This window comes from Curtobacterium sp. MCJR17_020 (assembly GCF_003234365.2).
Classification (GTDB): Bacteria; Actinomycetota; Actinomycetes; order Actinomycetales; family Microbacteriaceae; genus Curtobacterium.
Genome location: NZ_CP126260.1, coordinates 1535789 through 1591379, shown reverse-complemented (window position 1 = coordinate 1591379; position 55591 = coordinate 1535789). Strand labels below are relative to the sequence as shown.

The window sequence follows — 55591 nt, the reverse complement described above, 5'->3', positions numbered from 1 at the left end:
AGGCGCAGGCCTCACCGAGGTGGCGGCCGAGGCGACGGAGCGCCGCGAGGGCACCCGGGTCGTCGGCCAGGATCAGGTCGCCCACGATGTGCCCGTCGAGCTCGCCGCCGTTGGCTTCGCGCGCGTCGGCCAGCGCGGACCCGATGCCGCCTGCGTCGGCGACGTCGTTCGCCATCCGCTGCAGGGCACGGCCGGAACCGTACTGTTCGATGCAACCACGCGCGCCGCAGCCGCAGGGCAGACCGTTCGGCACGATGCGCAGGTGGCCGATCTCGCCGCCGGTGCCGAACCCGCCACGGAACAGGCGGTCCTCGGTCACGATGGCGCCGCCGACACCGGTGCCGATGGTCAGCATCGTCATGTCGGAGACGAGCCGGCCGGCGCCGAAGCGGAACTCGGCCCACCCGGCGGCGTTGGCGTCGTTGTCGACCGTGATGTGCAGGTCACCGAGGCGCTGCTGCAGCTTCTGGCGCAGGGGCTCGTTCCGCCACCGGATGTTCGGCGTGTAGTAGACGATCGACTGCGAGGCGTCGATGAAGCCCGGGGCCGCGACGCCGACCGCGCCGACCTCGTGTCCTGAGCTGAGTCGCTCGACCATCGAGACGACGTCGTCGAGCATGGCGTTCGGGTCCGCAGCGTTGGTGGCCACGCGGTCCTCGGCGATGATCTCGCCGAGTTCCGTCACGACCGCTCCCGCGATCTTGGTGCCCCCGATGTCGATTCCGATGGCGTGCACGGTCCAAGAGCCTACCGGTTCACCGCGAACTCACGGAACGCCCGGTGACGCGTCCTATGCTGGCTGTGTCGCCTCGCAGGATGAGGCGCACTCGAATCGAACCGGCAGACAAGGGAGTCACCGTGAACGATCAGCGACCCGAACGCGCCAGCGTCACCACCGACGGTGCTCTCGCCGACAGCGCGGTCACCGACAGCGTCGGCGTTCCGACCGGGAGGCGCGCCTCGCGTCCGACCAGCGGCCCCGTCGCTCCTGACCACGGCTCCGCAGCGCGGCTGCTCGGCGACCGCGCCCGGCTGACGCCGTCGCGTCCGATCCTCGCCCAGCGCCACGGCGACACGTGGACGACGATCACCGCCGGCGAGGTGCTGGCACGGGTCCGCGGCATCGCGAAGGGCTTCGTCGCCGCCGGCCTCGAGCCCGGCGCCCACGTCGCGATCCTGTCCCGCACCCGCCTGGAGTGGACCCTCGTCGACTTCGCGGTGTGGACGGCAGGCCTGGTCTCCGTGCCCGTCTACGAGACGAGCTCCCCCGACCAGGTCCGGTGGATCCTCTCCGACTCCGAGGCCGTCGCGATCGTCGTCGAGCAGGAGGAGCACGCGCGTCGGGTCGCCTCGATCGCACCGGACCTGCCGCACCTCGGGCAGCACTGGACGATCGACGGCGGCGGGCTCGACGACCTGACCCGGCTCGGCGAGGACGTCACCGACGACGAACTCGACGCGCGGACGGCGTCGGTGCACGGCCACGACGACGCGACGATCATCTACACCTCCGGGTCGACCGGACGCCCGAAGGGGTGCGTTCTGCGGCACGACAACTTCACCGCGACGGTCGAGAACGCCAGCGTCGCGATGCCCGAGGTCGTCGCGGACGGTGCCTCGACCCTGCTCTTCATCCCGATGGCCCACGTGTTCGCCCGGTTCATCGCGGCGATGTCCGTGTCCGCCGGGGTCCTGGTCGGCCACGAGCCGGACACGAAGGACCTCATGCAGGCCGTGTCGTCGTTCAAGCCGTCCTTCCTGCTGGCGGTCCCCCGGGTGTTCGAGAAGATCTACAACGCGTCCGAGCAGAAGGCCGACCTCGGCGGCAAGGGGAAGATCTTCCGGGCCGCTGCGGACACCGCGGTCGCCCACTCCGAGGCGCTGGCCACCGGTCGGGTCCCGCTCGTGCTCGGCCTGAAGTTCAAGCTGTTCGACAAGCTCGTCTACGCGAAGCTCCGGAACGCCCTGGGTGGCCGCACCGAGTACGCGGTCAGTGGCTCGGCACCGCTCTCACCGCGACTGTCGCACTTCTTCCGGTCGATCGGCGTGCTCATCCTCGAGGGCTACGGGCTCACCGAGACGACCGCGCCCGCCACCGTGAACCGCGCGGCTGACCTGCGCATCGGGACGGTCGGCCCGGCACTCCCCGGGGTCGAGATCCGGATCGCCGACGACCAGGAGATCCTGATCCGCGGCGTCGACGTGTTCGACCGCTACTGGCGGAACGACGAGGCCACCGAGCAGGCCTTCACCGACGACGGCTGGTTCCGCACGGGCGACCTCGGACGGCTCGACGACGACGGCATCCTGACGGTGACCGGACGCGCCAAGGAGCTCATCGTCACCGCGAGCGGCAAGAACGTCGCACCGGCACCGCTCGAGGACGGCGTCCGCGAACACCCGCTCATCGGGCAGGTCGTGGTCGTCGGCGAGGGCAAGCCCTTCATCGCCGCCCTCGTCACGCTCGACCGCGAGATGCTCCCGGGGTGGTGCGAGAGCCGTGGGATCACCCCGGCGCTCTCCGCGCACGAGGCCGCGTACGACGAGCGCGTGCTCACCGCCGTGCAAGAGGCGATCGACACCGCGAACGGCCGGGTCTCACGAGCCGAGTCGGTCCGGTCGTTCACGATCCTGGACACCGAGCTGACGGAGGGCTCCGGACACCTGACGCCGAAGCTGACGATCAAGCGGTCGGTCATCCTTCGAGACTTCGCGGCGGACATCGACCACATCTACTCCGGGTCGAAGGTGCAGACGACCGCGACGCCCGTCATCGAGGAGCGTCGCGGTCGCCGCGTGTAGCGCCCCGTCGTCTCGGCGTACCGGGCCGTTCCGGGCGTACCGGGTCGACTCTTCCGACCAGGTACGCCCGATTCCGCCAGGTGCGCGCGGGGTGCAGGCGCACGCGGGGCTCAGGCCTCCGGCGACTGCTCCGTCGCGGGGGCGTCGAGGACGGCGGTCGCACCGGTGGCGACGGTGGTGTCGGCCGGACGACGGTTGGTGCGGGTGCGGTGGGAGCTGATCTCGTCAGTCTGACTGGTCATGCGGGAGTCCTGGGGGGATGGGATGGTCGTCGGTGGGAGGCCGACGCGGATACGGTACCTCTTCGTCAGGACAAAGCGACAATCCCCCGTGGGGGTGTCATGAGCAGGCACTCATGACCAACGGATCAGTGGAACCACTCCTGCGCCCGGATGTCCCGCAGCGCCTGCCGTCGGACCTCTGGTTCGAGCGTCATCACGTAGACGGTCCCGTCCAGGTGGTCGACCTCGTGCTGCAGCGCCTCGGCCATCAGCCCGGTGCCCTCGAGCACCACCTCGGCGCCGTCGACGTCGACGCCGCGGACCTTGGCGTACGGGTGCCGCCGGGTCGGGTAGCCCAGACCGGGGACGGACAGGCACCCTTCCTCCATGAGCTCGGGCTCCCCCGAGACCTCGACGATCTCGGGGTTCAGGACGTACCCGACCTCGCCGTCGACGTTGTACGAGAACGCGCGGAGTCCGACACCGATCTGCGGCGCGGCCACACCGGCGCGGCCGGGCTCCTTGACGGTGTCGATCAGGTCCTGCACGAGGTCGCGGACCCCGCTCGACCCGAGTGCCGCCGGAGCGATCGGGTCCGCAGGCGAACGGAGGACGGGGTCGCCGAACAGGCGGATGGGACGGACGGTCAATTTACTGCAGCACCACCAGGAGGTCGCCGGCGTCCACCTGCTGGGTCGCCGGGATCGCGAGACGGCCGACGGTGCCCGCCACGGGCGCCGTGATGGCCGCTTCCATCTTCATCGCCTCGATGCTCGCCACGGCCGCTCCGGCCTCGACGACGTCACCGACGGCGACCTTGAGCGTCACCACACCGGAGAACGGCGCGGCGACGTGCTTCGGGTCGGACTTGTCGGCCTGCTCGGCGACCTTCGTCTCGACCTCGATCGATCGGTCGCGGACCGAGACCGGGCGGAGCTGCCCGTTCATCGTGGCCATGACGGTGCGGATGCCCTTGTCGTCGACCTCGCCGATCGCCTCGAGCCCGACGAACAGGTTGACGCCCTTGCCGAGCGGCACGACGTGCTCCTGCCCGGGGCGCAGCCCGTACAGGTAGTCGACGGTCGGCACCACGGACAGGTCGCCGTACTGCTCGCGCACCCGCCCGAACTGCGCCGTGGGCTGCGGGAACAGCAGTCGGTTCAACGCCTGCTGGCGCTCGGGCCCGGCGGCGTCGAGGTGCGCGCGCTCGGCGTCCGGCACCGGGGTGATCTCGAGGCGGACGTCGCGGCCCGCCAGGACCTTCGTCCGGAACGGCTCCGGCCAGCCACCCGGCAGGTCTCCGAGCTCGCCGGCCATGAACCCGACGACGGAGTCCGGGATGTCGTACTTGTCCGGGTTCTGCTCGAAGTCGGCCGGGTCGGCGTTCACCGCGGCGAGCTGCAGCGCGAGGTCACCGACCACCTTCGACGACGGCGTGACCTTGGTCGGGCGTCCGAGGATCCGGTTCGCCTCGGCGTACCAGTCCTCGACCTGCTCGAACCGGTCGCCCAGGCCGAGCGCGATCGCCTGCTGGCGGAGGTTCGACAGCTGACCACCGGGGATCTCGTGCTTGTAGACCCGACCCGTCGGACCCGGCAGCCCGGACTCGAACGGGGCGTAGGCCCGACGGACCGCCTCCCAGTAGGGCTCGAGGTCGCCGACCGCGTCGAGGGACAGTCCGGTGTCGCGCTCCGTGTGGGCCAGGGCGGCGACCAGCGCGGACATGCTCGGCTGGCTCGTCGTGCCGGCCATCGGCGCCGAGGCGACGTCCACCGCGTCCGCACCGGCACGCGCGGCGGCGAGGAGCGTCGCGAGCTGCCCACCGGCGGTGTCGTGCGTGTGCACGTGCACGGGCTGGTCGAAACGCTCGCGCAGCGCGCCGACGAGCTTCTCGGCGGCGCCGGCGCGGAGCAGGCCGGCCATGTCCTTGATGCCGATGACGTGCGCGCCGGCCTCGACCATCTGCTCCGCGAGGCGGAGGTAGTAGTCCAACGTGTACAGGTCCTCGGCAGGATCGAGGAGGTCGGCGGTGTAGCAGAGCGCCGCTTCGGCGACGGCCGTGCCGGTCGCGAGCACCGCCTCCAGGGCCGGTCGCAACTGGCTGACGTCGTTGAGCGCGTCGAACACGCGGAAGACGTCGACGCCCGTGGCGGCGGCCTCGGCGACGAAGGCGTCCGTCACCTCGGTCGGGTACGGGGTGTAGCCGACCGTGTTGCGGCCGCGCAGCAGCATCTGGATCGGGATGTTCGGCATCGCCTCGCGCAGCGAGGCCAACCGCTCCCACGGGTCCTCGCCGAGGAACCGGAGGGCGACGTCGTACGTCGCACCGCCCCAGGCCTCGACGCTGAGCAGCTGCGGCGTGAGCCGCGCGACGTACGGCGCGACCGCGACGAGGTCCTTCGTGCGGACGCGCGTCGCGAGCAGCGACTGGTGCGCGTCGCGCATCGTCGTCTCCGTCACCGCGAGCCGGGTCTGGGTGCGGAGTGCTCTCGCCCACTCGGCCGGGCCGGTCGCCAGCAGCAGGTCGCGCTGGCCCTCGGGCACCGGGGTGCCGAGATCGAGGGCGGGGAGCTTCGCGCTCGGTTCGGTGACCAGCGGCGACCGCTCACCGTTCGGCTTGTTCACCGTGACGTCGGCCAGCCAGTTCAGGACCTTCGTGCCGCGGTCCTTCGACACGTGGCCGCTGAACAGCTGCGGGCGCTCCTCGATGAACTTCGTCGAGACGTCGCCACGGGCGAAGTCCGGGTCCTCGAGCACGGCCTGCAGGAACGGGATGTTCGTGCTGACGCCGCGGATCCGGAACTCGGCGAGGGCACGCTTCGCACGGGCGACGGCCGTCGGGAAGTCGCGTCCGCGGCACGTCATCTTGGCGAGCATCGAGTCGAAGTGCGGGCTGATCTGCGCACCGGTGGCGACCGTACCGCCGTCGAGGCGCACGCCGGCACCGCCGGGGCTGCGGTACGTGGTGATGCGGCCGGTGTCCGGCCGGAAGCCCTGCGTCGGGTCCTCCGTCGTGATGCGGGTCTGCAGCGCGGCCCCGTGCACGGAGACGGTGTCCTGCGACAGGCCGAGGTCGGCGAGCGACTCGCCCGAGGCGATCCGCATCTGCGACTGCACCAGGTCGACGTCGGTGACCTCTTCGGTGACGGTGTGCTCGACCTGGATGCGCGGGTTCATCTCGATGAAGACGTGCTGCCCCTCGCGCTCGCCCTCGGTGTCGAGCAGGAACTCGACGGTGCCGGCGTTCACGTAGCCGATCGAGCGGGCGAAGGCGACCGCGTCGCGGTGCAGCGCCTGCGCGATCGCGGGGTCGAGGTTCGGCGCCGGGGCGATCTCGACGACCTTCTGGTTGCGGCGCTGCACGGAGCAGTCCCGCTCGAACAGGTGGATCGTGCCCGCCTCTGTGCCCGTCGCGTCGGCGAGGATCTGCACCTCGATGTGCCGCGGCCGGATCACCGCCTGCTCGAGGAACATGGTCGGGTCGCCGAACGCACTGTCGGCCTCGCGCATCGCCGCTTCGAGCGCTGCACGGAGTTCGGGCTTGGTCTCGACCCGGCGCATGCCACGACCGCCACCACCCGCGACGGCCTTGGCGAACACCGGGAACCCGATGGCATCGGATCCGGCGATGAGCTCCTCGATGTCACGACTCGCCGGGGTGCTCGCGAGGACCGGGACGCCGGCTGCGATCGCGTGCTCCTTCGCGGTCACCTTGTTGCCGGCCATCTCGAGCACGTGTTCGCCCGGACCGATGAAGGTGATGCCGGCTTCGGCGGCCGCGGCGGCGAGCTCCGGGTTCTCGGACAGGAAGCCGTACCCCGGGTAGATCGCGTCGGCGCCCGACTCGCGGGCCACGCGGATGATCTCGGAGACGTCCAGGTACGCCCGGACCGGGTGGCCCCGCTCACCGATCAGGTAGGCCTCGTCGGCCTTCAGGCGGTGCAGGGAGTTCCGGTCTTCGTAGGGGTAGACGGCGACGGTGCGCGCCCCCAGTTCGTACGCGGCACGGAACGCGCGGATGGCGATCTCACCACGGTTCGCCACGAGGATCTTGCTGAACACGACGTCCCTTTCAGCCCGGGTTGAGGTGAGACAACCCTAGTGGCGGTAACGTTGCTGATCGTGCATGTACTCAGCGTGAGCTCCCTCAAGGGCGGTGTCGGCAAGACGACGGTGACGCTCGGCCTGACTTCGGCCGCCTTCGCCAAGGGACTGCGCACGCTGGTGGTGGATCTCGACCCGCAGTCCGACGTCTCCACCGGCCTCGACATCAACCTCGCCGGACACCTCAACGTGGCCGACGTCCTCGAGAACCCGAAGGAGAAGATCGTCCGTCAGGCGATCGCACCCTCCGGGTGGACGAAGGGCTCGCAGGGCAAGATCGACGTCATGGTCGGGTCGCCCTCGGCGATCAACTTCGACGGGCCGCACCCCTCCATCCGCGACATCTGGAAGCTCGAAGAGGCCCTGGCCAACGTCGAGCAGGACTACGAGCTCGTGCTCATCGACTGCGCGCCGTCGCTGAACGCCCTCACACGCACCGCGTGGGCAGCGTCCGACCGCGTCACGGTCGTCACCGAGCCCGGCCTGTTCTCCGTCGCCGCCGCCGACCGCGCACTCCGGGCCATCGAGGAGATCCGCCGCGGTCTCTCCCCCCGCCTGCAGCCGCTCGGCATCATCGTGAACCGCGCCCGGGTCCAGTCGCTCGAGCACCAGTTCCGCATCAAGGAACTCCGCGACATGTTCGGCCCGCTCGTCCTGTCGCCGCAGCTGCCCGAACGCACCTCGCTGCAGCAGGCGCAGGGTGCCGCGAAGCCCCTGCACGTGTGGCCCGGCGAGTCCGCGCAGGAGATGGCGCGCAACTTCGACCAGCTGCTCGAGCGCATCATGCGGACCGGCAAGATCGGCCCGTACGCCGACGGTGCGGGTGCTGCTGGCGCGTAGGGCGCTGCTGCGCGGGCGCGACGCGCTGCTCACGTCCGCCGAGCGGTCGGCAACTGTCGGCTGACGGCTGCGCAAACGACGGTTCGTGACCACTCGGCGACGCGCGCACGGCGGTTCATGACCACGCGCCGACTGCCGGGAGGCCCATCCCAGCCCCGGAAGACACGCCCGGCCCCGGCTCGCCCAGCGGTCACGACGTACCGCTCACGTCCGTCGAGTGGTCAACAACTGTCTGCGGACGGCCGCGCGGACGACAGTTCGTGACCACTCGGCGACGCACACACCGCAGTTCGCGACCACTCGGGCCGATCCGCGGGACGAGAAACTGGTCAGGAAGCGCGGGAAGCGCGACGCGCGGCGAGCTCGTCGGACGGGTCGGCCGCAGCAGAGGCATCGAGCTCGACCAGGGAGGTCTCGACCTCGCGCAGGACCTTGCCGACCGCGATGCCGAAGACACCCTGACCGCGGGACACCAGGTCGATGACCTCGTCGTCCGAGGTGCACAGGTACACCGAAGCGCCGTCGGACATCAGGGTGGTCTGGGCGAGGTCGGACACGCCCGACTCGCGGAGCTGGTTCACAGCGGTGCGGATCTGCTGCAGCGAGATGCCGGTGTCGAGCAGGCGCTTCACGAGCTTGAGCACGAGGATGTCGCGGAAGCCGTACAGACGCTGCGAGCCGGAGCCGGCAGCGCCGCGGATGGTGGGCTGCACGAGTTCGGTGCGTGCCCAGTAGTCGAGCTGTCGGTACGATATGCCGGCTGCACGTGCGGCGACGGTGCCGCGGTAGCCGTTCTGCTCGTCGTGTTCGGGGAGGCCGTCGGTGAAGAGCAGCCCGAGGTCGTACCGCGTCGTGTCCGACTCGGTGCCTGGGGTGTCGTTCCCACTCATGCGCTTGCCTTCCACGACGATCGAGCTCCCACCCGAAGGTTCAACGACGGGTTGAGAGTTGTTCCGAGGTCAACGGTAGCGACTCCGACCGCTCCCGCGCGGGACATCCGACTCGGCGCGTCCGGCGTGTCGAGGATACGCCCCACCCACTGACGCACAAGCCCCCGCGGAGCACCGGAACGGATCATGCGTCGAGACGACCGATCGCCGCGCGGATGAGGCTCGAGCGGATGACCTCGAGCTGGACGGCGATCTCGCGTGCGAGTTCCGTGGCCTTCGCCCGCGACGTCGCATCGCCCCGGCGGGACACGGGCATGAGCGCGGATTCGATGAGTCCGACCTCGCGCTCGGCGGTGCTGCGGAGCGTGCGCAGGTGCCGCGGCTCGATGCCGGTCCGCTGCAGCTCGACGAGCGCCTTGAGGACGGACACGCTGTCCTCGCCGTAGGTCTCGGTGGCGGGGAGCAGTGACGCGGAGACCGCGTCGGCCAGGAGCATCGGGGACGCGCCGGCCGCTCGGGCCGTCTCGTCGCGGGTGTACCGGCGCTCGCGCCCGAGTATCGAGGGACGCGGGGCGTCTCCACCGCCGGGCAGCACGGGCTCGCGCCCCGCGTCGAGGTCGGCGAGGTAGTCCTTGATGACCTTGAGCGGCAGGTAGTGGTCGCGCTGCAGGCCGAGGATCACCCGGAGGCGGTCGACGTCGGCCGCCGAGAACTTGCGGTACCCGCTGGCCGTGCGGACCGGCGTGACGAGCTCGCGCTCTTCGAGAAAGCGCAGCTTGGAACTCGACAGGTCCGCGAACTCGGGCTTGAGGCGAGCGAGAACCTGCCCGATCGTGAGCAGGTCCGGTGCCGCTGACCCCGCCCGGGCCGCAGCGGACCGTGCGGCCACTACGCGTTCGCCAGGCGCGCCAGGTCGACCCGGGACGCGTAGAACGTCAGACGGAACTTGCCGACCTGGACCTCGGCCCCGTCGGTGAGCGGCGCTTCGTCGATGCGTGCACCGTCGAAGTACGTGCCGTTCAGCGAGCCGTTGTCCTTGACCGTGAAGGCCGTGCCCTGCCGCAGGAACTGCGCGTGCTTGCGGGACACCGTGACGTCGTCGAGGAAGATGTCGGCGTCAGGGTGTCGACCGGCCGTCGTGACGTCGGAGTCGAGGAGGAACCGCGCACCCACGTTCGGACCGCGGCGCACGACGAGCAGCGCCGATCCGGACGGTAGGGCGTTGACCGCCTCGCGCTCTTCGGCTGACACACCGGACTCGGCGGTGAGCGCCGCGCCCATGTCCATGCTGAAGGTCAGCGTGGTGTCGACCAGCCGCTGCTCCGGGGTCTTCTGACCGTCGGGCTGCGGGACCACTGGATCTGGCATCGGTGGACCTCCTCCTCTTGGCCCACCAGCGTATCGGAAAGGAGGGCTCCAGCGGCAGCCCCGAACTGGGCCTGTGGACGATCGTCCGCGGTGCGCGAACGCGCGGTCCGGGTTCAGCGACCGCGCGCGAGCAACCAGAGCAGGTACGGGGCGCCGACGACACCCGTCACGACGCCGACGGGCAGGGCGTTCCCGGGGATCGCGAACTGGGCGATGAGGTCGCTGCCGAGGGTGATCGCCGCTCCCACCGCGGCGGCCGGACCGAGGGCGACGCGGCCTCCACCGACGAGCCGACGGGCGATCGGCGCCGCCATCAGTGCGACGAACGACACAGGCCCCGCCGTGGCGACCGCAGCGGCGGTCAGGCACACCGCGGTGAGGAGCAGCAGCACCTTCGCGCGGTCCGGCCGGAGCCCGAGGGCCGCCGCGACCTCGTCGCCGAGCGTCAGGACGGTCAGGCGCGACGACTGCAGCAGGGCCAGCAGGAACAGCACGACGAACGCGACGCCGAGCACGCCGACCAGGTTTCGGTCGACGGCGTTCAGGCTGCCGGACAACCACAGCAGCGCGGTGCCGGCCTGGGTGACGGTGCCGCTGGTGAGCATCCACCCCGTGATGCTCAGGCAGATCGCCGAGACCCCGACCCCGACGAGCACGACCCGGTTGCCGGTGATCCCCCGCCGCCAGGCCAGTCCGGCGATCACGACCGAGACGACGACTGCGCCGACGAGCACGACCGAGAACAGGGTGCCGCCGGACGCCCCGAACAGCACGATCGCCGTGAGCCCCGCAGCGCTGGCACCCGAGGTGATGCCGATGACGTCCGGGCTCGCGATCGGGTTGCGGACGACGCTCTGCACGATGGCGCCCGCGACCCCCAGGCTGGCGCCGACCAGGACCGCGCCGAGCACCCGGGGGCCGCGCAGCTGTCCGATGACGAAGTCCGAGATGCGGTCGCCCTGTCCGAACAGCGCGCCGACCACCTGCGCCGGGGTCAGCGGGATCGAGCCGACCCCGAGTCCGACGAGCACCAGCGCGACGAGCAGCACCACCACGGCGGCCAGCACGACGAGCTCGCGCCGGACGCCGACGAGACCTCGCCGGAGGCCGACGACCCCACGGTCGCGACGCACGGTCCCCGCACCGCTCACAGGCCCCGCACCGCCCTCGACCGCACGAGCGCGATGAACACCGGCGCACCGATGAGAGCCGTGACGATGCCGACCTGCAGCTCCCCCGGGTACGCCACGACGCGACCGATGACGTCGGCCACCAGCAGCAGCGCCGGCGCGACGATCGCGGACAGCAGGATGGTCCACCGGTGGTCGGGGCCGCTCAGCCGACGGACGGCGTGCGGCACGGCGAGCCCGACGAAGGCGATCGGCCCCGCGGCGGCCACGGCCGAGCCGGCGAGCAGCACCGTCACGAGTCCGCCGACGGCCCGGACGAGCACGACGCGTTGCCCGAGCGACGCCGCGAGCTCGTCGCCGAGGGCGAGCGTGTTGAGCGAGCGGCCCAGGCCGAACGCGATCGCGAGACCGATCAGCACGGGCGCCGTGATGATGCCGGCGGTGCCGAGGTCCTTGCCGGCGAGGGCGCCCACCTGCCAGAACCGCAGCTGGTCGAGCAGGCTCGCGTTCGTCACGAGCACCGCCGTCGTGATCGACGACAGCGCGGCGGCGACCACGGCACCGGACAGCGCGAGGCCGACCGGCGACAGTCCGCGCCGGGCGACGGCGGCGATGCCGTAGACGAGCAGTGTCGCGAGGGCAGCACCGAGGAAGGCGAACGGCAGGTAGGCCGCCGTGCCGCTCACCCCGAAGAGCGCGATGCCGGCGACCACGGCGAGGGCCGCCCCGGAGTTGATGCCGAGGACGCTCGGGTCGGCGAGCGGGTTGCGGGTCACCCCCTGCATCACCGCGCCGGCGACACCGAGGGCGGCACCCGCGAGGAGCCCGACGACGGTACGTGGGACGCGGTTGCCGAGCACGATCAGCCCGACCTCGTCGTTCCGCCCCGGGTTCAGGACGGTGTCGAGCACGGTGTGGAGCGGGATCGGCCGGGATCCGTAGGCGATCGACAGCGCGCACGCCACGGCGAGGACGACGACGGCCAGCACGGTCGCCCCGACCAGACGGGAGACGGAGGCGGGCGCCGGTGGCGCGGACGTGGAGGAGCGCATGGGAAGTAAGGCAACCCTAATGGACACCCGGGCGACCCTCATGGACACCCGGGCGACCGAACCGGCAGGCCACTCGGCTTCCCCCGAGCAAGCCCGGAGCAGTCGCTGGGTCCGTTCATAGGCTCGTCATTGGATCGCCGCCTGTACTGGTCTCCATCGACACCCGCCCGGGTCGTCGAGGGACGACCGGAGAGCACCGATGAACGAGACCCCGAACCCCGCCGCCGACGCCGACCGCGAGCACGACGAGCAGGGCACCGCCCGGACCGACGGCACGCAGCAGCAGCGGCAGCAGCAGGCGTACGGGATGAGCTGGGAGGCACCCCACGCCGACCCCGCCACCCTCCGTCCGGCCTACGCCTTCGACGGCTCCGGCCCGTACCTGTACGGCCCGGACGGATCCGGTCCCTACGCCTACTCCCCCGACGGCCGCGGCCCGTACCTGATCGGCAGCCCGGCACTCACCGGCACCCACCACGCCTGGGCGCACACCGCTGCGGCGGCGAACCACCCGGGAGCGAGCGCGAAGCGCCCGCGTCGCCTCGGGCTGATGATCGGCTCCGGCATCGCGGCCCTCGCGATCGTCGGTGCCGCCGGCGGCACGGCCCTCGGCCTGTCCTCGCAGAGCACGACCACGACGTCGAGCCAGTCGCAGGGCACCACGACGCTTCCCGACACCGGCAGCGGCACGGGCAGCAGCGACGGCACGAACGGCTTCACGGTCCCCGGAGACGGCAGCGGCACCGGGAGCGGGACCGACGGCAGCGGCACCGACGGCAGCACCGGCACGAGCACCGAGTCCGCCGCCACCGCAGCGACCGCCGCCCAGAAGAAGGGCGTCGTGACGATCAACACCGTCCTGAACTACGACGAGTCCTCGCAGGCGGCCGGCACCGGCATGATCCTCAGCTCGAACGGCACGGTCCTGACGAACAACCACGTCATCCAGGGCGCCACGAGCATCACCGTCACCGACGAGACCACCGGCAAGGAGTACAAGGCGGACGTGGTCGGCACCGACGCCACGAACGACGTCGCCGTGCTGAAGCTCGAGGATGCCTCCGGCCTGTCCACCGTCACGCTCGACGACGACGGCGAGCCGAGCACCGGCGACACCGTCACCGACGTCGGCAACGCCGAGGGCACGGGCAACCTGGTCGCCGCCGAGGGCACCGTCACGGCCACCGACCAGGACATCCAGGTGCAGAGCGAGTCCGGCACCGGCACCGAGTCGCTGTCCGGCCTGATCGAGATCGCGGCGAACATCGTCTCCGGCGACTCCGGCGGCCCCGTGGTCGACAGCGAGGGCGAGGTCGTCGGCATGGCGACCGCGGCGTCCTCGGGCACCGCGGACGTCACCGGCTACGCCATCCCGATCACCACCGCGAAGGCGATCGCCGAGAAGATCCTGGCCGGGGAGTCCTCGAGCACGATCACCATCGGTCTGCCCGCGTTCCTCGGGGTCCAGGTCAGCAGCACCGCGGGCACCACGGGCGGCGTCGCCGTCGCCGGCACGGTCGAGGGTTCCGGTGCCGCGAGCGCCGGCCTGGCCGAGGGTGACACGATCACGAGCCTGGGCGGGACCACGGTCACGACGTCGGACGAGCTCACCGCGGCCGTGCAGTCGCACTCCGTCGGCGACAAGGTCGTGGTCGGCTACACCGACAGCTCCGGCGCCGCCAAGACCGTCACCGTCACCCTGACCGCCGGCCCGGCCGCCTGAGCGGAAGGGAGCAGCGCCCGCACCACCGACCGGTACACGTTGGCCAAGCGGGCACAGTGTCTGGAATCCGTTCAGCCGAGCAGCGCCCGCACCACCGACCGGTACACGTTTGCCAAGCGGGCACAGTGTCTGGAATCCGTTCAGCCGAGCAGCGCCCGCACCACCGACCGGTACACGTTTGCCAAGCGGGCACAGTGTCTGGAATCCGTTCAGCCGAGCAGCGCCCGCACCACCGACCGGTACACGTTTGCCGGGGAGTCCGTCTGGAAGGCGGTCTCCCCGGCTTCCGTCTTGCCCACGCGGGCGAAGCCGATCCCCTCGGCGCGCACGATCGTCACGGGCTTCGGCTTGCCCGGTCGACGCAGGTACGACACCGTCCACGGCGCGGCCCAGAAGCGCGCGAGCCGCGGGTCCGCCTCGACGAGGGCCTCCGGCAGGTCCGGTGCGTCGGAGCCGCCGGCCAGCCGGCGGCCGAGCAGGTGCCCTGGGAGCGACCCCGTGCGGAACGGGAAGGTCCACGTCGGGCCGATGCCGAGCCTCCCGGCCGTCAGCGCGACCGCGCGGTCCGGCGTGACGGACGCGACCACCGCGCCCGCCTCGGCGGTCCCGTCCACGACGGTCTGCGACCAGGCCTGGAGGCGCGACTCGCCACCGCCCTGCATGTGCTGTTCCAGCGTGACCGGCTGGGCATCGCCCTGCCACGGCTCGAGCAGGGTCTGGGTCGACTCCGGCAGCGTGCCGAGTCGGCCGACGAGGCCCGCTTCGATGAGTTCGCGGCCCGCCGCGGTGCGGAGGAGCGTCGGGTTCCACCGGCGTCCGGCGAGGCTCTTGAGCGTGCCGACCGCGTCGGCGCTCAGGCGGGGGCCGTCGAGGTCCAGGCCGGGCGCCGGGGTGGGCAGCGGCTCGAGGTCGCGCTCGGGGCGGACCGGGGACGGCTCGGTGGCGCGGACGCTCTCGAGGACCGCGAACACGAGCTCGTCGGTCTCGAGCAGTCGCGCCAGGGGGCGTTCGATCGTCAGGTCGACGCGGTGCCGCCCGGTCACGAAGAGCAGGTGCGCACCCGCGACGTCGCCGTGTTCGTCGGGACGGACGTACTCGACCAGGCGCGCGGGGGCCCCGGCGGCGGTCCAGGTGTCGCAGCCGACGAGCAGCAGCCCCTCGACGGAACCGGGAAGTCTCGCGAGGAGGCCCGTGTTCTCGTCGCCGATCGCGCGGTCGCTGGGTCGGGATCGGACGGTGAGGACGATGTCGTCGCCGGTGACGCGCAGGTCCGCCTGGGCAGAGTCCTCGCGGCGCCACTGGTCGGGGCGGCGGAGGGTGAGGCGGGCGGTGCGGTCCTCGGTGCCGAGCGGGACGGGGACTGCCATGGCACGAGGCTACGTCGGGTGGGGGTTGCGGAGGGGTGCGGCTCGCCGTGCGCGCGCGGGCGGGTGCGTGCGTGCGCTTCGCACGGTGCGAGGTCAGCGGCGGGGCGCGCGCGGGGGTGGGGGCGGTGGGACGGGCTTCGCGGCGACGACGTCGTCGAGCCGGACGTCGACCGGGCCGCGGCGGGTGGCGATCGTCACGGTGTCGGGGGTGCGGGCGACGAGGTCCCCGAGGGCGTCCTGTGCGCCGTCGCCGTGGTGCGCCCGGACCACGAGCCGGTCCCCGATCACGGCATCGTGCAGCACGCCGAGCGCACGGGCCCGCGCGATCGCTGCCTGTTCCCCGGTGCTCACCCGCCCAGCGTAGGGGCCGCCCGGCGTCGCTGGCAGGCGCCGGTGCTAGCATCAGCGATATCAACGGGAGGTGGACATGGTATCGATCGTCATCCGCGAACTCGACGCGTCGGTGAAGGCGCGCCTCGTCGCGCAGGCTCGGCTGCACGGCCACTCCATGGAGGCTGAGGCACGTGAGCTCATCGCACGTGGCACCGAATCGACGAACATCGGCGTCGCGATGCTCAACGCTGGCCGCACAGTGGGCGGCGTCGAGTCGCTCCCGATCCCCGCCCGAGGGGATGCAGCCCGCATGGCGGACTTCGGATGATCATCCTCGACACCAACGTCGTCTCCGAACTGTTCCGACCGGCACCCGACCCCGACGTCATCGAGTGGGTGACCACCCTCACCGGCAACGTCGCGATCACGTCAGTGACGGTCGGAGAACTCCTCGCCGGCGTGCGGCGACTCGACGACGGCAGGCGCAAGGCTGCGCTCGGCCAGGCGATCGACATCGTCCTCGACACGTACGCGTCCCGCGGCGCGATCCTGCCGTTCGACACCGTCGCCGCGGAGCACTACGCCGACATCGTCACCGGTCGCCTCCGAGCAGGTCAGGCAATCTCCACTGCCGATGCGCAGATCGCCGCGATCTGCCGGGCACGCGCCGCCACGTGCGCGACCCGGAACACCAAGGACTTCACCGGGACGGGCATCGACCTGATCAACCCGTGGAACGACGACCCGGCCGGCACGTCGTCGCCCGGCATCGACCCAGTCTGAGCGCAGAGCGAGTAGGCGCGGGGCCGCCTAGAGTGAGGGGATGGCCAAGGCTCGCGTGGACAGCTGGATCTGGGCGGTGCGGATCACCAAGACCCGCTCCGCTGCGACCGCCGCGTGCAAGGCCGGGCACGTCCGGGTGAACGGAGAGCGCGCGAAGCCCGCGCAGCCGATCGGCCCCGGCGACGAGGTCCGGGTGCGGCAGAACGGCTTCGACCGGATCGTCGTCGTCACGGGCATCATCCTGAAGCGGACGAGCGCGCCCGAGGCCGCGAAGCACTTCGAGGACAAGACCCCACCGCGGCTGTCCAAGGAAGAGGCGGGGTTCGTCCCGATGCGCGAACGCGGCGCCGGACGCCCGAGCAAGCGGGAGCGCCGCGACCTCGAGAAGCTCCGCGGCTACTGACGCCCGTCGCTAGACGAAGCGGACGGTCTGCTGCAGGCGGTCGCGGATCTCGAACACGTCGACCGATCCGGGCGGGGACCACACGCCGTTCAGCACCTGCCCGAGCGCACTGCGGCGGACGACCAGGGCGGTGGGCTTCTTCGGGGAGCCGACGAGCTGCACGTCGACCTCGACCGCGGAGTCCGGCACGACGAGCAGCCGGCCGGTGAACCGCACCCGGGTCTGCTTCTGCACGGCACGGGCGGCTCGGACGAGTTCCTTCACCGGACGCTCGCCGGGCGCCAGGGTCTCCCCGACGATGTCGCCGTGCTCGATCCGGACGGGTGCTCCCCAGTCGATCGACTCGACGGCCCAGAGCCCGCTCGGGGTCAGGACGGCGTGGTCGAGCTTGCCCTCGGCCCCGGCGTCGAGGTCGTGCCAGACGGTGACGCCGATGCCCATGTCCGAGACGATCGAGGCGGTCGCCTCTTCGGCGAGCGCCTCGCCGAGCAGCCGTCGGATGTGTCGGGGCGCGGACCGGATGAGGGTGGGGTCGTAGGGGTCCTCGATGGGGTCGCCGAGTCCGACCCATTCGCGTTCTGCCTGCAGGAAGACCTCGCGGGAGCGTCCGCCCGGGTGTCCGTGGGACCGGGCGCGGGGGCGGGTGTCGCGACGGGCTGACGGGGGTGCGTAGGCGTCGCGACCGGTGTCGGGCCTCCCGGCGGACGAACCAGACGAACCGAACGGGCCGGCGCCGCTGCCGCTGAACGCGCCGCGGGAGCCCGCGTCGTAGGCGCGGCGTGCTGCGGGCGTGCCGATGCGTTCCCAGGCGAGTTGGACGCGGCGGAAGTGCTGGGCGTCGCCGCCGAGGTCGGGGTGGGATTCGCGGGCGGCGCGCCGGTAGGCGCGGCGGAGCGCGTCGTCGTCGGCGGTCGCGGGGACGCCGAGGACTTCGTACGGGGTGGCGTCGGCCGGGCTGTCGGTCATGGCCCTGCGACATTACCCGAGGCAGGGTACGAGTCCGCCGCGTGGTTGCTGGGGACGGCCTGGGCCCACGCCGTCGGTTCCGGACCGACGCGCCAGCGGCGGGTCGGCCGTGCCGGTGGGGAGAGGTGCGGTGGAGCTGGCGAGGGAAGCTGCGGTCAGCGGCTGGTCGCCTCCACCACCCCGAACGCGACGGGCGCGTCGAGGAACCGCGCGTACCGGGCGGCGGCCGCCTCGAGCGCGCGCACCGATGTGACGTCGAGTGCCGCGAAGGGTGTGACGGTGACGGCCACCCCGCTGGCATGCTCGGTCCGCCTCCACGTGCCCACGACCCGCCCGCGCACGACGGCCATCGGCAGGAACATCCCGTTGGCGCCCGGGACGACCCGGTCGGCGTGCGCGGGGTCGAGCTGGGCGGAGCGGTCGGCGTACCCGAGCAGGTACTCGTCGAACCCGGGCAGCAGGTGGCCGGTGGGCGTGCCCCCGGGGGTGGGACGGTCGGCGAGCGCGAGGAGTCCGTCGCCGAGGTCCTCGACGGCGTCGCCGGCGGCGGCTCGGGCACGGCGGAGGTCGCCGAGCGGGAGCTTCGTCCAGCTGGCGGCGTCGGCCTCGGTCGCGGGGCCCCGGCCGCGCAGGTACCCGAGCAGGACCCGGCGGAGTGCTTCGTCGCGGTCGGGTACCTCGGCGAGCGCCGGTGCCCACTCGTCGAGGAGCACGAGTCCCTGGCCGACGCGGGCGGTGGGACCCCAGGCGACGAGTCCCTCTTGCGAGAGCTGCAGCAGCAGGTGGTAGCCACGGCCGGCGGTGGGGTCGATGTCGGCAGCGCGGTACTCGTCGAAGAGTTCATCGCGGACGAGGGCGCGGCCGCCGGACAGTGCGGCGACGGTGGTGTCCCGTGCTCGGTCGAGCAGGGGCTGGTCGATGCCGAGTTCGGTGGCACGTCGGGCGATGCTGCGCAGGGTCCGTTCGGCGGTCAGGGAGAGCAGGAGCCGCAGGTCGTCGGGTCGCATGGCGTGCAGGGTGCCCCGCATCGGCCAGGAGCGGACGAGCTCGCCGCGGTCGAAGGCGGCGCGGACGTCGTCACGGGTGGCCCCGGGTGCGCGGACCCCGATCGCCCAGAGGACCTGGCCGAGGTCCTGCCCCTGCACGGCGGTCATCCGTTCGACGGCCGCAGTGGGACTGGGACCGGGGACGGCGATCCCCTGCGCGGCGAGCCGCAGGGTGCGGAGCTGCGCAGGGGTCGGGGTCACGCGACGGCGGCGGCGATGGCGTCGGCGTGCTGCTCGATGTAGGCGACGTCGGCCCGGTACAGGTCGGCGTGACCGTGCGCCAGGTCGCTGACGAACTTTGGGTTGCCGGCGGCGGCCTCGGTCTCCATGGTGGTGACCATCGCGACGAGGGACGCGGTCATCGTCTCGGCGAGGACGCTGCGGGAGCGGTCGTCGAGGTCGTAGGCGCGGCAGAACTCGGCGGCGCGGGCGAGCCGGTCGTCGAGGTCCGGGGCGGTCGCGCCCTCGACGGCGCCGGTGGTGAACGGGGCGAACCGGTACACCGCACTCGCGACGTCCCAGACCCGGGGGCCGGGGTGTGCGGTGTCGAAGTCGATGAGGCCCACGGCCTGGATGCCGTCGTAGACGCAGTTGTACGGGGCGAAGTCGCCGTGCACGATCGTCTCGACGGGGGCGCGGACCGCCTGTGACCAGAGGTCGCGTGTTGCGTCGAGCGGATACGTGGCTGCGGCGTCGTGGAACTGCCGGAGCAGTCGGGCGCTCGTGACGAGAGCGGCTTCGCTCGCGACGTCCTCGGTCCACGGGTACTCCCCCGCGACCCCGGGGACGAACGACACCGTCTCGAGGGTGTCGCCGTGCTCGATCGGTTCCGGTGCCGCGACGAACCCTTGTTCGTGCAGGTGTGCGAGCAGCCGGTGGACGGTCGGTGTCCACGGCCCGGCCGGGCGGTGGACTCGGTCGTCGGCCCTGGTGATCCGCTCCATGGGGAACCTCCTGTGTGTGCGTCTCCGTTGACGTCCGGCCAGCGTATCGACGTGCGCCGCCCCGTGTGACCCGGTGGTGTGAACAACACGTCACATGACGGCATGCAGCGTTGCATGCAAGGGCGTACGATCGACGACCGTGGAGCAGCACACGACGACACAGGCCGCATCCGACCGCGCGTACGACCACGTCAAACGGGCGATCATCCGCGGCGACATCCCCGGTGGCACCGCGATCAGCGAGAACGCCCTGTGCCAGGAGATCGGGGTGTCCCGCACCCCCGTGCACGAGGCCTTCCTCCGCCTGGCAGCCGAGGACCTGCTCACCCTGGAGTCCCGCAAGGGTGCGGTGGTGCGCCCGATGTCCCCGAACGAGGCGGCGGACGTGCTGGAGATGCGCGAGGCGATCGAGGCCACGGCGGCGAGCCGAGTCGTGACCGACGGCCGCGTGGCGGACGTCACCCCGGGCCTCCAGGCCATGCTGGCGGAGCAGGAGCAGGCGGTCGCGACGGGCGACGTCGACCGGTTCATCGAGGTCGACGCGGCGTTCCACGGTGCGGTGATCGGCGCGTCGCGGAACGCGATCGCGGTGCGATTCGCGCAGACGCTCCGTGACCGGCAGAACCGGCTGAGACACCAGCTGATGCGGGTGCAGCCGTCGCAGCTGCAGGCCTCGCTCGACGACCACCGAGCCCTCGCGGCAGCCCTGGCGGCGGGCGACGCGGCCCGCTACGCCGAGGTCCTGCACGCCCACGTCGCCTCGCACCGGGGTGCCCTGTGAGCGTGACGGGGAGCATCCCCACCACCGGCTCGCTGTCCGTCCCCTCGGCGCGCGTGCTGCCCTGGGTCGCGGTGTGGGGCGCGGTGTTCGTCTGCTCGTGGGGCGGCAACCAGTTCTCGCCCCTGCTGCTCATGTACGAGGGCCGCGAGCACTACTCGTCGGTCGTCGTCAACGTCTTCCTGGGCGTCTACGTGCTCGGACTCGCGCCGGCGCTGCTCGTCGCCGGGTCGCTGTCCGACCGGCACGGCCGCAAGCCCCTCATGCTCGCCGCCATCGTCTCCGCCGTCGTCGGCAGCGGACTGCTCGCGCTCGGACCACTCGGCCCCGGGTTCCTGGCGGCCGGACGGCTGTTCTCCGGCATCACCGTCGGCATCGCGATGGCCGTCGGCAACAGCTGGGTGAAGGAGCTGTCGCAGGGACGCTTCGACCCCACCGCCGACGCCGGGTCCGGTGCCCGCCGGGCCTCGCTGGCGTTCACGCTCGGTTCGGCCTCCGGGGCGCTGGTGGCCGGGCTCATCGCGCAGTGGGGCCCGATCCCCGAGGTGCTGCCCTTCCTGGTCCACATCGTCGTCGCACTGCCCTTCGCCGTCGTCGTCTGGCGCACCCCCGAGACCAACCGCTGCGGCGGGGTCCCCGGTCCGTGGTGGCGCCAGCTGCGGGTGCCGAGCGCCGGGCACCGACGGTTCACCCGCGTGGTGCTCGTCACCGCCCCGTGGATCTTCGGCTCGGCGGCGATCGGGTACGGCTACCTGCCGACCCGGCTCACCGGAGCCACCGGCGCGTGGGGCCTGCTGTTCGCCACCGCCGCGACCGTCGTCGCACTCGGGGTGTCCAGTGCGGTCCAGCCGCTCGCGCGGCGCGTGCACTCGCTGACCTCGGCCCGCGGGCTCACGACGGCCCTCGCGTGCATGACCGCCGGCATCGCCGTGGTCGTCGTCGCGATCGAGTTGCAGTCCGTCGTGGTCGGACTCGTCGCGAACGTCGTCATCGGCGTCGGGATCGGGCTCGCACTGGTGTCGTCGCTGCTCGAGGTGCAGCGGATCGCCGGATCCCGCGACCTGGCCGGACTCACCGGGGTGTTCTACGCGGCGGCGTACGCGGGGTTCCTGGCGCCGGCCGTGATCGCGGCGATCGCGAACGTCGTGGCGCTGCCGGTCGTCCTCTGGGTGATCGTCGGGCTCGGCGTCGTGTCGTGGTGCGCGGTGCTCGTGTCGTCGCGGCGGTACCTGCCGACGGCGTAGGCGCGGCGCGCGAGGGCCTGCCGCAGGGTCGTCCGCCGCTAGAACCGGTCGCGCAGCCAGGACGGCCCGTGCACCACGGCACCGAGCGCCTCGACGCGGGCACGGAGCTCCCGGTCCGCGGTGACGACCACGACGGGACCGTCGCCGGCCTCCACCGCGGCACGAGCGGCGTCCACGATGGCGTCGTCCCCCGAACCCGGCGCTGCGACGACGTCGAGTGCTCGGGGCAGTGCGCCGTCCGACGACCCGGAGGCCGCCCGGGCCTCGCCCTCGAGCACCACCGTCCACCGCGGCCACCACCGGGCGAACGGCAGCGCCAGCACGTCGGCGGTCACCCCGGACACGGCGAGCGCCGTCACCGACGACAGCAGGCGTGCAGCGGCTCCCGCCCGGTCCTTCCACCAGCCGTCGGGCACGCTGCCGACGACGTTCGCCGCGTCGACCACGACGTGCGGAGCGGTGGTGAGGGACGCGCGGAGTGCCGGCCACGACCTCCCGAACCCGGGGTGCAGCGGCAGGTCCTCGACCTCGTCGACGGGGATCCAGGACAGGGCGAGGCTCTCGCGGTCCGCGATCACCGGTTCGAACGGCCGAGCGGCACGCCCCACCACGGTCGTGTAGGTCCAGAACCCCAGGTCGAGCAGTGCCGTGTGGCGCAGGTCGACGCCGTCGTGCGGCACACCGGCTTCCTCGGCGGACTCGCGGAGTGCTCCGGTGACGGCGTCCTCGCCCTGGTGGCGTGCGCCGCCGGGGATGCCCCACGTGCCGCCGTGGTGACTCCACTCGACGCGGTGCTGCAGGAGCACGCGTCCGGCGCCGTCGTCGACGAGCAGCCCCGCGGCGCCGAAGAGTCCCCAGGCCTTGGTGCCATCAGGACCGACCGCCCAGGCGTCGCCGGGGTCGCGGGGGCCTGGTGGCGGTCCGGGAGGCGTGGAGTCTGGCACACACCAACCCTGTCACACGGTGCAGGGCATGTGACCGGAGACGACGGGGCCGGAGACGACGAGCCGTGGCACGGCGCAGCTGCTCGTGTACGGTGTCGATCGAGACACGGGGTGCCGCAACCAGCGGCTGAGATCACACCCGTCGAACCTGCTCGAGCTCGTACTCGCGAAGGGATCGTCCATGGAAACCGCTGCGCCCTCCCCTGCCTGGGCCCACCGAACCGCCGAACTGCTCGAGGCCGTCCGTGCCCGGAGCCCGCTGGTGCAGTGCATCACGAACACCGTGGTGCAGAACGTCACCGCGAACGTGCTGCTCGCCCTCGGGGCCTCGCCCGCGATGGTCGACGTGGCGACCGAGGCGGGACCGTTCGCCCGGGTCGCCGACGCCCTGCTGGTGAACACCGGCACCCCGCACGCCGAACCCCGGGTCGCGGCGCTCGAGGCCGCGCACGCCGCCCGCGACACCGGCACCCCCTGGGTGCTCGACCCCGTCGCGGTCGGCTCGCTGCCGGTGCGCACCGCCCTGGCCCGCGACCTGCTCGCGCTGCACCCGACGGTGCTGCGAGGCAACGCCTCCGAGGTCCTCGCCCTGCTCGGCACGTCGGCCGGTGGCCGCGGCGTCGACAGCACGGTGGGCACCGAGGACGCCCGTGCGGCTGCGGTCGACGCCGTGTCCGGTCAGTCGGCCGGGAGGCTCGTGGCCGCGGTGGCCGTGTCGGGTCCCGTCGACCTGCTGGTCGCGCCGGGCACCGGTGTGGTGCGGGTCGCGAACGGCACCGAGCTGTTGACGCGGATCACCGGGGGCGGGTGCGCCCTCGGCGCGGTCGTCGCCGCGTTCACGTCGGTCGCGCCCGACGACGCCGGCGCAGCCGCCGTCGCGGCGACCGCGGTGCACACGATCGCCGCGGAGCTCGCCGCCCGCGAGGCCGGCGGCCCCGGCACCTTCCAACCGCTGTTCCTCGACCGGTTGGCGTCGCTCACCCCCGAGGACGTCGTCCGCGAGGCCCGGATCACGGTCGAGGCCGAACCTGCGTCCCTGGTGGTGCCGGCATGAGCGGGCTGCCGGAGGACTTCGGCGTGTACCTGGTCACCGACGGCACGCTGGCCGACCGGCACGGTGTCGGTGTGCTCGGGGTGGTGCGCGCCGCGGTGCACGCCGGGGTCCGGATCGTGCAGGTGCGGGACAAGGACGCCTCGGCACGGGACCTCCTGGCGCTGACCGGTGCCGTGGCCGACGCCGTGGGCGACCGGGCCGCCGTCGTGGTCGACGACCGACTCGACGTCGCCCTCGCCGCTCGGCACGCTGGACACCGGGTCGCCGGGGTGCACCTCGGCCAGTCGGACGTCCCCGTGACCGCTGCTCGTGCCCTGCTCGGGCCGGATGCGCACATCGGGTTGACCGCGAACACCCCGGAGCACCTGGCGGTCGTCGCCCGCCTGCCCCTCGGCACCGTGGACCTGCTCGGCGTCGGGGTCGTGCACCCCACCACGACGAAGGCCGACCACCCGCCGGCGCTCGGACACGGCGGGTTCGCCCGGCTCGCGGCGGTGACGGACGTGCCGTGCGTGGCGATCGGCGGGGTGACCCTCGACGACGTCGCGCCGCTCCGGGCAGCGGGCGCCGCCGGGGTCGCGATCGTGTCGGGCATCTGCGCCGCGGCCGATCCCGGGTCCGCAGCGGCCGCGTACGTGGCCGCGTGGGGACCTGGACCCGGCCACGGGGCGGAGCCGGGGCGGCTCGCGGCGGGCGATCCGTTCCTCCCGTCGGGGGTTTCGTCGCACCACGGGGCGGAGTCGTGAGCGTCCCGCGCGTCCTGGCCGTAGCCGGGACCGATCCGACGGGCGGCGCCGGACTGCAGGCCGACCTCAAGGCGATCGCCGCGCACGACGGGTACGGCATGGGCGTGGTCACCGCCCTCGTCGCGCAGAACACGCACGGGGTGCGGTCGGTGCACGTGCCGGACGTCGCGTTCCTGCGGGAGCAGCTCGACGCGGTGTCGGACGACGTCACGATCGACGCCGTGAAGATCGGGATGCTCGGCACGGCACCGGTCGTCCGCGTCGTGACGGACTGGTTGCGGGAGCACCGGCCGCCCGTGGTCGTGGTGGACCCGGTGATGGTCGCGACGAGTGGTGACCGGTTGCTCGACGAGGACGCCGCCTCGGCGATGGGGGCGCTGTTCGGGCTGGCCGACCTGGTGACGCCGAACCGGGCCGAGTTGCAGGTGTTGGCGGAGCTGGCGGGGGCCGGGGCTGGTGCGGCTGCTGGTGCCGCGCCTGCGTCGTTGCCGGTCCTGGACGCTGCGCGGCTCGTGGCGTCGACGTGGGACGTGCTCGTGCTGGCGAAGGGCGGGCACGACGAGGGGCCGACCTCCGACGACGTGCTCGTGTCGCCGTCGGGGTCCGCTCGGCGGTTCATCGCTCCCCGCGTCGCGACGGCCAACACGCACGGCACCGGGTGCTCCCTGTCGAGTGCGATCGCGACGCTCGCTGCCCGGCACGGGGACTGGGAGCTCGCGGTCGGGGTGGCGAAGCCCTGGCTGACGGCGGCCCTGCGGGGAGCCGATGCCCTGGAGGTCGGTTCCGGCAACGGGCCGATCGACCACGGCGCCGTGGTCCGAGCGTTGCTGCCCGTGGCCCGGTTCACCGACGTGTGGTGGTCCGACGTCAGCTCGGTGCTGCGGTCGACGATCGAGTGCGGGTTCCTGGTCGGGCTGCGGGACGGGACGCTCGACGCGGACGTGTTCGCCGGGTACCTCGCACAGGACGTGCACTACCTGCGGGCCTACGAGCAGCACCTGGCGGCGTTGGCGGCGAGCGCTGCTGGCGCTGGTGCTGGCGCTGGCCCTGCGGCTCCCGGCGCTGCGGCTGACGGCGTTGCGGCTGACGGCGCTGGTCGTGGTCCTGCGGCTGCCGCCTTCTGGGCGGCGGCCTCCGAGGGGTGCGCCGCCGAGGCCCGCGACCTGCACCACCGACGCCTCGCCGGCACCCACGCCGACGACCCCGTCCACCCGACGTGCGCCGGGTACCTCGCGCACCTGCAGCAGGCGGCGGACTCCGGGTCGGCGGCCGTGCTCGCCGCGGCGGTGCTCCCCTGCTTCCGGGTCTACGCCTGGGTGGGCGCACAGCTCGGAGCGGCGCCGGACGGGCACGCGTTCGCGGACTGGATCACGGCCTACGGCGACCCGGGCTTCGCGGCGTCGAGTGCCGAGGCGACGCGTCTGGTCGAGGAGATGGCGGCAGCCGCGACCCCGTCCGAGCGGGGCCGGATGGCGCGGGCGTTCCGCCGCTCGACCGAGTGGGAGCTGGCGTTCTTCGCGATGCCGCTGACGGTTCCGGGGGCCCGAGTCTCGGCGTGAGCGACACTTCTCGCGGCCCCGGGCCCGAGAACTGTCGCCTGGCCCGAGTCTCGGCACCCGCGGGTCCGTCAGCGCGGGGGCGGCGGCAGGCGCACGAGCTCGACGGCCAGGTCCGCGCCGGTCACGGTGCCGCGCATCCACGTGAAGTCCGGCTGCCGACGGCGATCGGTCGGCGAGCCGGGGTTGAGCAGCCGCAGCCCGGACGGCGCGACGGTGTCCCACGGGATGTGCGAGTGCCCGAAGACGAGCACGTCGACGTCGGGGTACTCGGCGGCCATCCGGCGCTCCCGGCCCGTCGCCGCACCGGTCTCGTGCACCAGCGCGAACCGCAGGTCCTCGACCGCGAAGTGCGCGACGAGCGGCAGCCGTTCGTCGAACTCGGGGCCGTCGTTGTTCCCGCGCACGCCCTCGAACCGGCGGGATCGGGCCTGCACGGCGTCGAAGGTGGCGAGGTCGACCCAGTCCCCCGCGTGCACCACCAGGTCGGCGGCGTCGACGTCGGCCCAGAGCGCCGAAGGCAGGTCCTTCGCCCGCTTCGGCAGGTGCGTGTCGGAGAGCAGGACGAACGACGTGGTCACGTCGAGGATCGTCCGGGCATCGGCAGTCCGGCCTCGTCCGAGGCACCGAGCCGTTCGAGCAGTCCGGCGAGCAGGGCGATGTCGTCGTCGGACCAGCCGGCGAGCCGTTCCTCCAGCGCATCCCGGTGCAGTTGCACGGAGCGCTCGAGCGCGGTGCGACCGGCGTCCGTCACGACGAGGGGCTTCGCGTTGCCGGTGCCGCCGTCGGTCGTCTCGATCAGCTTCGTGGCGAGGAGCCCGGACAGCTGCCGCGAGATCGTCGAGCGGTTCAGGCGCAGGTACCGGGCGATGTCGATGGCCATGCAGCCGGGGTGCTGCACCACGAAGTCGACGAGGGACTGGTCGACGACGCTCAGCGCCTGGTCGGATCCGCGGGCACGGATGCTCGCACGTCGGGTGATCCGGGCGAGCTCGGTGTACGCCCGGCCGATCTCGCTGTTGCGGATCCCGGAGCTCGGGTGGTCCATCGTGGCTCCAGCCTTTCGGTGCCGGCGCCGGCCGGCGGTCTTCTGTGCCGACACCATACCGGTCGGTACGCGAGATTCGGGCTCAGTGACCTGCAGCTGCGGCCCGGAGCGCGGGGATGTCGAGCTTCTGCATCGTCATCATCGCCTGGAAGACACGGGCGTTCGCCTCGGGGTCGCCCGACCCGGTCATGAGCTCGCCCATCATCGACGGGGTCACCTGCCAGGCGACACCCCATCGGTCGAACAACCAGCCGCACATGCTCGGCTTCCCGCCGTCGGCGAGCAGGGCGTCCCAGATGCGGTCGAGCTCGTCCTGCGTGTCGACGTCGACCTGGAACGAGACGGCGTCGGTGTGCGGGTGCCCTGGGCCGCCGTTCATCGCCCGGTACGGCTGCCCGAGCAACGTGAACTCGACGACCAGGGTCGCGCCGTCCGGGGTCTTCGCGACGCTGTCGATCGAACTGCCGGGGAACAGGTCGACGTAGTACCGGGCGGCTTGCTCGGCTTGGTCCTCGTACCAGAGGAAGGGGGTGATGGTGGGCATGGGGCGCTCTTCTCGCGTCGGCTCAGTCCGCGGCACTGCGGATGAGCAGGTCTGACTTCTCGGGGTGCTCGTCGAACCACTTGCCGACGAACCAGCACATCGGCACGACCCGCTTCGTCGAGTTCGTCTCGACGTCGGCGACCGCGTACTCGACGAGCTCGGCCGCGTAGCCGTGCCCGCGGTGCTTCGGCACCGTGTACGTGTGCGGGAACGCGATCGCGTCGCCGTTCTCGCGGTAGTCGAGCACGCTCACGAGCTCGCCGCCGACGTACATCGCGTAGCGGTCCTGGTCGGTCTCGTCGCGGAACTCGTGGTCCATGCCGCCATCATGCTCCGCCCGGGGCGCGCGTGCTCCGAGGGGAATGCTCGTGGCCGCCGAGCGTTGGATGGACACCATGACGACCATCGGCATCATCGGCGCAGGCAACATCGGATCCCAACTGGCACGGCTCGCGGTGCAGCACGGTCACCAGGTCGTGATCGCGAACTCGCGCGGCCCCGAGACCCTGGCCGACCTGGTGGCCGAGCTCGGCGACCAGGCCCGTGCGGCCACCCGCGACGAAGCAGCCGCCGCGGGCGAGGTCGTCGTCGTGACGGTGCCGCTCGCCGCCATCGACACGATCCCGTCCGAGCCGCTCGTCGGCAAGGTCGTCATCGACACGAACAACTACTACTGGGAGCGCGACGGCCACATCGCCGCGCTCGACGACGAGTCCACGACGACCGCCGAGCTGCTGCAGGACCACCTGCCGGGCGCCCGGGTCGTCAAGGCGTTCAACCACATCGGCGCCGCGGACCTCACCGGCCACGCCACCCCGGCCGGAACCCCGGACCGCCGCGCGCTCGTGGTCGCGAGCGACGACGCCGAGGCGAAGCAGGTCACCGCGGACCTCATCGACGAGTTCGGCTTCGACGTCGTCGACGCCGGACCCCTCGCCGAGGGCTGGCGCATCCAGCGGGACACCCCCGGCTACGGCCCGCGCCTGACCGCCGACCAGCTGCGCGAGGCCCTGCAGGCAGCGACCCGCTGACTCCCCCGAGTCTCGGCCCCGCCGACCCGAGACTCGGGCTGGGCGACAGTCCTCGGGCCGACAGCCGCGAGAACTGTCGCTCACGCCGAGACTCGGGCCCGGCGGCCCGCGGCCCGGCGGGCCCGCCTACGCCCGGTCGAAGATCACCGTCATGTCGGCGATGTCGTCCTCGGTCGGGTCCCACGTGGTGCCGGCCTCGACGTTCTGCGTGATCTGCTCCGGCTTCGTCGCACCGGCGATGACGCTCGACAACCCCGGCTGCGCGAGCAACCACGCGAACGTCGCCTGCAGCATCGTGACGCCGCGGTGGTCGCAGAACCGCTGGTAGTCGTCGAGCACGTCCCACGGGGCGTCCTCGAGCAGCTGCGGCTTCGACGTCGACAGGCGCCCGTCGGCCGGACCCCCGGCCTTCGTGTACTTGCCGGTCAGCAGCCCGTTGTACAGCGGGAAGAACGGCAGGAACCCGAGGGCGTAGGCGCGGACGGCCGGCAGCACCTCGGCCTCGGCGGCACGGGCGAGGGGGCTGTACTCGTTCTGCGCGGACACGAACGCCGTGGTGCCGGCGATGGACGCGGTCAGCTCGGCCTCGGCGATCTGCCACCCCGCGAAGTTCGAGTGGCCGACGTAGCGGATCTTGCCCTCGCGGACCAGGTCATCGAGGACCGACAGCGTCTCCTCGATCGGCGTCACGTCGTCGGGACGGTGCATCTGGTACAGGTCGATCCAGTCCGTCCCGAGGCGACGGAGCGACGACTCGACGGCCAACCGGACGTACCGCCGCGACCCGCGCACACCCCAGTCCGGCCCGTTCGCGCCCTGCATGTCCATGCCGAACTTCGTCGCGAGCACGATCTCGTCACGCCGTCCCGCGATCGACCGGCCGAGCATCTCCTCGGACATGCCGGGCCGGCCGCCGTAGATGTCGGCCGTGTCGAAGAGCGTGACCCCGGCGTCGAGTGCCGCCCGCACGACGGCGTCGGTGCCCTCCTGCGACTCGGAGGCGGTCCCCGGCCGCCCGAAGTTGTTGCAGCCGAGGCCGACGGTGGAGACGACGAGCCCCGAGGGGCCCAGTGGACGGTGTTCGATTCCGGTCATGTCCCGAACGTACCGGCGACCCCGGAACTGGGGCTGCGACATCCGCGACCGTTGCCGCTAGAACTGACGATGGATCAGTCGACGAAGGGAGCACCGCAGTGGCGTCGCATCGCATGCAGGATTCGGAACGGCCGCGCCGTCCCGTCCCGTCCTGGGTGACCGCACCGGTCGTCGAACCGGCCGCGTCCGTTGAGCGGCTCCCGTCCGTCGAACCGGCCGCGTCCGCCCGGCGGGTCGCCTCTGACTCCGCAGCGAGCACCGGCCAGGAGGCCCGTCCCACCCCCGCCACGTCGCGCCCCGCCCACGGCGCGCGCCGCTCCCACCGCCGTGCTCGGCTCCGCCCCGCAGCCGACGGCCACGCTCGCCCCGGACGCAGCGTCGACGCCGGTGCCCGCGTCCATCGCCGCCCTGGTCGAGGACGACGTCACGGTCCCCGACTACCCGCCGCAGCAGGACCTCCTGCCGCCGGCCCCGACCTCGCCGACCGTGCACACCGTGCCGTTCGACACCGCCGCCGTGGCCTCCGCACCGGCCCCGGTCTCACCGATCGACGCCGCTCCCCGCACCGCACCGGCCCCCGCACCGTCGCCCGTGCCCTCCGCCGGACAGCCGCGGTTCTCCGTGCCCGGCCTGGAGCACGTCGTCGTCGAGGGCACCGAACCCGAACCCGTCGGCCTGATCGGCTTCCGCACGCCGCGCCGCTTCGCCCACCAGCAGGCCGCCGCCACCGCCGTGACCCCGGCACCGACGCCCGCGTCCGCGCACGTGCGGTCCTTCGACGCGGTCCTGCAGGCGCCGGCGTCCGCGGCTGCACCCGCGGCCACGAACGCCACCGTGCCCTCGACCGCACCCGTGGCGGAGGCGAGCGCGTCCGTCGGGGCCGAGCCGGGCCTCCCGACCGAACTGCTCGACCAGCCTGTGGCCGCAGCCGCCCAGCCGGAGCCGCGCCGTGCGCTCGGTGCGACCCCGGGAGCGGTCCTGGGCGCCGTGGCGGGCATCGCGACGCTCGGACTCGCCGCGTGGTGGTTCACCGCGCCAGCGACCGTGCACGGTGTCGGCGTCGTGCTCGGACTCCTCGCGCTGGTGGTGTCGCTCGTGACGCTGCGCGACCGTGCGGCGACGTGGCAGCGGCCGGTCGCGCTGCTCGGCGCCGTGCTCGGTGGCGTCGGCACGCTCGTGCTGCTGTGGGCCGTCGCGGCGGCGCTGCTGCCGCTCGCAGGGGTGACGCTGCCCGACCTGACCGGGACCGGGACGACCCCGACCCTCGCGCCGTAGCCCGCGCGTCCGTCTCCGGGCCGGCCGTCGGCTGGCGCGGTCAGACCGCCCGGACGACCCCGCGGGACAGGATCGCGTTCGTCAGGGCGTCGATCGGCCCGCGCTGCACCGTCGGGTTGGCGATGAGGACGTAGTCGACCGCCGGCAGGTCCGGCAACCCGAGCCGCTGCGACACCTTCACCAGGTCCGCCGGGATGAGCGAGTGCGGGAACACCGCCACGCCGATCCCCGCCCGCACAGCCGCCAGCACGCCGTTGACGTCGCGGGTGTTGCAGGTGATCCGCCAGGTGCGGCCGGCTGATTCGAGGGCGTCGATCGCCATCTGCCGGCTGATGCTCGGGGCCTGGTACGCGATGAGCGGCACGGGCTCGTCGCGTTCGACCGCGATGCCGTCCTGCGCCATCCACACCATCTGATCGGTCGCGACCCGGGTCCCCTCGGCGGACTCCCCTGCGGTCTGCTTGATGAACACCAGGTCGAGCTGGCCGGCGTGCACCCGGCGCAGGAGCGGCGACGACTGGTTCACCGTCAGCTCGAGGTTCACCTGCGGGTGCAGCCGCCGGAAGTCGCGGAGGATGCGCGGCAACTGCGTGATCGCCAGGTCGTCGGCCGCACCGAACCGGAGGCGCCCACGGGTCGCCGAGCCCGAGAAGTACGCGTCCGCGGTGGCGTGCGCCGCGAGGATCGTCCGGGCGAAGCCGGCCATCGCGTCGCCGTTGTCGGTGAGGGTGACGCCACGGGTGTCGCGGGCGACGAGCGTGCGGGACACGGCGGTCTCGAGCCGCCGGACGTGCTGGGAGACGGTGGGCTGGCTGATGCCGAGGCGGGCACCAGCCTGCGTAAAGCTCTGCGTCTCAGCGACGGCCAGGAAGGTCTGCAGCAGGACCGGATCGAGCACGGGCACCTCGTTCGTTCGCGCGAGTGTCGCGCGGTCGTTCGCGCGGTCGTTCGCGCGGTCGTTCGCGCGGTCGTTCGCGCGGTCATTCGACATCGCAATGGATTGATAGCCACCATAGGGGTGTCGAATGGCGTCCGGCCACGTAGTTTCGTTGGGGTACCAGATCCGCAACGACGTCCGGAGAACCCCTCACCGTGAGTGCGTCATCGACGACCCTCCCCCGCCCACCGAACCACTCCCGATCCAGGCGACCCGCCCGCCCTGGCGCCACACCCTCATCGCCCTGTCCGTGCCGAACTTCCGGCTGTTCACGGCCACCAACCTCGTCGCGATGACCGCCGGGTGGATGCAGCGCATCGCCCAGGACTGGCTCGTCCTGCAGCTGACCGGCTCGGTCGCGCAGGTCGGCATCACCGTCGCCTGCCAGTTCGCGCCGATGCTGCTGTTCGGGCTGCTCGGCGGCGTGCTCGTCGACCGGTTCTCGAAGCGCGCGCTGATGATGATCACGCAGGGTGCCTTCGCGGTGCTGTCCGCGCTGCTCGCCGTGCTGACGCTCGCCGGGGTGGTCGAGGCCTGGCACATCTGGGTGATCGCGTTCCTGGTCGGCATGGTCACCGTGATCGACAACCCGGCTCGCCAGGTGTTCGTCACCGAGATCGTCGGGCACCAGCACCTCCGCAACGCGATCAGCGTGAACTCGTCGGTGTTCCAGCTGGGCGGCATGATCGGCCCGGCGCTGTCCGGGGCCCTGCTCGTGGCGGTCGGCGCGGGGTGGTCGTTCGGCGTGAACGCGATCGCCTGCGTCGCCGTCGTCGTGACGCTCGGGTTCCTGAAGGTCTCGGAGCTGCACCGCACACCACCGGCACCCCGCGGCAAGGGGCAGCTGATCGAGGGGCTCCGGTACGCCGTGAACAAGCCGACCATCATCGTGCCGGTGATCCTCGTCGCGTTCTTCTCGGTGTTCGCGCTGACGATGCCCGTGCTGCTGTCGGCCTTCGCGTCCCAGGTGTACGACGTCGGCGCCGCCGGGTACGGCGTCTTCAACTCGGCCGTGGCGATCGGTGCGCTCGTCGGCGCCCTGCTCTCCACCCGTCGGGCGGTCGTGCGCCTCCGGACCATCGTCGGCGGGGTGTTCTGGACCGGGGTGCTGCTCGTGGTCTCCGGGTCCATCCCCGTGATCGCGCCGTTCACCGTGGCGCTCGTCGCCGTCGGGATGTCGCAGCTGCTGTTCCAGACCGCGTCGAACTCGCTCGTGCAGCTGTCGTCGAACGTGGCGATCCGCGGCCGGGTGATGTCGCTCTACGTGCTCGTGCTGCTCGGGGGTCAGGCGATCGGTGGGCCGCTCATGGGCCAGGTCGTCGACCACTTCGGGGCGCACGTCGGGATGATGGTCGCCGGCGGGGTGCCCGCCGCGGCCGCCGCCGTGATCGCGCTCGTGCTCGCCCGCCGCGGAGGCCTGCACCTCGCCGTGCGCATGCGCCACCACGTGCCGCTGCCGGCCATCGTCGCCCACTGAGCGGAGGGGTGGGCGCAGCCCGAGGCGTTGCGCGCCGACGCGTCGCGCGCGGACGCGTCGCGCGCGGACGCGTTGCGCGCGGACGCGTCGCGCCCCGTTGCGGGCGTCGCGCCCCGACTCACAGGGGCGCAATGCCCGCGACGGGGCGCGGACGCGGTCCGGACGGGCGGGAGGCTCGGGGCGGCCCCGCGACGCGCGTCCCGTCCCGTCCCGCGAGCGGTTGCCTCAGTAGGCGACGCCGAAACGGGCCTGGTGGTGCGCCGGGTTCGCGATCTCGTCGACGAAGGCCAGGCCGAAGTCGTCGCCGGAGATGTCCGAGTTGCCGTCGGCGTCGGTCAGCAGGACCTCGTCGGTCGTGCGGTACGTGCCACGACGCTCGCCCGGGTTGTAGCTGCCGTAGCCGGCGGCCGGGCTGACGTAGAACCAGTCGACGTCGGTGTCCGAGGCACGGAGCGCGTCGAGGATCTGCGCGTGGCTCTTCGCCTCGCCCTTGAACGCGTCCGGGAACTCGGCCGAGTCGAACAGGCGCGGTCCACCGTCGGCGACGAGCAGCGAACCGGCGCCGCCCACGATGCCGAGACGCGCACCGGCGCTGGCCGCAGCGTCGACGAAGTGCTGGAACTTGTCCTTGAGCTCACTGCCGTCGGCCTGGACCGCGTGCAGTGCGACGACGATGACGTCCGCGTCCTTCGTGACCTCGGCCACGAAGTCGGCGTCGAAGGCGTCTCCCTGCGCCAGGGTCAGGCCCTCGGCGGCGTCGAGCTTGCTCGTGTCGCGCGCGACGGCGGTGACGGCGATGCCACGTGAGAGGGCTTCGCGGGTGATGGCGGAGCCGGCGTAGCCGGTGCCTCCGAAGACGACGATGTTGGTCATGCTGTTCCTTTCGTGGGGCTGGTGCTGCTCACCGTACAAGAGTTACTCTCTTTGAGTAAGTAGGCACCTCACGGTGCGTAACGAAGCTCGTTCGTCAGGGAGACCAGGCCAGGATGTCAGCACTCGAGTACAGCCCCTACGCGGCCGACTGCCCCAGCCGACAGCTGCTCGACCGCATCGGTGACCGGTGGAGTGTGCTGACGATCGGCACCCTCGCCGACGGGCCGCAACGGTACTCGGCGATCGCGAACCGGGTACAGGGTGTGTCGCAGAAGATGCTCACGCAGACCCTCCGGGCCCTGGAGCGGGACGGACTCGTCACCCGCACGGTGTTCCCCGAGATCCCGCCGCACGTCGAGTACGAACTCACCGATCGCGGGCGGTCGCTCCGCCGGGTGCTCGAGCCGCTCGAGGCGTGGGCGACGTCCCACATGGACGACGTCGCGGTGTCGCGCGTGGAGTACGACGCGCGCTGAGCCGCCGCGGGCGGGCGTGCGCGGGGCCACACTCGGAATCCCCGACGGCGGCGAGTGGTTGCCTGGGGACATGCGATCGATCGTCTACACGAAGCCCGGTGACAGCAGCGTCCTCGAACTCGTCGAGCGGGACGTCCCCGAACCCGGCGCCGGCGAGGTCCGCGTCCGCGTCGTCGTCTCCGGCGTGAACCCCACGGACTGGAAGGCCCGGGCGGGCGGTACCTACGGCGACGGCCTGCCCTTCCCCGAGGTCACCCCGAACCAGGACGGCGCCGGTGTCGTCGACGCGGTCGGCCCGGGTGTCGAGGACCTCGCCGTCGGTGACCGCGTGTGGCTCTTCATGGCGGCCGCCTCGCGCCCGACCGGCACCGCACAGGAGTACACCGTCGTGCCGGAGACCAGAGCAGTCCGCCTGCCCGATGAGACCAGCTTCGACATCGGCGCCTCGCTCGGGGTCCCGGCGATGACCGCGCACCGCGCCCTCACGACGCACGAGGACGGCCCCGCACGACTCGGCCCCGGTGCGCTCGACGGCGTCACGGTGCTCGTCGCCGGTGGTGCCGGAGCGGTGGGGCACGCGGCGATCCAGCTCGCCCGTTGGGCCGGCGCGACGGTGATCACGACCATCAGCTCCGACGACAAGGCCGCACTCGCCACCGCGGCGGGCGCACACCACGTCGTGAACTACCGGCAGGACGACGCCGCGGCTCGTATCCGCGAGATCGCGCCGGACGGCGTCGACATCGTCGTCGAGGTGTCGATCCCCCAGAACGCCGAGCTGGTCGCCGACGTCCTCGCGAACCACGGCGTCGTGTCGATCTACGCGAACAACGGCGGCGACGAGGCCACGCTGCCGATCCGCCCGAACATGAGCGTCAACGCGCGCTACCAGTTCCTGCTGCTCTACACGATCGGCGACGAGGCCCTGGCCGCCGCAGCCGAGGACGTCACCGAGGCGCTGCACGACGGCGTGCTGCCGGTCGGCGCGGACGCGGGTCTGCCGCTCACCCGCTTCGACCTCGCCCGCACCGCGGACGCGCACGACGCCGTCGAGCAGGACACCGTCGGCAAGGTGCTGATCGACGTGCCCGAGGCGCAGTAGCCCCGACGCCCAGACGACGAACGGCTCCCACACACGTGGGAGCCGTTCGTCGTGGACGATGCGGGAAGGGTCAGCGACCCAGGCGCGCGGCGATGGCTGCGGCGACCCGGATCCGGGCTGCTTCGCGCTCGCGCTCGATGTTGGCGGCGATGACGTCGAGGTCTTCGTAGTCGGCGTCGGTGGTGGTGTCGTTCCAGTTCGGCGATGAGATCCGGGCACGCCCGAACGACGGCGGAGCAGGGTTCACGGTCGTCATGAGGGCATCGTACGTCGAGCGTCCGACAGAGCGTGTGAGCATCACGGGCCTTTCCTTGGATTGCGGTCGCGCTCGGGGAACGAGTAGGTCAACGAGAACGCCACGGCCATGAACGACGCCATCATCGCGATGTTCTTGGCATCGAGATCGGTGAAGGCGTCGGGGACCGGGGAGTCGACGGTGAGCATGCCGAACGAGTACTGGTCGGACCGGATCACCACCGAGACGTACGACGAGTAGCGCGGTTCGAAGCCCGGCGCGTCCTGGTCGACGTCGACGTCGGCCGAGCGGTCGCCGACGATCCGGGGTGATCCCCCGACCAGCACCCACTCGAGGTTGCGGTCGCCGTAGGGCGTGCCCGCGCGGAAGACCCCGGCGGTGTCGCCGGCGCCCCCGTGACCGATCGGCTCGAGCGCACGCAGATCGGTCGACAGCTGGTACACGTTGGCGCGGACGTCGGGCACCTTCGGCAGCAGGTAGAACGCCAGGGCCACCGCGACCCGGTCGGCGATCACGGAGAGTTCGCCGTGGCGCTCGGAACGGGGCAGTTCGGTGAACCGGACGAGCCGGGTGGCGATCTGGCCGAACGCGTACCGGACCGCCGTCGACTGTTCGAGTTCGGCCGCGGTCGCGTTCTCCTCGGCCACCGCCCGCGCAGCATCGCTGCGTCGGGTCCGGACCACCTGCACCGCCACAGCCCCGGCCAGCACGACGAGCCCGAACACGACGAGCGACAGTCGGACCGCCGGGGTGACGAACAGGTTCGGCAGCTGGAACGCCGCAGTGGGCGCGGCCGCCACCACGATCGGCCACCCGACCGTGCCGACCCGTCCTGAACGCTGTTGCCCCATGACCACGACGCTAGGTCACGCCACCGACGCAGACGGAGTTGTCCACAGGTCGGTTCTCCACAGGATCTGTCGGCCTCCACCGGCCCGTCGCACGCAGCTGGTAAGCAAGACCCATGACCGATGCCAGCACGCCCGTTCCCGGATCCAGAGCCCTCGTCCTGGGCGGCGGAGGTGTCGCCGGCATCGCCTGGGAGGTCGGCGTCCTCACCGCGCTGCAGGACGCCGGCGTCGACCTCGATGCTGCCGACCTGGTCGTCGGCACGAGCGCCGGCAGCGTCGTCGGCGCCTTCGTCCGGAACGGCGCCGTGCAGCAGGCGTACGACCAGCAGCACACCCCCGCACCGACGACCTACGTCGAGCCGCCGGCCATCGACACCGACGCCGTCCAGCAAAGGATCGGTGCCGCGCTCGAGGGGGCGACCGGCGAGCAGGACGCCCGCGCCCGCCTCGGCCTCGCCGCCCAGCAGGTCACCGACGGACAGACCGACGACGAGCGCGTGGCGACCTTCACCGAGACCCTGCCGTCCACCGAGTGGCCGGCCAAGCCGCTCGCGATCACCGCGGTCGACGCCACCGACGGCACGTTCCGACTGCTGACCGCGGCCGACGGCGTCCCGCTCCCCCGCGCGGTCGCGGCGAGCTGCTCCGTGCCCTTCGTTTGGTCGCCCGTCGGCATCGAGGGCCGACCGTACGTCGACGGCGGCGTCCGTTCCGGCACGAACGCCGACGCCGCCGCCGGACACGAGCGGGTCCTCGTCATCGCCTGCGGTCCCGAGGGACCGTCGCCGGTCGGCCCGTGGCTCGACGTCGCGGTCGAGTCACTCCGCGCCGGCGGCAGCTCGGTCGAGGTCGTCGTGGCCGACAGCACCGCGCAGGAAGCATTTGGCACGAACTCGCTCTCGCTGGCCACCCAGGCACCCTCGGCCGAGGCGGGCCGCGCCCAGGGCACAGCGGTCGCCGAGCAGATCGCCGCGTTCTGGGCCGATGACCTGGTGAGCGTGAACGCATGACGACGCCGTTCTCCGACCTCGACCAGTACATCGCGCTCCCCCGGGTCGACGGGATCGCGATCAGCCCGGACGGTGAGCGCGTCGCCCTGACGGTCAGTGCGCTCGACCCGGACCACACCGGGTACCGCCGCTCGATCTGGCAGGTGCCCGCGACCCCGACCGTCGACGCGGATGGACCCACCGCCAGCCCGGTCCGCCTCACCCGTTCCGCGAAGGGCGAGGGCGGCATCGCCTTCACCCGCAGCGGCGATCTGCTCTTCGTCTCCGCCCGCCCCGACGCCGACGCCACCGACGTCGAGGCCGCCCAGCTCTGGGTCCTCCCGGCGACCGGTGGTGAAGCCCGTCCTCTGACGCGGCTCACCGGCGGGGTCGGCGGCGTCCTGGCGACCGCTGCGGCCGCCGACACCGTCGCGCTCACCGCCGACCTGCTGCCGGGTGCCGGCTCTGACCCGGCGACCGTGCTCGACACCGACGCCGAGCTCCGCAAGGCCCGCACGGACAAGAAGGTCCGCGCGATCCTGCACGAGACGTACCCGGTGCGGTACTGGGACCACGACCTCGGCCCGGACCAGACCCACGTCCTCACACTCGACACGGCCGGCGGATCAGACGAACTCGCGCAGCCCGTCGACCGCACGCCGGCGCCCGGCCGGTCGCTGGACCACGTCGCCGGGGCACTCACGCCCGACGGTTCCGTCCTGTTGGCAGCCGTGGGTGTCCGGGAGGCCCGTGGGGACCGATCGACGCTCGTCACGATCGACTGCACCAGCGGCCACCGCACGGTGCTGTTCGACGACGTCGACGTCGACCACGAGATGCCCGCGCTGAGCCACGACGGTCGCACGATCGCGTGGGTCCGGACGGTGCGCTCCACCCCCGCCGGTGCGAACCAGCAAGAGGTCTGGACCGCCGGCATCGACGGCTCGGACCCGCGCCGCATCGCCACCGACTGGGACCGCTGGCCGAGCGAGCTCGTGTTCGAGCACGGCGACCGGGCACTGCTCGCCGTTGCCGACCAGGACGGCCGGGCACCCGTGTTCCGCATCCCGCTCGACGGCGCAGCCGTCGAACAGCTGACCCACGACGACTGGGCGTACTCGAGCCTGCGCGTGGCGGAGGCGACCGGAGCGGTCGTGGCGCTCCGGGCCTCCTGGGCGGCACCACTGCACCCCGTGCGGATCGCGACGGACGGCGTGGTGACCCCGCTCGCGACGCCCGCGCCCCTGCCCGAGGTCCCCGCGCACCTGGAAGAGGTTGAGACCACCGCGGCCGACGGCGCGCGCGTGCGCGGCTGGCTGGTCGTGCCGGAGGGCGACGGGCCGCACCCGCTGCTGCTCTGGATCCACGGCGGACCGCTCAACTCGTGGAACCAGTGGTCGTGGCGGTGGAACCCGATGCTCCTGGCGGCGCGCGGGTACGCCGTGCTGCTGCCGGACCCGGCACTGTCGACCGGCTACGGGCTCGACTTCGTGAACCGTGGCTGGAACGCGTGGGGGCAGGCGCCGTACACCGACCTGCTGGCGATCACGGACTTGGTCGAGGCCCGAGCGGACATCGACGAGACCCGTACGGCGGCGATGGGCGGCTCGTTCGGCGGCTACATGGCGAACTGGGTCGCCGGGCACACCGACCGGTTCCGCGCGATCGTCACGCACGCGAGCCTGTGGGCGCTCGACCAGTTCAACGGCACCACGGACTCCTCGCAGTACTGGTCGTCGATCTTCGACGCCGCCGGCATCGAGGCCAACGACCCGCACCGCTTCGTGGCGGACATCACGTCACCGATGCTCGTGGTCCACGGCGACAAGGACTACCGGGTGCCGATCGGCGAGGGGCTGCGACTGTGGTCCGAGCTCGCCGAGCACCACGCGGCCGATGACGGCACGATGCCGCACCGGTTCCTGTACTTCCCGGACGAGAACCACTGGGTGCTCTCGCCGCAGCACGCCGTGGTCTGGTACGAGACGGTGTTCGCGTTCCTCGGGCAGCACGTGCTCGGCCACGAGTGGGAGCAGCCGGAACTGCTCGGGTAGCGCGGGCATGATCGACTCGGAACGACATGATCGATGTCGCGCGACATCGAGAACGTCGTTCCGAGTCGGATCCGCCCGACCGACCCGAGTCGGCCCGCGCTAGACGAACGCGGCCTGGCCCGTGATCGCCCGCCCGACGATGAGCGTGTTCACCTCGCGCGTGCCCTCGTACGAGTAGATCGCCTCGGCGTCCGCGAAGAACCGGGCGACACCCTTGTCGAGCACGATGCCGTTCCCGCCCTGGACCTCGCGGCACCAGCCGACGGTCTCGCGCATCTTCGCGGTCGCGAACGCCTTCGCCATCGCGGAGTGCTCGTCACCCCCGACGCCGGCGTCCTGCATGGCCGAAGCCTGCGTGCAGAGCGCGATCGAGGCCGTGATGTTCGACAGCGACTTCACGAGCAGGTCCTGCACGAGCTGGTGCGACGCGATCGGCTTGCCGAACTGGATCCGCTCGCGGGCGTAGGAAAGAGCTGCCTCGTACGCGCCGACCGCGATGCCGACGGCCTGCCAGGCCACCTCGGTGCGGGTCAGGCGGAGCACCTCGGCCGTCGACCGGAACGAGTCGGCGCGCTGGAGCCGACGCGATTCCGGCACCCGCACCCCCTGCATGACGATGTCGGCGTTCTGCACGCCGCGCAGCGCGATCTTGTCCTCGATCTTCGTGGCGGTGAAGCCGGGGGTGTCCGTGGTGACCAGGAAGCCCTTCACCTGCTCGTCCGCGACGTCCTTCGCCCAGATGACGACGACGTCGGCGAACGTGGCGTTGCCGATCCAGCGCTTCTCACCGTCGAGCACCCACGTGTCGCCGTCGCGGCGTGCGGTGGTGCGCAGGCCACGGGCGGAGTCGCTGCCGGACAGCGGTTCGGTCAGGCCGAACGCCCCGATGAGTTCGCCGGCGGCCATGCGCGGCAGCCACTCGCGCTGCTGTTCCTCGCTTCCGGCGACGGCGATCGAGTTCATCGCCAGACCCGACTGCACACCGATGAACGTCGCGACGCTGGCGTCGACGCGTCCGAGCTCGAGCGCCGCCCACCCGCGGAAGACCGCCGAGTTCTCGAACTGGCGAACGAGCGGGATCCCCGGCCCGTACATGCCGAGCTCGGCGAGGGGCGCGATCACCTGCATCGGGAACTCGGCGCGTGCCCAGTACCCGTCGGCGATGGGCGCGACCTCGCGCTCGAGGTACTCGCGGAGTCGCCCGATCGACGCGCGCTCCGGCTCGGTCAGCTGCTGTTGGAAGCCGTAGAAGTCCGATTCGAGGAGGCCCGTCGTGGGCGTCAGCGTTGACATGGAACCAACGATGCATCATTCTCGAAAACGTTGCAAGGGAGGACCGCGTGTACACATCGGATTCTGCGCTGCTCGCCTTCCGGGAGGCCCGCCACACGTTCATCGACGGCTCACGGATCGACATGGGCGCGTTGGCTGCCGCACTCGGCGTGGACCGCACGTCACTGTTCCGGTGGGTGGGCAACCGTGACCGGTTGCTGTCCGAGATCCTGTGGTCCCTCGCAGTCCCGACGCTCGACCGGGCGTCCCGCGCTGCCGACACGATCGGGTCGTCCGGAGCGGCGCGCATCGTCGACGTGCTCGACCGGTTCACCGCCGACCTCATCGAGGCCACCTACTTCCGCGCCTTCCTGACCCGCGAGCCCGCGCGGGCGATGCGCCTGCTGACCACCTCGGAGAGCGACGTGCAGAGCCGGTTCGTCGAGCGGGTCACCGCGCTCGTGGTCGAGGAGCAGTCGTCCGGCGAGTTCGATCCGGCCCCGCTGTCCGCCGAGGAGCTCGCCCGGCTGCTCGTCCGGATCTCAGAGTCGTTCACCTACGCTGAGTTCATCTCCGGTGAGGCCCCCGACCCCGTCCGGGCACGCGCCGCGTTCGAGTACGTGCTGCGCCCCGCCGCCGATCACGCCACACCCGCACCTCCGATCGGAGACCGATGACCATCGACGAGTACCCGTTCCGCCGCCTCTACCCCACGCGCTGGAACGACAACGACATGTTCGGGCACGTCAACAACACGATCTACTACTCGGCGATGGACAACGCGTCGACGTACTGGTTCCGCGAGGAAGCGGGCCTCGACCCGTTCTCGTCGGAGTGGATCGCCGTGCTGGTGTCGTCGAGCTGTCGGTTCGTCGAGTCCGCCGTCTGGCCAGACGTCATCGAGGTCGGGATGCGGTCCAAGCACCTCGGCAACACGAGCCTGTCGTGGGAGTTCGGCCTGTTCCGTCAGTCCGACGGCGCCCTGCTCGCCACCGGCGAGTTCGTGCACGTGATCATCGACCGCGAGGGCGCCCGCCGACCGATCCCCCTGCCTTCGGCGCTCCGCGAACTCGTGACCGGCACGATGGTCGCCCACGAGCCCGCCGTCGCCGACTGACAGCGCGCACGACGCCCGGTCAGGGGCGGTAGTCGTCGCGGCTCGGCTGGTTCAGCCGCGCCGCGAGGTCGTCGCCCGCGGGCTTCCCGCCGTTCAGGGTTCCGAGCACCTTCGCGATGGTCGACAAGACGAAGCCGATCCCCCGGCCGATGGCGTGTGCGAAGCGCATGACGTCCCCTCTCGTCACCCCATGCTAGCCCGCGGCCCGAGGACTGCTCAGGACTTGAGGGCTGCGAGCTCGAGGTTGATGTCGTCCGGATCCTGCACGGACAGGATCACCATGCCGGCGTCCCCGAGGTCGGTCACCTCGCCGTGCTCGACCCCCGCGGCATCGAGACGTGCAGCCGCCTGGTGCAGCTCGTCGACCGACCCCACGACGAAGCTCACGTGGTCGAGTCCCACCGTGTCCGGGTTGAACGTCTGCCCCGCCGGAGCGACCGGGCGCAGGCCGAAGACCTGATCGCCGAGCTGGAAGACGGATCCGCCGTAGAAGCGCTCGCGGTCCTCGCGCACGCCGGGCTCGTCGACCTGGTCGCTGAAGTCGATGGCCGGATCGGTGCCGAGCAGCTGCTGGTAGAACGCCTTGCTGCGGTGGATGTCGGTCACGGTGACGCGGACGTGGGCGAGGGCGGTCGGGCGTGCGAACGGTTCGGTCATGGTGGAGCTCCTCCGGGTTCGACCCGACGCAGGGCCGTCGGGTGGGCGCCGTGGTTGCGACGCGCACCCGAGGCAACCCCTGCCGCCTCGGTGCAGCCCGACAGCGTGCGGCGACCGGACAGCGGCGCTGGACCCGAACGCCAGCGCCGCGGTCCGGTCAGATGAGTTCGTCGGTCAGGTGGTTCGGCGTGCCGAAACGGTGCGCCGTGATCGAGACCGCCTGCTCACGGACGAACGGCAGGATCTCGAGCCGACCGGCTTCGGTCACCGGGCCGCCGTACACCGCGACGTCGGGACGCCCGCCGATCGCCGAGTACAGCGCCGAGGTGTCACCACCGATGAGCCGGACACGGGTCGACGGCCCCGCGGCGATCGACGACGCGAAGGCTTCGTCGGAGACCGAGTGCGACAGGGAGCGCACGACCGGCAGCGCCCGGATGGCCGAGGCGACGGACGACGGCAGCGCCCCGACCGTCGACACCTCGATCGACGTGCCGGCTCGGAGTGCAGCAGCGACGACGCGCACGAGCTCGACCACCGAGGCGTCAGCGTCGGAGTCGGCAACCGCAGCGAGCCGCACCTGCACCGACGGGAACGGCAGGTACCGCGCGATGTTCCGCTCGGCGCTGAGAGCCGAGACGTCGGTCGCGGTGCCGAACAGCGTCGACCAGGCCTGCTCGTCCGACGCCAGCGACCGGTCGAGCACCGGCGAGGTGACCCCGGTCGCCCGGACGAAGGCGCTGACCGGAGCGGAAGGAACGGACGCAGCAGTCGACAGAGCAGGCGCCCACGACCCGAGCCCGAGCAGGTAGTTCAGCCCACCGGCCTTCGTGCCCGCGCCGACGGCAGACTTCTTCCAGCCACCGAACGGCTGCCGACGGACGATGGCGCCCGTGATGCCGCGGTTGACGTAGAGGTTGCCCGCCTGGATCCGCCCGAGCCAGGTGCCGATCTCGGCCGGGTCGAGCGAGTGCAGACCCGAGGTCAGGCCGTAGTCGACCTCGTTGACGATGTCGATCGCCTCGTCGAGCGAGTCCGCGGTCATCATGCCGAGGATCGGGCCGAAGTACTCGGTGCGGTGGAACTCCGAGCCGCGGCGGACGCCCTGTCGGACACCCGGGCTCCAGAGCTTCCCCGAGTCGTCCAGTCGCGCAGGCTCGACGGCCCAGGTCTCCCCCGCACCGAGCGTCGTCAGGCCGGCGAGCAGCTTGCCCGAGGCCGGCTCGATGATCGGGCCCATCTGCGTCGCGGCGTCGGTCGGGTAGCCGACGGTGAGCGAGGACACGGCGTCGAGGAGCTGGTTGCGGAAGCGCTTCGACTTCGCGACCGAGCCGACCATCACCACGAGCGACGCGGCCGAGCACTTCTGGCCGGCGTGCCCGAAGGCCGAGGCGACGACGTCCTTCACCGCGAGGTCGAGGTCCGACGACGGGGTGACGATCACGGCGTTCTTGCCCGAGGTCTCGGCGAGCAGCGGCAGGTCAGAGCGGAACGAGCGGAACAGCTCGGCGGTCTCGTAGGCACCGGTGAGGATCACCTGGTCGACCATCGGCGAGGCGATGAGCTGCTGGCCGAGCTCGTTCTCGGACACCTGCAGGAACGCGAGCACGTCGGCCGGGGCGCCGTGGGCGTCGAGCGCGGTCTCGATGATCGAGGCGAGGACGGCTCCGGAGCGCTCGGCGGGCGGCGCCGGCTTGAGGACGACGGCGGACCCGGCAGCGAGTGCGGCCAGGGTCGAGCCGGCGGGGATCGCGACCGGGAAGTTCCACGGCGGTGCGACGAGCGTCAGTGTGGCCGGGGTGAAGGTCGCACCGTCGAGGTCGTCGAGGTGGGACGCGAGCGAGCCGTAGAAGTGCGCGAAGTCGATCGCTTCGGACACCTCGGGGTCGGCCTGGTCGATGGTCTTGCCGGTCTCCGCGGCCATGACCTCGATGAGTGCTGCGCGGTTCGCCTCGAGTGCGTCGCCGACGGCGTGCAGCACCGCGCCACGAGCGGCACCGGACCAGGTCCCCCAGACCGCACCGGCGGCCTGGACGCGAGCGAGCGCCGAGTCGAGTGACGCGGCGGAGTCGACCCGGGCCTCCTGGACGGCGCGGACGCCGAGCGTCGACGACGCGATCCGGTCCGTGATCGCGGACCCCCACTGGCGCACCGACGCGACCGACGGGTCGCTGTCCGGCGTGTTCTCGAACCGGCCGGGCCCTGGGCGTCCGACGGCCGCGTAGCGGTCGGCGACGCGGTGGGACGCGGGAGCGGCGAGGCCCTCGGGCGTGGCGAGCGGCACGAGTGAGGCGCGGAACCGCTCTTCTTCGCGGGCGAACAGCGGCGGTGAGGACACCAGCGAGAAGACCGCCGACATGAAGTTGTCCTGCGAGGCGCCTTCCTCGAGGCGACGGATCAGGTAGGCGATCGCGACGTCGAACTCGCCGGGGTGCACGACCGGCGTGTACAGGAGCAACGAACCGACGGTGCGGCGGACGGCTTCGGCCTGGCCCTGCGCCATGCCGAGCAGCATCTCGAACTCGATGCCGTCCCGAACGCCCCGTTCGCCGGCGAGCAGCCAGGCGTGCGCGACGTCGAACAGGTTGTGCCCGGCGACACCGACGCGGACGTTCTCGACGCGCGACGGGGTGAGCGCCCAGTCGAGCACGCGCTTGTAGTTGGTGTCGGAGTCCTGCTTGGTGTGCCAGGTGGCGAGCGGCCAGCCGTGCACCGAGGCCTCGACCTGCTCCATCGGCAGGTTCGCGCCCTTGACCAGGCGGACCTTGATGCCGGCACCACCACGGGCCCGGCGAGCGGCGGACCACTCCTGCAACTGCTCCATCGCGGCGAGGGCGTCGGGCAGGTACGCCTGCAGGACGATGCCGGCTTCGAGCCCGAGGAACGCAGGCTCGTCGAGGAGCTTCGTGAAGACCGCGATCGTCAGGTCGAGGTCCTTGTACTCCTCCATGTCGAGGTTGATGAACTTCGCCGGGGTCGAGGCCGCGGCGCGCTCGAACAACGGGCGGAGCTGCTCGACGATGTCGTCGACGGCGTGGTCGAACGCCCACGGCGAGTGCGGGTGCACGGTCGACGAGACCTTGATCGACACGTAGTCGACGTCGTCGCGCGCCAGGAGCTTGTGCGTGCCCTCCAGCCGGCGTGCGGCCTCGCGCTCGCCCAGCACGGCCTCGCCGAGCAGGTTCACGTTGAGGCGGACGCCGTCCCGCTTGATCTTCGCGATCGCCGGGCCGAGCTTCGAGTCGGTCGCGTCGACGATGAGGTGGCCGACCATGCCGCGCAGCACCCGGCGGGCGATGGGCACGACGACACCGGGCAGCACCGGTGCCATGCCGCCACCGAGGCGCACGAGTCCTCGCATCGCGGCGGGCAGGAACCCGGGGGCGCCGGGCGCGATCTGCCGGAGCTTGCGCGCGGCGACGGCCAGGTCTTCCGGGCGGACGACGCCGTCCACGAAGCCGACCGCGAAGTCCAGACCGGCGGGGTCGGCGAGCACCCCGGCGAGCTGCTTGGCGGAGCCGTCCACCGGGAACGACTCGGCCTCGGCCAGCCACTGTCGGACGAGTGCGACGGACTGGTCCGCCAGCGCGTCGTGGTCGGTGGCGGGGTGCTCCTGCAGGGTCGTCATGGGATCAGTGTGGAGGCCCGGGATACGGTAGCGGAAGCGACCGTTCCTGATGGGTACCGTTCAGTTGCACTACCGAATCCGCCGCGACCCCGCTACCGTCAGACCATGCTCGACGTCCGCCGCCTGGTCTTGCTCCGCGAGCTGTCGATCCGCGGCACGATCGCCGCCGTCGCCGAGGCCATGAACTTCACGCCGTCGGCGGTCTCGCAGCAGCTCAGCGCCCTGGAACGCGAGGCCGGCGTGCAGCTCCTCCGAAAAGCCGGACGACGGTTGCAGCTCACCCCCCAGGCCGAGGTGCTCGTCGCCGCCGCTGGCCACGTGCAGGACGTGCTCGAGCAGGCCCAGGCGCAGGTCGAGGACACCCTGCCGTCGGTTCAGGGCCGGGTGCGCGTCGCCGTGTTCCAGTCCGCCGCCCTCGCGCTGATGCCCAACGCCCTGCACGAGATGGCCACCGAGCACCCCGACGTCCGGGTGGAGATGGTCCAGCGCGAGCCGGAGACCGCCCTGAACGAGACGTGGGCGCGGGACTTCGACATGGTCATCGCCGAGCAGTACCCGGCGCACGCCGCCCCGCACCTGTCCGGGCTCGACCGCTCGGACCTGACCACCGATGCGGTCCGGCTGGCGCTGCCGCCGCTCGACACGGCGCTGCTGCCGGTCTCGAGCCTCGAGGACGCCGAGGCCCTGCCGTGGGTGATGGAACCGCGCGGGACGGCCTCGCGGCACTTCGCCGAGCAGGTGTGCCGACGCTGGGGCTTCGAGCCGGACGTCCGCTACGAGACCGCCGACCTGCAGACCCAGATCCGACTGGTCGAGTCCGGCAACGCCGTCAGCCTGATGCCGGACCTGATGTGGACCGGACGCACGACGACCTGCCGGCTGCTCGAACTGCCCGAGCAGCCCCGCCGGACGATCTTCACCGTCGTGCGCGCCGCCGGGGCGTCCTCGCCCGCGGTCCGTGCGCTGCGCGCAGCACTCGAACGCGCCGCGGCGGCCGTCGGCGACTGACGGCCGCGTCCCCGATCCGGCTGACTGCACCGAGACCGAACCGAGACCTGACGGGCCGTCAGGATCGCGGGATCGACGACATCTCCTTGGTGAGGGCACTTCTCGGTGCCCCGTCCGGTATCCGAGGGGGATCCCATGAGTCAGCCCTGCACGTCCACCACGCGTCGCGTCGCCGCGATCGGCGCCGCCGTCGCCATCGTCGCCGCCTCGTCGGCCCTCGGCATCGGCGCCACGACCGCCGTCGCCGCCGAGGGACCGACCGCGACCAGCACCGCGACACCGGCGGCGACGAGCGCCGCGACACCGGCGGCGACGAGCGCCGCGACACCCGCCGCGTCCGCCTCGCCCGAGACGCCCGTCCCGACCGACACCCCCGAGGAGCAGCCAGGAGGCATGACTCCCGATCCGACGCCGGCTCCCGCCGACGAGTCGGAGACCCCACTGCCCGCTGCGCCCGCCGCCGACGACGGCAGCGACCTCGCGTTCACGGAGCCGTCGACCGCGGACTCCCCGCTCGCCCTCACCGCGACAGCCGGCACCCCGTTCTCGCACACCTTCGAGACCACCGGCGGCAACGGCACCGTGGGCTACGCCATCCAGGACGCCCCGTCAGCGGCGTACAGCGTCAACGTGGAGACCGGTGTCCTGAGCGGCACCCCGACAGAGGCCGGCACGTTCGACTTCGAGGTCGTCGCGTTGAGCGGCTCGACCCAGATCACCGAGTACGTGGAGCTCACCGTCTCCCCGGGTGCCCCCGTGGGCGTGACGTTCGGGGTCGCCACTCCCGACCACGACGGACTCTGGCAGGTCGACGCCGACGGCACGATCTGGGAGCAGGCTGCCGGGCAGGGCCGAGTCCGCATCGTGCCGGACATCCCCGTCGCCGAGGACACCCCGCTCACCCTCGCCGGGCTCGCCGTCGACGCCTACGGCAACCGGACCACCCCCGGCGGTGACGACGACTACCCGCGGTCGACGGTCACCAGCACGGACGACTCCGACGTGGCGACGTGGAACGACGGAGACTCCTCGACGACCGTGACCTTCGGCGGGATCGGTACCCGGACCGTGACGGTCTCGGAGGGCGGCGTCTCCACGGCGTTCGACGTGGTGGTCGGGGTCGAGGGCACCGGCGAACCCGCGGCTCCGGACACCATCACGTTCGACGAGCAGTCGACGCCGGAGTCCCCGATCCGCATCGAGACGATCGCGGGCGAGCAGGTCGAACGTACCTTCACCGCCACCGGGTCCTCGAGCGAGCTCCACTACGTGCTGCTGACCGGCGCGACCGCGTTCCCCGTCCCGGGCAACGAAGCCCCGATCGCGCCGCTCGGGCTCTCCGTCGGTGACACGAGCGGGGTCCTGAGCGGCGCCCCGACGGTGGCCGGTGAGTACGACTTCCAGGTCATGGCGATGAACGGCTCCCGGGCGGCCACGCAGTACGTCCACCTGTCCATCCGTCCGGCCGCCACCGAGGAACTCAGCCTGCTCGTCGGGACGATCGGGTCTCCCAGGGGCTGGCTCCGCGACGGCCAGGGGCTGCGCGAGATCTTCGCGGAGAGCGGGGAGTCGATCCCGTTCGACGCGGTCCCGGTAGCCCAGGGGGCGACGATGGCCATCCGCGTGACGGCGCTCGACGCGTTCGGGAACAGCACGCAGGAGTCGGACGGCGCGCAGCCCGTCGTCACGAGCACGGTGTCGAGCGACGAGGTCTCGCTCCCCCACGGCCCGTGGGAGCCCCGCGTCGCGTTCCCGCACGCGTCGCCGCACACGATCACGGTCGCACTCGGTGACGTCTCTACCTCGTTCGACGTGGACGTGCAGCCCGCGGCCGGCACCAGTACCCCGACCGCCGGTACCGGCACCCTCGCGTTCACGGGAGCGGAGACGTCCGGCCCGCTCGCCTGGGCGCTCGGCCTGCTGGCCGCCGGCGGCGGCCTGCTCGTCCACCGCCTGCGTCGCCGACGCGCTTGACGCGGTGGACCGCGCCGGATGACGGACGGGAGGCCCGTGGCGGATCCGCCACGGGCCTCCCGTCCGACGCGGGTTCCCGCACGGACCCCCCAACCATGGTCACATTCCGGTCACCGACGCCTGAACGGCCACGCAGCCCCGCTACGATCCGAACAGGCCGAAACTCTCGGCAGATTCTTACGATCCGGCCACCCAGCCGGACCTGAACATGGGGGGAACCCGTGCACCGCAGCACCTCCGCCGTTCGTCGCGCTTGCGCCGTCGGCACCACCGTCGCACTCGTCGGTCTGACCACCGGCCTCGGCATCATGTCGGCGACTGCCGCCAGCGCCGTCGAGCCGACCGACTCGACGCAGCCCGTCACCTCGAACGAGACCACGGCCCCCGTCGCGACGGAGACGCCCGCACCGACCGACGAGCCGTCGGTCCCCGCGGACGAGGACACGGAGACCCCGGCTCCGACCGCGACGCCGACCCCGGACGTCACCACGAAGGCCGCCGACGCGACCGTCACCATCGACGGTGCAGCCAAGGTCGGCACGCTCCTGAGCGCCGTCGTCACCGGCTTCGACGAGGACTCCTCGTACAAGTACGTCTGGGCTGACCAGGACCGCAACGTCCTGTCGAAGACGGCGACCTACCGCATCGACCCCACCGACGTGCGCAAGACGATCACCGTCACGGTGACCGGCACGCTGCCCGGCGCCACGGACACCACCTCGGTGACCTCCGACGCGACGGCGCCCGTCAGCCAGACCCCCGCCTTCCTCGGTGAGGACGGCAAGCCGACGAAGGCCGGCGCCGACGCCGACCACCCGCTCGAGCTGAGCACCGCCGCCGGCGATGCGTTCTCGCACACGTTCCGCGCGCAGGGCTTCCCGGAGCCGACGTACAAGCTCGCCTGGTTCTCGGAGTTCGACGAGGAGCTGTACTCGGACGACGACGAGGCCGGCACGCCCGACGACCAGCTCCCGGACGGCATCACGTTCGACGCCTCCACCGGTGAGCTCAGCGGTGTCTCGACGGATGCGTCTGACTGGACCTTCGCGGTCACCGCGACGAGCGGCACCGAGACCGTCACGCAGTACGTCGACCTGACCGTCGAGGCCGCTGCGCCGCTCGGCATCATCGTCTTCACGACCGACCGTGCCGGTGCGTTCGACTTCAACGACGAGGACACGAGCACCCGGACCAGCTGGATCATCGACCCGGAGGGCACGGTGTACACCGAGACCATCACGGGCGACGGCGAGGGTGGCTACACCGGCAACGAGATCCAGGGCGGCCGACCGACCATCAAGCAGGGTGGCACGCTCGTCGTCGCCGGCGGCCTGGTCGACCGGTTCGGCAACGAGGTCACCGACGACAACCAGGACTCGATCGTCCCGACCGTCACCTCCGACGTCGCCAGCGACGTCATCGCGCCGGACCCCGACCTGGACTTCTTCGGTTTCGTGAACGTCACGTTCCCGCACGCGTCGATCCACAACCTGTCCGTCTCGGCCGGTGACTTCACCACCTCGTTCGCGGTGGACGTCCAGCCGACCGCCGTCCCGACCGTCCCCGGTGTGGCCACTCCGGTCACCCCGGTCCCCGCGGCCGCACCGGTCACCCCGACGAACCGTGGCGGCCAGCTCGCCTACACGGGTTCGGACGCCACCGGCGCCCTGCCCTGGGCCCTCGGCCTGCTCGTCGCCGGTGCCGGCCTGATCGGTGCCCGCACCCTGCGCCGTCGCCGCGCACAGCGCTGACGGACGACCAGCGCTGATGTACGACCAGCGCTGACGGTCCCCGTCGTCTCCCGTCCGTCGCGTGCCCGCGTGACGGACGGGAGGCCCGGCTCGGCCCCGCCTGTCCCCTCCCCGGGGCGGCGGGGCCGTTTCCGTCCCACCGTCGGTAGCGTGGGCCCCATGCCCACGCTGCTGCACATCGACTCCTCGGCCGACCTCTCCCACTCCCGTTCGCGCGCGCTGACCGCCGCGTTCGCCGATGCCTGGCGCGCACGCGGACCGGAGTACACGGTGGTCCGCCGCGACCTGCACGTCGACCAGCTCCCGCACCTCGAGACCTCGGCGCTGCACTGGGCGGCAGCGGACCGCACTGCGGACGAGTCCGTCGCTCCCGAGGCCGAGGCACTGCGCCAGGAGGTCATCGACGAACTCCTCGCCGCCGACGTCGTGGTCGTCGGGTCCCCGCTGTACAACTACACGGTGCCGTCGACGCTCAAGGCCTGGATCGACCGCATCCACATCCCCGGGGTCCTGGCGGGCGACGTGCAGCCCCTGGCCGGCCGTCCGGTCGTGACCGTGGTCAGCCGCGGTGCGACGTACGACGCTGGCACCCCGACCGAGGACTGGGACCACGGCTCGCCGGTCCTGCACCTCATCCTCGGCACGGCGCTCGGCATGAAGCTCTACCCGATCACGGTCAGTGCGACCCTGGCCGACCGGCTGCCCGACCTCGCCCCGCTCGCCGAGCACGCGTCCGCCGAGCTCGCCGACGCGAAGACGACGATCGAGCGCCTGGCCACCACGCTCGGCTGACGTCAGGACGCGAGCGGTCAGGCGGGACGGACCTCGCCGGACCGGCCGAGCAGCTCGGCGTGGAACGCCGTCTGCGTCAGCGCGCTCGCGAGCAGGAACCCGGTCATCGACTCGATCCCGCCGCTGAACGGCACGCGTGCGGCGACCTCGAACAGCGTCGGCCGGTCGAGCACGTCGAGCGCTTCGGTGACGTGCCGTGAGCGCTCTTCGCGGTGCCGGGCCAAGGTCTGCGCGCGGATGACGACGTCGGCGAACCGGTACTCGTGGCCCGGGCAGACCTCGAGCCCGGCGTACACGTCGAGTCGGCCGAGCGACGCCAGGTAGTCGCCGAGCGGGTTCGTGGTGGTCCGACCGCCGAGACCGATCCCGGAGTTGATCCGTGGCAGCACGTGGTCACCGGTGAAGAGCAGCCCGTCCGCCTCGTCGACGAAGCACACGTGCCCGGCGGTGTGCCCGGGCGTCCAGAGCGTCCGGATGGTGCGACCGGGGATCGGCAGCACGTCGCCGTCGGCCAGCAGCAGGTCGGCGTACGGCGCCTCGCTCCGCCCGAGCCCGATCCGTCGCCCGCTCCCCCAGGCCGCGACCACGCCGTCGTGCAGGTGCTGCGGCAGGCCCCACGTGGCGATGTCGGCGTCGTTCTGCACCGTGTCGGTGCGCTCACGGTCCAGGGCGGCGACCTCGAGCCCGTGCATCGCGACCCGCGCACCGGTCGCTCGACGGACCGCGGCGGCGGCTCCGAGGTGGTCGGCGTGCAGGTGCGTCACGGCGACGAGGGACACGTCGTCGAGCGACCGGCCGATCGCCGACAGTGCGGCGCGGACCTCGTCCAGCCCGCCGTCGGCCGACCACCCCGGGTCGATCAGCGCGAGGGACCCGTCCGACCCCTCCACCACGTAGACCAGGGTCGCGTCGGGCACCCCGAACCCGAACGGCACCGCGAAGGTCCAGATCCCCGGCCGGACCTGCTCGACGGGCGGCAGGACGCCGTCGCGGAGCGCGGCGGCCTGCACGGGGCTGATCGGTTCCGGAGCCGGCGCTGCCGACGGGGGCACGGTCGTCACCCGCACCACACTACTGACGCGAGCCGACCTGCCCAGCGCTCTCCGGGCCTCCCGGCCGCACTTCGTGAGCAGAAGGTGTCGGGTCGTCGCGCCGGACCCGACCCTTCCTGCTCACGAAGCGAGGGACCGCCCGAGTAGACACGACGCATGGAGATCGCACCGATGCTGGCCAAGGCCGTCGCCGACGTCCCGGAACCCGACAGCGTGACCGGTGGCCTGCGGTACGAACCGAAGTGGGACGGCTTCCGCGGCATCGTGACGATCGACGGCGACGACGTCGAGATCGGCAGCCGCGGGGCGAAGCCGCTCACGCGCTACTTCCCCGAACTCGTCGAGGCCTTCCGCGCGCAGTTCGGTGGCCGCGACCACCCGGTGGTGCTCGACGGCGAGGTGATCCTGCGCTCCGGCGAACCCGGAGCCGAGCGCCTCGACTGGGAGGCGCTGTCCCAGCGCATCCACCCGGCTGCCTCGCGGATCGCGAAGCTCAGCGCTGAGACGCCCGCGCAGTTCGTCGCGTTCGACCTGCTCGCGGCGGACGGCGACGAGCTGGTCGACCTGCCGTTCGACGAACGACGTGACCGGCTGGAACAACTCGCGAGCGGTATGTCCGAACCGCTGTTCGTCACGCGCACCACGCTCGACGTCGACCAGGCCCGCGAGTGGCTCACCACCTTCGAGGGCGCCGGACTCGACGGCGTCGTCGCCAAGCGCCGGGCCAAGCCGTACGAACCCGGCAAACGGACGATGCTCAAGATCAAGCACCACCGCACTGCCGACGTCGTCGCGATCGGGTACCGCGTGCACAAGAGCGGCTCGGGCGTCGGGTCGCTGCTCGTCGGGCTGTACGGCGACGACGGCGAGCTCCGCCAGGTCGGCGGCGTCTCCGCCTTCTCCGACAAGCGCCGGCTCGCCCTGGTCGACGAGCTCGAGCCCGTCGTGCTCCGCGATGCGGACGGGAGGCCCGTCACCGGTGACGGGGAACGCTCGCGGTTCTCGTCGGGTCGCGACACGTCGTTCGTCCGGCTGGCGCCGGAGGTCGTGCTCGAGGTCCGGTACGACCAGATGGAGGGCGACCGGTTCCGGCACACGGTGCAGTTCGAACGGTGGCGTCCGGACCGCGACGCGGAGTCGTGCGGGTTCGACCAGCTCGAGGTGCCGTCGGCGTACGACCTGCGGGATGTCCTTTCCTGACGCGTGGTTGTCCGTTTTTCGTCGTCTTCCCGGTGATCGCAGGAAAGTAGTTAGCCGAACTAGCGAAACGCTGCCACGATGGTGATCAGCACCACGAGGCACCCATCCCGGGAGCCCCAGGACCGAAAGCGGATCGACATGAGCACCAGCACGCTTGTCCGCCACTCGCAGCGGAACCCCTTCACCGAGGTACGCGAGGCACGCCGCCAGCGCACCCTGCAGCTCAGTGCGGTCATCAGCGCCATCGCCGGCGTGACCGCCACCGCGCTCGCACTCGTCACGATCGGCCTGGGCTCGTGATCGTCGACGGCATCAGCGACGCGCACCGCGCCACCTGGTCGCGCCTGACCCGCCTGCACACCGCGAGCGTCGGGCTGCCGATGCAGACGTCGCGCGTCGACGACCCCGACCGCTCGACGGACACCCTGCCCTCCGTCTGACGGTCCCCGCTGACCCGACTCAGGGTTTCTTGGCTCGGGACGGTTGCACACGCGGCGGCTCGCCGGGCATCTTCGGGAAGTCCGGCGGGAACGGCAGTTCACCCTCGCCGTTCTCCAGGTCGCGATCCCACCACGCCAGCAGCGGCGCGATGCTCGCCGGCTCGTCGTGCATCGCCTGCCACGGGTCGCCGATCGTCGCCAGGCGCTCGGGGACGGTCCGGATCGTGAACGTCGTCGGGTCCGCAGTCGGTAGCTCGTCCCACGTGATCGGCGTCGACACCGAGGCGTGCGCCAGGGCCCGTGGGCTGTAGGCACCGGCCATCGTCCGGTCACGGTTCGCCTGGTTGAAGTCGACGAAGACCCGCTGCCCTCGCTCCTCCTTCCACCACGCCGTCGTG

At 72.1% G+C, this 55591-nt stretch carries 57 protein-coding genes and 1 riboswitch (2 of these 58 cut by a window edge); of the genes, 27 read left to right on the top strand and 30 right to left on the bottom strand.

All coding sequences use genetic code 11. The features are described 5' to 3' along the window. On the bottom strand, positions 1–736 hold the 5' portion of the coding sequence (locus DEJ14_RS07570) for an ROK family glucokinase (protein WP_111085799.1). 218 nt of this gene lie to the left of the window's left edge; 736 of the gene's 954 nt are visible here — the first part of the coding sequence; it begins with the start codon at positions 734–736; its stop codon lies beyond the left edge, outside the window. Between the two features lie 122 nt (positions 737–858). Here DEJ14_RS07570 and DEJ14_RS07565 point away from each other — a divergent pair, with 122 nt between their 5' ends. Then, positions 859–2802 carry an AMP-dependent synthetase/ligase gene (locus tag DEJ14_RS07565; RefSeq protein ID WP_181437568.1) on the top strand — a complete coding sequence of 648 codons (1944 nt, stop codon included), beginning with the start codon at positions 859–861 and terminating at the stop codon, positions 2800–2802. Positions 2803–2912: 110 nt separating this feature from the next. On the opposite strand, the gene DEJ14_RS07560 is transcribed toward DEJ14_RS07565, so the two are convergent. The 3 genes from DEJ14_RS07560 to DEJ14_RS07550 all read right to left on the bottom strand — a co-directional run bounded on the left by DEJ14_RS07560 (position 2913) and on the right by DEJ14_RS07550 (position 7085). Then, positions 2913–3044 (bottom strand): hypothetical protein, encoded by a 132-nt coding sequence (locus DEJ14_RS07560; protein WP_258373296.1) that lies wholly within the window; start codon positions 3042–3044, stop codon positions 2913–2915. A 125-nt stretch (positions 3045–3169) separates the two neighbouring features. Beyond that, the gene (locus DEJ14_RS07555; RefSeq protein ID WP_111085801.1) at positions 3170–3673 is read right to left on the bottom strand and encodes a peptide deformylase; all 504 of its coding nucleotides are present in this window, start codon (positions 3671–3673) and stop codon (positions 3170–3172) included. Between the two features lies 1 nt (position 3674). Continuing rightward, positions 3675–7085 carry a pyruvate carboxylase gene (locus DEJ14_RS07550; protein ID WP_111085802.1) on the bottom strand — a complete coding sequence of 1137 codons (3411 nt, stop codon included), beginning with the start codon at positions 7083–7085 and terminating at the stop codon, positions 3675–3677. A 60-nt stretch (positions 7086–7145) separates the two neighbouring features. Here DEJ14_RS07550 and DEJ14_RS07545 point away from each other — a divergent pair, with 60 nt between their 5' ends. Then, entirely contained in the window at positions 7146–7967 is an 822-nt protein-coding gene (locus DEJ14_RS07545) for a ParA family protein (protein WP_111085803.1), read from the top strand. Between the two features lie 329 nt (positions 7968–8296). On the opposite strand, the gene DEJ14_RS07540 is transcribed toward DEJ14_RS07545, so the two are convergent. The 5 genes from DEJ14_RS07540 to DEJ14_RS07520 all read right to left on the bottom strand — a co-directional run bounded on the left by DEJ14_RS07540 (position 8297) and on the right by DEJ14_RS07520 (position 12407). Then, a complete protein-coding gene (locus DEJ14_RS07540; protein WP_111085817.1) occupies positions 8297–8857 on the bottom strand; it encodes a MerR family transcriptional regulator in 561 nt (186 codons plus the stop codon). Between the two features lie 184 nt (positions 8858–9041). Continuing rightward, a complete protein-coding gene (gene ftsR, locus DEJ14_RS07535; RefSeq protein ID WP_111085804.1) occupies positions 9042–9746 on the bottom strand; it encodes a transcriptional regulator FtsR in 705 nt (234 codons plus the stop codon). Continuing rightward, positions 9746–10225 carry an FHA domain-containing protein gene (locus DEJ14_RS07530; protein WP_111085805.1) on the bottom strand — a complete coding sequence of 160 codons (480 nt, stop codon included), beginning with the start codon at positions 10223–10225 and terminating at the stop codon, positions 9746–9748. Before DEJ14_RS07530 ends, ftsR begins: the two co-directional genes overlap by 1 nt. Before the next feature lie 113 nt (positions 10226–10338). Continuing rightward, positions 10339–11358 carry a FecCD family ABC transporter permease gene (locus tag DEJ14_RS07525; protein ID WP_258373297.1) on the bottom strand — a complete coding sequence of 340 codons (1020 nt, stop codon included), beginning with the start codon at positions 11356–11358 and terminating at the stop codon, positions 10339–10341. Between the two features lie 14 nt (positions 11359–11372). After that, entirely contained in the window at positions 11373–12407 is a 1035-nt protein-coding gene (locus DEJ14_RS07520; RefSeq protein WP_111085806.1) for a FecCD family ABC transporter permease, read from the bottom strand. Between the two features lie 199 nt (positions 12408–12606). Here DEJ14_RS07520 and DEJ14_RS07515 point away from each other — a divergent pair, with 199 nt between their 5' ends. Next, entirely contained in the window at positions 12607–14130 is a 1524-nt protein-coding gene (locus DEJ14_RS07515; protein WP_258373298.1) for a S1C family serine protease, read from the top strand. Positions 14131–14339: 209 nt separating this feature from the next. Here DEJ14_RS07515 and DEJ14_RS07510 read toward each other — a convergent pair whose 3' ends face one another. After that, positions 14340–15497, bottom strand: a complete 1158-nt coding sequence (locus tag DEJ14_RS07510; RefSeq protein ID WP_111085807.1) for a hypothetical protein — start codon at positions 15495–15497, stop codon at positions 14340–14342. A gap of 93 nt (positions 15498–15590) precedes the next feature. Further along, the gene (locus DEJ14_RS07505; RefSeq protein WP_181437685.1) at positions 15591–15848 is read right to left on the bottom strand and encodes a hypothetical protein; all 258 of its coding nucleotides are present in this window, start codon (positions 15846–15848) and stop codon (positions 15591–15593) included. A gap of 76 nt (positions 15849–15924) precedes the next feature. Between DEJ14_RS07505 and DEJ14_RS07500 the strand changes: the two genes are divergently transcribed. The 3 genes from DEJ14_RS07500 to DEJ14_RS07490 are packed head-to-tail and all read left to right on the top strand — an operon-like array spanning position 15925 to position 17016. Beyond that, positions 15925–16158 (top strand): FitA-like ribbon-helix-helix domain-containing protein, encoded by a 234-nt coding sequence (locus DEJ14_RS07500; RefSeq protein WP_111087038.1) that lies wholly within the window; start codon positions 15925–15927, stop codon positions 16156–16158. Then, the gene (locus DEJ14_RS07495) at positions 16155–16613 is read left to right on the top strand and encodes a type II toxin-antitoxin system VapC family toxin (protein ID WP_111087021.1); all 459 of its coding nucleotides are present in this window, start codon (positions 16155–16157) and stop codon (positions 16611–16613) included. The genes DEJ14_RS07500 and DEJ14_RS07495 overlap by 4 nt, the downstream gene beginning before the upstream one ends. Positions 16614–16653: 40 nt before the next feature. Beyond that, the gene (locus DEJ14_RS07490) at positions 16654–17016 is read left to right on the top strand and encodes an RNA-binding S4 domain-containing protein (RefSeq protein WP_111087022.1); all 363 of its coding nucleotides are present in this window, start codon (positions 16654–16656) and stop codon (positions 17014–17016) included. A 9-nt stretch (positions 17017–17025) separates the two neighbouring features. Here the strand turns inward: DEJ14_RS07490 and DEJ14_RS07485 are convergent, their stop codons facing one another. The 3 genes from DEJ14_RS07485 to DEJ14_RS07475 all read right to left on the bottom strand — a co-directional run bounded on the left by DEJ14_RS07485 (position 17026) and on the right by DEJ14_RS07475 (position 19972). Further along, the gene (locus DEJ14_RS07485) at positions 17026–17982 is read right to left on the bottom strand and encodes a J domain-containing protein (RefSeq protein ID WP_111087023.1); all 957 of its coding nucleotides are present in this window, start codon (positions 17980–17982) and stop codon (positions 17026–17028) included. Positions 17983–18137: 155 nt separating this feature from the next. Further along, positions 18138–19229, bottom strand: coding sequence for a winged helix DNA-binding domain-containing protein (locus DEJ14_RS07480; protein ID WP_111087024.1), 1092 nt, complete (start codon positions 19227–19229; stop codon positions 18138–18140). Further along, positions 19226–19972, bottom strand: a complete 747-nt coding sequence (locus tag DEJ14_RS07475; protein WP_111087025.1) for a phosphotransferase enzyme family protein — start codon at positions 19970–19972, stop codon at positions 19226–19228. Before DEJ14_RS07475 ends, DEJ14_RS07480 begins: the two co-directional genes overlap by 4 nt. A 139-nt stretch (positions 19973–20111) precedes the next feature. On the opposite strand from DEJ14_RS07475, the gene DEJ14_RS07470 reads away from it, so the two are divergent. Beyond that, a complete protein-coding gene (locus DEJ14_RS07470) occupies positions 20112–20753 on the top strand; it encodes a GntR family transcriptional regulator (RefSeq protein WP_220036479.1) in 642 nt (213 codons plus the stop codon). A gap of 2 nt (positions 20754–20755) precedes the next feature. Next, the gene (locus DEJ14_RS07465; RefSeq protein ID WP_111087027.1) at positions 20756–21994 is read left to right on the top strand and encodes an MFS transporter; all 1239 of its coding nucleotides are present in this window, start codon (positions 20756–20758) and stop codon (positions 21992–21994) included. Between the two features lie 38 nt (positions 21995–22032). Here the strand turns inward: DEJ14_RS07465 and DEJ14_RS07460 are convergent, their stop codons facing one another. After that, entirely contained in the window at positions 22033–22938 is a 906-nt protein-coding gene (locus DEJ14_RS07460; protein WP_111087028.1) for an NUDIX hydrolase, read from the bottom strand. A 97-nt stretch (positions 22939–23035) separates the two neighbouring features. Beyond that, positions 23036–23131: riboswitch (TPP riboswitch) on the top strand. Between DEJ14_RS07460 and thiM the strand changes: the two genes are divergently transcribed. From thiM to thiD, 3 genes are all read left to right on the top strand, one after another. Then, positions 23120–23992: a hydroxyethylthiazole kinase gene (gene thiM, locus DEJ14_RS07455; RefSeq protein WP_181437686.1), complete on the top strand. Its 873-nt coding sequence runs from the start codon at positions 23120–23122 to the stop codon at positions 23990–23992. Its footprint overlaps the riboswitch before it by 12 nt. Then, entirely contained in the window at positions 23989–24738 is a 750-nt protein-coding gene (thiE, locus tag DEJ14_RS07450) for a thiamine phosphate synthase (RefSeq protein ID WP_111087029.1), read from the top strand. The genes thiM and thiE overlap by 4 nt, the downstream gene beginning before the upstream one ends. After that, positions 24735–26297 (top strand): bifunctional hydroxymethylpyrimidine kinase/phosphomethylpyrimidine kinase, encoded by a 1563-nt coding sequence (gene thiD / locus DEJ14_RS07445; RefSeq protein WP_111087030.1) that lies wholly within the window; start codon positions 24735–24737, stop codon positions 26295–26297. The genes thiE and thiD overlap by 4 nt, the downstream gene beginning before the upstream one ends. Before the next feature lie 68 nt (positions 26298–26365). Here the strand turns inward: thiD and DEJ14_RS07440 are convergent, their stop codons facing one another. The 4 genes from DEJ14_RS07440 to DEJ14_RS07425 all read right to left on the bottom strand — a co-directional run bounded on the left by DEJ14_RS07440 (position 26366) and on the right by DEJ14_RS07425 (position 28205). Then, positions 26366–26875: a metallophosphoesterase family protein gene (locus DEJ14_RS07440; RefSeq protein WP_111087031.1), complete on the bottom strand. Its 510-nt coding sequence runs from the start codon at positions 26873–26875 to the stop codon at positions 26366–26368. Continuing rightward, positions 26872–27342: a MarR family winged helix-turn-helix transcriptional regulator gene (locus DEJ14_RS07435; RefSeq protein WP_146249865.1), complete on the bottom strand. Its 471-nt coding sequence runs from the start codon at positions 27340–27342 to the stop codon at positions 26872–26874. The genes DEJ14_RS07440 and DEJ14_RS07435 overlap by 4 nt, the downstream gene beginning before the upstream one ends. Positions 27343–27424: 82 nt before the next feature. Further along, on the bottom strand, positions 27425–27886 hold the full coding sequence (locus DEJ14_RS07430) for a VOC family protein (RefSeq protein WP_111087033.1): 462 nt from the start codon (positions 27884–27886) through the stop codon (positions 27425–27427). Positions 27887–27908: 22 nt separating this feature from the next. After that, positions 27909–28205 carry a GNAT family N-acetyltransferase gene (locus DEJ14_RS07425; RefSeq protein WP_111087034.1) on the bottom strand — a complete coding sequence of 99 codons (297 nt, stop codon included), beginning with the start codon at positions 28203–28205 and terminating at the stop codon, positions 27909–27911. A 76-nt stretch (positions 28206–28281) separates the two neighbouring features. Between DEJ14_RS07425 and DEJ14_RS07420 the strand changes: the two genes are divergently transcribed. After that, on the top strand, positions 28282–28917 hold the full coding sequence (locus tag DEJ14_RS07420) for an NADPH-dependent F420 reductase (protein ID WP_111087040.1): 636 nt from the start codon (positions 28282–28284) through the stop codon (positions 28915–28917). A gap of 126 nt (positions 28918–29043) precedes the next feature. Here the strand turns inward: DEJ14_RS07420 and DEJ14_RS07415 are convergent, their stop codons facing one another. Continuing rightward, positions 29044–30012 (bottom strand): aldo/keto reductase, encoded by a 969-nt coding sequence (locus tag DEJ14_RS07415; RefSeq protein ID WP_111087035.1) that lies wholly within the window; start codon positions 30010–30012, stop codon positions 29044–29046. 327 nt (positions 30013–30339) lie between these two features. Between DEJ14_RS07415 and DEJ14_RS07410 the strand changes: the two genes are divergently transcribed. Continuing rightward, on the top strand, positions 30340–31287 hold the full coding sequence (locus DEJ14_RS07410) for a hypothetical protein (RefSeq protein WP_284180441.1): 948 nt from the start codon (positions 30340–30342) through the stop codon (positions 31285–31287). A gap of 40 nt (positions 31288–31327) precedes the next feature. Here DEJ14_RS07410 and DEJ14_RS07405 read toward each other — a convergent pair whose 3' ends face one another. Beyond that, complete coding sequence (locus DEJ14_RS07405) at positions 31328–32185, bottom strand: LysR substrate-binding domain-containing protein (protein WP_111087041.1); 858 nt, start codon at positions 32183–32185, stop codon at positions 31328–31330. Between the two features lie 289 nt (positions 32186–32474). On the opposite strand from DEJ14_RS07405, the gene DEJ14_RS07400 reads away from it, so the two are divergent. Next, the gene (locus tag DEJ14_RS07400; protein ID WP_284180440.1) at positions 32475–33701 is read left to right on the top strand and encodes an MFS transporter; all 1227 of its coding nucleotides are present in this window, start codon (positions 32475–32477) and stop codon (positions 33699–33701) included. A 225-nt stretch (positions 33702–33926) separates the two neighbouring features. On the opposite strand, the gene DEJ14_RS07395 is transcribed toward DEJ14_RS07400, so the two are convergent. Beyond that, entirely contained in the window at positions 33927–34574 is a 648-nt protein-coding gene (locus DEJ14_RS07395; protein WP_111086872.1) for an NAD(P)-dependent oxidoreductase, read from the bottom strand. A gap of 113 nt (positions 34575–34687) precedes the next feature. Here DEJ14_RS07395 and DEJ14_RS07390 point away from each other — a divergent pair, with 113 nt between their 5' ends. Then, the gene (locus DEJ14_RS07390; protein WP_111086871.1) at positions 34688–35050 is read left to right on the top strand and encodes a winged helix-turn-helix transcriptional regulator; all 363 of its coding nucleotides are present in this window, start codon (positions 34688–34690) and stop codon (positions 35048–35050) included. Between the two features lie 70 nt (positions 35051–35120). Then, a complete protein-coding gene (locus DEJ14_RS07385) occupies positions 35121–36152 on the top strand; it encodes an NADPH:quinone reductase (protein ID WP_111086870.1) in 1032 nt (343 codons plus the stop codon). 70 nt (positions 36153–36222) lie between these two features. On the opposite strand, the gene DEJ14_RS07380 is transcribed toward DEJ14_RS07385, so the two are convergent. Beyond that, complete coding sequence (locus DEJ14_RS07380; RefSeq protein WP_123312988.1) at positions 36223–36408, bottom strand: hypothetical protein; 186 nt, start codon at positions 36406–36408, stop codon at positions 36223–36225. A 41-nt stretch (positions 36409–36449) separates the two neighbouring features. After that, positions 36450–37259: a GAF domain-containing protein gene (locus DEJ14_RS07375; RefSeq protein WP_111086868.1), complete on the bottom strand. Its 810-nt coding sequence runs from the start codon at positions 37257–37259 to the stop codon at positions 36450–36452. 113 nt (positions 37260–37372) lie between these two features. Between DEJ14_RS07375 and DEJ14_RS07370 the strand changes: the two genes are divergently transcribed. Beyond that, entirely contained in the window at positions 37373–38269 is an 897-nt protein-coding gene (locus DEJ14_RS07370) for a patatin-like phospholipase family protein (protein ID WP_111086867.1), read from the top strand. Beyond that, a complete protein-coding gene (locus tag DEJ14_RS07365) occupies positions 38266–40302 on the top strand; it encodes a S9 family peptidase (protein WP_111086866.1) in 2037 nt (678 codons plus the stop codon). Before DEJ14_RS07370 ends, DEJ14_RS07365 begins: the two co-directional genes overlap by 4 nt. Before the next feature lie 99 nt (positions 40303–40401). Here DEJ14_RS07365 and DEJ14_RS07360 read toward each other — a convergent pair whose 3' ends face one another. Next, positions 40402–41595, bottom strand: coding sequence for an acyl-CoA dehydrogenase family protein (locus tag DEJ14_RS07360; RefSeq protein WP_111086865.1), 1194 nt, complete (start codon positions 41593–41595; stop codon positions 40402–40404). A 47-nt stretch (positions 41596–41642) separates the two neighbouring features. Between DEJ14_RS07360 and DEJ14_RS07355 the strand changes: the two genes are divergently transcribed. Together DEJ14_RS07355 and DEJ14_RS07350 are read left to right on the top strand one after the other, a co-directional pair. Then, the gene (locus DEJ14_RS07355; protein ID WP_111086864.1) at positions 41643–42251 is read left to right on the top strand and encodes a QsdR family transcriptional regulator; all 609 of its coding nucleotides are present in this window, start codon (positions 41643–41645) and stop codon (positions 42249–42251) included. After that, a complete protein-coding gene (locus tag DEJ14_RS07350; RefSeq protein WP_111086863.1) occupies positions 42248–42691 on the top strand; it encodes an acyl-CoA thioesterase in 444 nt (147 codons plus the stop codon). Before DEJ14_RS07355 ends, DEJ14_RS07350 begins: the two co-directional genes overlap by 4 nt. Before the next feature lie 19 nt (positions 42692–42710). Here DEJ14_RS07350 and DEJ14_RS07345 read toward each other — a convergent pair whose 3' ends face one another. The 3 genes from DEJ14_RS07345 to DEJ14_RS07335 form a co-directional block, all read right to left on the bottom strand. Further along, positions 42711–42860, bottom strand: a complete 150-nt coding sequence (locus tag DEJ14_RS07345; protein WP_181437664.1) for a hypothetical protein — start codon at positions 42858–42860, stop codon at positions 42711–42713. A gap of 47 nt (positions 42861–42907) precedes the next feature. Further along, positions 42908–43348, bottom strand: coding sequence for a VOC family protein (locus tag DEJ14_RS07340; RefSeq protein ID WP_111086862.1), 441 nt, complete (start codon positions 43346–43348; stop codon positions 42908–42910). Positions 43349–43505: 157 nt separating this feature from the next. Beyond that, positions 43506–46976 (bottom strand): proline dehydrogenase family protein, encoded by a 3471-nt coding sequence (locus tag DEJ14_RS07335; RefSeq protein ID WP_111086861.1) that lies wholly within the window; start codon positions 46974–46976, stop codon positions 43506–43508. 105 nt (positions 46977–47081) lie between these two features. On the opposite strand from DEJ14_RS07335, the gene DEJ14_RS07330 reads away from it, so the two are divergent. From DEJ14_RS07330 to DEJ14_RS07315, 4 genes are all read left to right on the top strand, one after another. Beyond that, a complete protein-coding gene (locus DEJ14_RS07330) occupies positions 47082–47984 on the top strand; it encodes a LysR substrate-binding domain-containing protein (RefSeq protein WP_111086860.1) in 903 nt (300 codons plus the stop codon). Positions 47985–48119: 135 nt separating this feature from the next. Further along, positions 48120–49958, top strand: a complete 1839-nt coding sequence (locus DEJ14_RS07325) for a hypothetical protein (protein WP_146249852.1) — start codon at positions 48120–48122, stop codon at positions 49956–49958. A gap of 221 nt (positions 49959–50179) precedes the next feature. Continuing rightward, a complete protein-coding gene (locus tag DEJ14_RS07320; RefSeq protein ID WP_284180439.1) occupies positions 50180–51709 on the top strand; it encodes a putative Ig domain-containing protein in 1530 nt (509 codons plus the stop codon). Positions 51710–51868: 159 nt separating this feature from the next. Continuing rightward, a complete protein-coding gene (locus DEJ14_RS07315; RefSeq protein ID WP_111086856.1) occupies positions 51869–52501 on the top strand; it encodes an FMN-dependent NADH-azoreductase in 633 nt (210 codons plus the stop codon). Positions 52502–52518: 17 nt separating this feature from the next. Here the strand turns inward: DEJ14_RS07315 and DEJ14_RS07310 are convergent, their stop codons facing one another. Next, a complete protein-coding gene (locus tag DEJ14_RS07310) occupies positions 52519–53562 on the bottom strand; it encodes an MBL fold metallo-hydrolase (protein WP_181437663.1) in 1044 nt (347 codons plus the stop codon). 147 nt (positions 53563–53709) lie between these two features. On the opposite strand from DEJ14_RS07310, the gene DEJ14_RS07305 reads away from it, so the two are divergent. The 3 genes from DEJ14_RS07305 (at position 53710) to DEJ14_RS07295 (ending at position 55193) form a co-directional block, all read left to right on the top strand. Next, entirely contained in the window at positions 53710–54753 is a 1044-nt protein-coding gene (locus DEJ14_RS07305) for an ATP-dependent DNA ligase (RefSeq protein ID WP_111086854.1), read from the top strand. Between the two features lie 138 nt (positions 54754–54891). Next, the gene (locus tag DEJ14_RS07300) at positions 54892–55053 is read left to right on the top strand and encodes a hypothetical protein (RefSeq protein WP_159573681.1); all 162 of its coding nucleotides are present in this window, start codon (positions 54892–54894) and stop codon (positions 55051–55053) included. Next, positions 55050–55193 (top strand): hypothetical protein, encoded by a 144-nt coding sequence (locus DEJ14_RS07295; RefSeq protein WP_181437662.1) that lies wholly within the window; start codon positions 55050–55052, stop codon positions 55191–55193. The genes DEJ14_RS07300 and DEJ14_RS07295 overlap by 4 nt, the downstream gene beginning before the upstream one ends. A 19-nt stretch (positions 55194–55212) precedes the next feature. On the opposite strand, the gene ligD is transcribed toward DEJ14_RS07295, so the two are convergent. Further along, positions 55213–55591: the final stretch of a non-homologous end-joining DNA ligase gene (ligD, locus tag DEJ14_RS07290; RefSeq protein ID WP_111086853.1), read on the bottom strand. 641 nt of this gene lie beyond the right edge of the window; only the last 379 of its 1020 coding nucleotides appear in the window; its start codon lies off the right edge, out of view; the stop codon is at positions 55213–55215.

Coding starts and splice junctions, on each gene's coding strand:
- DEJ14_RS07485 (WP_111087023.1), bottom strand. CDS start 17,982: ATGACCGACAGCCCGGCCGACGCCACCCCGTACGAAGTCCTCGGCGTC.
- DEJ14_RS07425 (WP_111087034.1), bottom strand. CDS start 28,205: ATGGACCACGAGTTCCGCGACGAGACCGACCAGGACCGCTACGCGATG.
- DEJ14_RS07370 (WP_111086867.1), top strand. CDS start 37,373: ATGACCGATGCCAGCACGCCCGTTCCCGGATCCAGAGCCCTCGTCCTG.
- DEJ14_RS07315 (WP_111086856.1), top strand. CDS start 51,869: ATGCCCACGCTGCTGCACATCGACTCCTCGGCCGACCTCTCCCACTCC.
- DEJ14_RS07365 (WP_111086866.1), top strand. CDS start 38,266: ATGACGACGCCGTTCTCCGACCTCGACCAGTACATCGCGCTCCCCCGG.
- DEJ14_RS07515 (WP_258373298.1), top strand. CDS start 12,607: ATGAACGAGACCCCGAACCCCGCCGCCGACGCCGACCGCGAGCACGAC.
- DEJ14_RS07340 (WP_111086862.1), bottom strand. CDS start 43,348: ATGACCGAACCGTTCGCACGCCCGACCGCCCTCGCCCACGTCCGCGTC.
- DEJ14_RS07510 (WP_111085807.1), bottom strand. CDS start 15,497: ATGGCAGTCCCCGTCCCGCTCGGCACCGAGGACCGCACCGCCCGCCTC.
- DEJ14_RS07305 (WP_111086854.1), top strand. CDS start 53,710: ATGGAGATCGCACCGATGCTGGCCAAGGCCGTCGCCGACGTCCCGGAA.
- DEJ14_RS07360 (WP_111086865.1), bottom strand. CDS start 41,595: ATGTCAACGCTGACGCCCACGACGGGCCTCCTCGAATCGGACTTCTAC.
- DEJ14_RS07490 (WP_111087022.1), top strand. CDS start 16,654: ATGGCCAAGGCTCGCGTGGACAGCTGGATCTGGGCGGTGCGGATCACC.
- DEJ14_RS07325 (WP_146249852.1), top strand. CDS start 48,120: ATGAGTCAGCCCTGCACGTCCACCACGCGTCGCGTCGCCGCGATCGGC.
- DEJ14_RS07380 (WP_123312988.1), bottom strand. CDS start 36,408: ATGACGACCGTGAACCCTGCTCCGCCGTCGTTCGGGCGTGCCCGGATC.
- DEJ14_RS07495 (WP_111087021.1), top strand. CDS start 16,155: ATGATCATCCTCGACACCAACGTCGTCTCCGAACTGTTCCGACCGGCA.
- DEJ14_RS07390 (WP_111086871.1), top strand. CDS start 34,688: ATGTCAGCACTCGAGTACAGCCCCTACGCGGCCGACTGCCCCAGCCGA.
- DEJ14_RS07395 (WP_111086872.1), bottom strand. CDS start 34,574: ATGACCAACATCGTCGTCTTCGGAGGCACCGGCTACGCCGGCTCCGCC.
- DEJ14_RS07385 (WP_111086870.1), top strand. CDS start 35,121: ATGCGATCGATCGTCTACACGAAGCCCGGTGACAGCAGCGTCCTCGAA.
- DEJ14_RS07375 (WP_111086868.1), bottom strand. CDS start 37,259: ATGGGGCAACAGCGTTCAGGACGGGTCGGCACGGTCGGGTGGCCGATC.
- DEJ14_RS07530 (WP_111085805.1), bottom strand. CDS start 10,225: ATGCCAGATCCAGTGGTCCCGCAGCCCGACGGTCAGAAGACCCCGGAG.
- DEJ14_RS07560 (WP_258373296.1), bottom strand. CDS start 3,044: ATGACCAGTCAGACTGACGAGATCAGCTCCCACCGCACCCGCACCAAC.
- DEJ14_RS07330 (WP_111086860.1), top strand. CDS start 47,082: ATGCTCGACGTCCGCCGCCTGGTCTTGCTCCGCGAGCTGTCGATCCGC.
- thiM (WP_181437686.1), top strand. CDS start 23,120: ATGGAAACCGCTGCGCCCTCCCCTGCCTGGGCCCACCGAACCGCCGAA.
- DEJ14_RS07335 (WP_111086861.1), bottom strand. CDS start 46,976: ATGACGACCCTGCAGGAGCACCCCGCCACCGACCACGACGCGCTGGCG.
- DEJ14_RS07475 (WP_111087025.1), bottom strand. CDS start 19,972: ATGGAGCGGATCACCAGGGCCGACGACCGAGTCCACCGCCCGGCCGGG.
- DEJ14_RS07420 (WP_111087040.1), top strand. CDS start 28,282: ATGACGACCATCGGCATCATCGGCGCAGGCAACATCGGATCCCAACTG.
- DEJ14_RS07300 (WP_159573681.1), top strand. CDS start 54,892: ATGAGCACCAGCACGCTTGTCCGCCACTCGCAGCGGAACCCCTTCACC.
- thiE (WP_111087029.1), top strand. CDS start 23,989: ATGAGCGGGCTGCCGGAGGACTTCGGCGTGTACCTGGTCACCGACGGC.
- DEJ14_RS07345 (WP_181437664.1), bottom strand. CDS start 42,860: ATGCGCTTCGCACACGCCATCGGCCGGGGGATCGGCTTCGTCTTGTCG.
- DEJ14_RS07540 (WP_111085817.1), bottom strand. CDS start 8,857: ATGAGTGGGAACGACACCCCAGGCACCGAGTCGGACACGACGCGGTAC.
- DEJ14_RS07520 (WP_111085806.1), bottom strand. CDS start 12,407: ATGCGCTCCTCCACGTCCGCGCCACCGGCGCCCGCCTCCGTCTCCCGT.
- DEJ14_RS07435 (WP_146249865.1), bottom strand. CDS start 27,342: ATGGACCACCCGAGCTCCGGGATCCGCAACAGCGAGATCGGCCGGGCG.
- DEJ14_RS07415 (WP_111087035.1), bottom strand. CDS start 30,012: ATGACCGGAATCGAACACCGTCCACTGGGCCCCTCGGGGCTCGTCGTC.
- DEJ14_RS07350 (WP_111086863.1), top strand. CDS start 42,248: ATGACCATCGACGAGTACCCGTTCCGCCGCCTCTACCCCACGCGCTGG.
- DEJ14_RS07500 (WP_111087038.1), top strand. CDS start 15,925: ATGGTATCGATCGTCATCCGCGAACTCGACGCGTCGGTGAAGGCGCGC.
- DEJ14_RS07430 (WP_111087033.1), bottom strand. CDS start 27,886: ATGCCCACCATCACCCCCTTCCTCTGGTACGAGGACCAAGCCGAGCAA.